At 43.4% G+C, this 57,671-nt stretch carries 46 protein-coding genes (2 of these 46 only partly in view); 34 read left to right on the top strand and 12 right to left on the bottom strand.

Translation table 11 applies throughout. The features are described from left to right. Positions 1-9, top strand: partial view of an alpha-N-arabinofuranosidase gene (locus tag NSQ91_RS07905; RefSeq protein ID WP_076104908.1) — the 3' portion only. Its footprint begins 1,488 nt before the window's first position; the window shows 9 of its 1,497 coding nt (coding positions 1,489-1,497); its start codon lies off the left edge, out of view; it ends in the stop codon at positions 7-9. Between the two features lie 12 nt (positions 10-21). Beyond that, entirely contained in the window at positions 22-303 is a 282-nt protein-coding gene (locus NSQ91_RS07910) for a DUF6171 family protein (protein WP_076100542.1), read from the top strand. Between the two features lie 49 nt (positions 304-352). Here the strand turns inward: NSQ91_RS07910 and NSQ91_RS07915 are convergent, their stop codons facing one another. From NSQ91_RS07915 to NSQ91_RS07925, 3 genes are all read right to left on the bottom strand, one after another. After that, the gene (locus NSQ91_RS07915) at positions 353-1,267 is read right to left on the bottom strand and encodes an ArsR/SmtB family transcription factor (protein WP_076100540.1); all 915 of its coding nucleotides are present in this window, start codon (positions 1,265-1,267) and stop codon (positions 353-355) included. 192 nt (positions 1,268-1,459) lie between these two features. Further along, positions 1,460-6,277: a LamG-like jellyroll fold domain-containing protein gene (locus NSQ91_RS07920; RefSeq protein WP_076303814.1), complete on the bottom strand. Its 4,818-nt coding sequence runs from the start codon at positions 6,275-6,277 to the stop codon at positions 1,460-1,462. Positions 6,278-6,758: 481 nt separating this feature from the next. Beyond that, positions 6,759-7,664, bottom strand: a complete 906-nt coding sequence (locus tag NSQ91_RS07925) for an ArsR/SmtB family transcription factor (RefSeq protein WP_076126270.1) — start codon at positions 7,662-7,664, stop codon at positions 6,759-6,761. A gap of 276 nt (positions 7,665-7,940) precedes the next feature. On the opposite strand from NSQ91_RS07925, the gene NSQ91_RS07930 reads away from it, so the two are divergent. The 4 genes from NSQ91_RS07930 (at position 7,941) to NSQ91_RS07945 (ending at position 12,157) form a co-directional block, all read left to right on the top strand. Continuing rightward, on the top strand, positions 7,941-9,185 hold the full coding sequence (locus NSQ91_RS07930; protein WP_036675642.1) for an extracellular solute-binding protein: 1,245 nt from the start codon (positions 7,941-7,943) through the stop codon (positions 9,183-9,185). A gap of 79 nt (positions 9,186-9,264) precedes the next feature. Continuing rightward, the gene (locus tag NSQ91_RS07935; RefSeq protein ID WP_076138280.1) at positions 9,265-10,143 is read left to right on the top strand and encodes a carbohydrate ABC transporter permease; all 879 of its coding nucleotides are present in this window, start codon (positions 9,265-9,267) and stop codon (positions 10,141-10,143) included. A 53-nt stretch (positions 10,144-10,196) separates the two neighbouring features. Beyond that, the gene (locus NSQ91_RS07940; protein ID WP_036675639.1) at positions 10,197-11,093 is read left to right on the top strand and encodes a carbohydrate ABC transporter permease; all 897 of its coding nucleotides are present in this window, start codon (positions 10,197-10,199) and stop codon (positions 11,091-11,093) included. Positions 11,094-11,197: 104 nt separating this feature from the next. Next, entirely contained in the window at positions 11,198-12,157 is a 960-nt protein-coding gene (locus NSQ91_RS07945) for a glycoside hydrolase family 43 protein (RefSeq protein WP_076184723.1), read from the top strand. 334 nt (positions 12,158-12,491) lie between these two features. Here NSQ91_RS07945 and NSQ91_RS07950 read toward each other — a convergent pair whose 3' ends face one another. Both NSQ91_RS07950 and NSQ91_RS07955 read right to left on the bottom strand, forming a co-directional pair. Next, positions 12,492-13,304: an ABC transporter permease subunit gene (locus NSQ91_RS07950; protein ID WP_076281115.1), complete on the bottom strand. Its 813-nt coding sequence runs from the start codon at positions 13,302-13,304 to the stop codon at positions 12,492-12,494. Further along, positions 13,304-14,188, bottom strand: coding sequence for an ABC transporter ATP-binding protein (locus NSQ91_RS07955; RefSeq protein WP_339191141.1), 885 nt, complete (start codon positions 14,186-14,188; stop codon positions 13,304-13,306). Before NSQ91_RS07955 ends, NSQ91_RS07950 begins: the two co-directional genes overlap by 1 nt. A gap of 165 nt (positions 14,189-14,353) precedes the next feature. Between NSQ91_RS07955 and NSQ91_RS07960 the strand changes: the two genes are divergently transcribed. Then, positions 14,354-14,947: a TetR/AcrR family transcriptional regulator gene (locus NSQ91_RS07960; protein WP_076126280.1), complete on the top strand. Its 594-nt coding sequence runs from the start codon at positions 14,354-14,356 to the stop codon at positions 14,945-14,947. 37 nt (positions 14,948-14,984) lie between these two features. Here the strand turns inward: NSQ91_RS07960 and NSQ91_RS07965 are convergent, their stop codons facing one another. Continuing rightward, on the bottom strand, positions 14,985-16,481 hold the full coding sequence (locus NSQ91_RS07965) for an amidase (RefSeq protein ID WP_076303816.1): 1,497 nt from the start codon (positions 16,479-16,481) through the stop codon (positions 14,985-14,987). A 148-nt stretch (positions 16,482-16,629) separates the two neighbouring features. Between NSQ91_RS07965 and NSQ91_RS07970 the strand changes: the two genes are divergently transcribed. Further along, on the top strand, positions 16,630-17,097 hold the full coding sequence (locus NSQ91_RS07970) for a MarR family winged helix-turn-helix transcriptional regulator (RefSeq protein WP_076126284.1): 468 nt from the start codon (positions 16,630-16,632) through the stop codon (positions 17,095-17,097). A 74-nt stretch (positions 17,098-17,171) separates the two neighbouring features. On the opposite strand, the gene NSQ91_RS07975 is transcribed toward NSQ91_RS07970, so the two are convergent. Next, positions 17,172-18,803 (bottom strand): MDR family MFS transporter, encoded by a 1,632-nt coding sequence (locus tag NSQ91_RS07975; RefSeq protein WP_076192880.1) that lies wholly within the window; start codon positions 18,801-18,803, stop codon positions 17,172-17,174. 217 nt (positions 18,804-19,020) lie between these two features. On the opposite strand from NSQ91_RS07975, the gene NSQ91_RS07980 reads away from it, so the two are divergent. From NSQ91_RS07980 to NSQ91_RS08000, 5 genes are all read left to right on the top strand, one after another. After that, the gene (locus NSQ91_RS07980) at positions 19,021-19,542 is read left to right on the top strand and encodes a MarR family winged helix-turn-helix transcriptional regulator (RefSeq protein WP_076134039.1); all 522 of its coding nucleotides are present in this window, start codon (positions 19,021-19,023) and stop codon (positions 19,540-19,542) included. Between the two features lie 69 nt (positions 19,543-19,611). Further along, the gene (locus tag NSQ91_RS07985; protein ID WP_305953684.1) at positions 19,612-20,358 is read left to right on the top strand and encodes a metallophosphoesterase family protein; all 747 of its coding nucleotides are present in this window, start codon (positions 19,612-19,614) and stop codon (positions 20,356-20,358) included. An 80-nt stretch (positions 20,359-20,438) separates the two neighbouring features. Then, a complete protein-coding gene (locus NSQ91_RS07990; protein ID WP_076126290.1) occupies positions 20,439-21,476 on the top strand; it encodes a helix-turn-helix domain-containing protein in 1,038 nt (345 codons plus the stop codon). A 3-nt stretch (positions 21,477-21,479) separates the two neighbouring features. After that, positions 21,480-22,742: an FAD-dependent oxidoreductase gene (locus tag NSQ91_RS07995; protein WP_076184718.1), complete on the top strand. Its 1,263-nt coding sequence runs from the start codon at positions 21,480-21,482 to the stop codon at positions 22,740-22,742. Between the two features lie 294 nt (positions 22,743-23,036). Continuing rightward, a complete protein-coding gene (locus NSQ91_RS08000; protein WP_076126294.1) occupies positions 23,037-23,954 on the top strand; it encodes a DUF5692 family protein in 918 nt (305 codons plus the stop codon). Between the two features lie 84 nt (positions 23,955-24,038). Here NSQ91_RS08000 and NSQ91_RS08005 read toward each other — a convergent pair whose 3' ends face one another. Continuing rightward, complete coding sequence (locus NSQ91_RS08005; RefSeq protein WP_076303817.1) at positions 24,039-24,899, bottom strand: CPBP family intramembrane glutamic endopeptidase; 861 nt, start codon at positions 24,897-24,899, stop codon at positions 24,039-24,041. 521 nt (positions 24,900-25,420) lie between these two features. Between NSQ91_RS08005 and alaS the strand changes: the two genes are divergently transcribed. From alaS to NSQ91_RS08070, 13 genes are all read left to right on the top strand, one after another. After that, a complete protein-coding gene (gene alaS / locus NSQ91_RS08010) occupies positions 25,421-28,054 on the top strand; it encodes an alanine--tRNA ligase (RefSeq protein ID WP_076303818.1) in 2,634 nt (877 codons plus the stop codon). 314 nt (positions 28,055-28,368) lie between these two features. Next, positions 28,369-28,644, top strand: coding sequence for an IreB family regulatory phosphoprotein (locus tag NSQ91_RS08015; protein ID WP_036675601.1), 276 nt, complete (start codon positions 28,369-28,371; stop codon positions 28,642-28,644). Beyond that, positions 28,641-29,060, top strand: coding sequence for a Holliday junction resolvase RuvX (gene ruvX / locus NSQ91_RS08020; protein WP_036675598.1), 420 nt, complete (start codon positions 28,641-28,643; stop codon positions 29,058-29,060). Before NSQ91_RS08015 ends, ruvX begins: the two co-directional genes overlap by 4 nt. Positions 29,061-29,073: 13 nt before the next feature. Next, positions 29,074-29,382, top strand: coding sequence for a DUF1292 domain-containing protein (locus NSQ91_RS08025; RefSeq protein WP_038569507.1), 309 nt, complete (start codon positions 29,074-29,076; stop codon positions 29,380-29,382). Further along, positions 29,375-29,683: a DUF1292 domain-containing protein gene (locus NSQ91_RS08030; RefSeq protein WP_076104918.1), complete on the top strand. Its 309-nt coding sequence runs from the start codon at positions 29,375-29,377 to the stop codon at positions 29,681-29,683. The genes NSQ91_RS08025 and NSQ91_RS08030 overlap by 8 nt, the downstream gene beginning before the upstream one ends. A gap of 172 nt (positions 29,684-29,855) precedes the next feature. Further along, positions 29,856-30,905, top strand: coding sequence for an endolytic transglycosylase MltG (gene mltG, locus NSQ91_RS08035; protein WP_248547697.1), 1,050 nt, complete (start codon positions 29,856-29,858; stop codon positions 30,903-30,905). A gap of 56 nt (positions 30,906-30,961) precedes the next feature. Continuing rightward, a complete protein-coding gene (locus NSQ91_RS08040; protein WP_076126299.1) occupies positions 30,962-31,894 on the top strand; it encodes a peptidase U32 family protein in 933 nt (310 codons plus the stop codon). 99 nt (positions 31,895-31,993) lie between these two features. Next, positions 31,994-33,325, top strand: a complete 1,332-nt coding sequence (locus tag NSQ91_RS08045) for a peptidase U32 family protein (RefSeq protein WP_076281108.1) — start codon at positions 31,994-31,996, stop codon at positions 33,323-33,325. A 319-nt stretch (positions 33,326-33,644) separates the two neighbouring features. Continuing rightward, positions 33,645-35,831 (top strand): methyl-accepting chemotaxis protein, encoded by a 2,187-nt coding sequence (locus NSQ91_RS08050; RefSeq protein ID WP_248547696.1) that lies wholly within the window; start codon positions 33,645-33,647, stop codon positions 35,829-35,831. Between the two features lie 169 nt (positions 35,832-36,000). Beyond that, positions 36,001-37,881 (top strand): cache domain-containing sensor histidine kinase, encoded by a 1,881-nt coding sequence (locus NSQ91_RS08055; protein ID WP_076308693.1) that lies wholly within the window; start codon positions 36,001-36,003, stop codon positions 37,879-37,881. Between the two features lie 22 nt (positions 37,882-37,903). Beyond that, complete coding sequence (locus NSQ91_RS08060) at positions 37,904-39,214, top strand: ABC transporter substrate-binding protein (protein WP_081391802.1); 1,311 nt, start codon at positions 37,904-37,906, stop codon at positions 39,212-39,214. Between the two features lie 45 nt (positions 39,215-39,259). Continuing rightward, complete coding sequence (locus NSQ91_RS08065) at positions 39,260-40,324, top strand: LacI family DNA-binding transcriptional regulator (RefSeq protein ID WP_076126305.1); 1,065 nt, start codon at positions 39,260-39,262, stop codon at positions 40,322-40,324. A 69-nt stretch (positions 40,325-40,393) separates the two neighbouring features. Next, positions 40,394-40,954, top strand: a complete 561-nt coding sequence (locus NSQ91_RS08070; protein ID WP_076303820.1) for a GNAT family N-acetyltransferase — start codon at positions 40,394-40,396, stop codon at positions 40,952-40,954. 62 nt (positions 40,955-41,016) lie between these two features. Here NSQ91_RS08070 and NSQ91_RS08075 read toward each other — a convergent pair whose 3' ends face one another. The 4 genes from NSQ91_RS08075 to NSQ91_RS08090 all read right to left on the bottom strand — a co-directional run bounded on the left by NSQ91_RS08075 (position 41,017) and on the right by NSQ91_RS08090 (position 45,771). Continuing rightward, the gene (locus tag NSQ91_RS08075) at positions 41,017-41,919 is read right to left on the bottom strand and encodes a manganese catalase family protein (protein WP_076126309.1); all 903 of its coding nucleotides are present in this window, start codon (positions 41,917-41,919) and stop codon (positions 41,017-41,019) included. Positions 41,920-42,412: 493 nt separating this feature from the next. Next, on the bottom strand, positions 42,413-43,585 hold the full coding sequence (locus NSQ91_RS08080; protein ID WP_076303821.1) for a glycoside hydrolase family 130 protein: 1,173 nt from the start codon (positions 43,583-43,585) through the stop codon (positions 42,413-42,415). Further along, the gene (locus NSQ91_RS08085; protein ID WP_076303414.1) at positions 43,585-44,799 is read right to left on the bottom strand and encodes an AGE family epimerase/isomerase; all 1,215 of its coding nucleotides are present in this window, start codon (positions 44,797-44,799) and stop codon (positions 43,585-43,587) included. The genes NSQ91_RS08080 and NSQ91_RS08085 overlap by 1 nt, the downstream gene beginning before the upstream one ends. 21 nt (positions 44,800-44,820) lie before the next feature. After that, a complete protein-coding gene (locus NSQ91_RS08090) occupies positions 44,821-45,771 on the bottom strand; it encodes a glycoside hydrolase family 113 (RefSeq protein WP_076303822.1) in 951 nt (316 codons plus the stop codon). Positions 45,772-46,067: 296 nt separating this feature from the next. Between NSQ91_RS08090 and NSQ91_RS08095 the strand changes: the two genes are divergently transcribed. The 8 genes from NSQ91_RS08095 to NSQ91_RS08130 all read left to right on the top strand — a co-directional run. Continuing rightward, positions 46,068-46,847, top strand: coding sequence for a response regulator (locus NSQ91_RS08095; RefSeq protein ID WP_076303823.1), 780 nt, complete (start codon positions 46,068-46,070; stop codon positions 46,845-46,847). A gap of 319 nt (positions 46,848-47,166) precedes the next feature. After that, complete coding sequence (locus NSQ91_RS08100; RefSeq protein ID WP_076303824.1) at positions 47,167-48,534, top strand: ABC transporter substrate-binding protein; 1,368 nt, start codon at positions 47,167-47,169, stop codon at positions 48,532-48,534. Between the two features lie 128 nt (positions 48,535-48,662). Further along, a complete protein-coding gene (locus NSQ91_RS08105; RefSeq protein ID WP_036675555.1) occupies positions 48,663-49,544 on the top strand; it encodes a carbohydrate ABC transporter permease in 882 nt (293 codons plus the stop codon). A 3-nt stretch (positions 49,545-49,547) separates the two neighbouring features. Beyond that, positions 49,548-50,381: a carbohydrate ABC transporter permease gene (locus tag NSQ91_RS08110; protein WP_076126321.1), complete on the top strand. Its 834-nt coding sequence runs from the start codon at positions 49,548-49,550 to the stop codon at positions 50,379-50,381. A gap of 76 nt (positions 50,382-50,457) precedes the next feature. Next, positions 50,458-51,489, top strand: coding sequence for a glycoside hydrolase family 130 protein (locus tag NSQ91_RS08115; RefSeq protein WP_036675546.1), 1,032 nt, complete (start codon positions 50,458-50,460; stop codon positions 51,487-51,489). Between the two features lie 1,350 nt (positions 51,490-52,839). Beyond that, positions 52,840-53,802 carry an acetylxylan esterase gene (locus NSQ91_RS08120; RefSeq protein WP_143763847.1) on the top strand — a complete coding sequence of 321 codons (963 nt, stop codon included), beginning with the start codon at positions 52,840-52,842 and terminating at the stop codon, positions 53,800-53,802. Between the two features lie 47 nt (positions 53,803-53,849). Next, positions 53,850-55,922: a methyl-accepting chemotaxis protein gene (locus NSQ91_RS08125; RefSeq protein ID WP_081387869.1), complete on the top strand. Its 2,073-nt coding sequence runs from the start codon at positions 53,850-53,852 to the stop codon at positions 55,920-55,922. A 171-nt stretch (positions 55,923-56,093) separates the two neighbouring features. Then, positions 56,094-57,671: the 5' portion of a peptidoglycan D,D-transpeptidase FtsI family protein gene (locus NSQ91_RS08130; protein ID WP_370510745.1), read on the top strand. 234 nt of this gene lie beyond the right edge of the window; 1,578 of the gene's 1,812 nt are visible here — the first part of the coding sequence; it begins with the start codon at positions 56,094-56,096; the stop codon falls past the right edge of the window.

The following is a 57,671-nucleotide window of genomic DNA, read 5'->3' on the forward strand; positions in this document are numbered from 1 at the left end:
AAGGCTTAAGGTGGTGTTACCATGTCAACAACATCAACATGCAAGGGATGCAGAGAGGATTATAAAGTTACGCCAACGCAGATTAATCGGATCTTGTCTTCTTCCATGTTTAAGCCAGAGTTTTGTGTTCCGGATGAAGTTTACGCTGAACGGGTTGCCCTTTGTGGGACTTGCCCTAAGCTGCACGAAGGGGTAACTTGCGTCGCTTGCGGCTGCATCATCCCCGTAGTAGCCAAGCTTAAGGAACGTAGTTGTCCATTGCCGGGGGGTGGCTTGTGGGGTCCCTTTATCGAAAAGAATTAAGCTAAAATAAGAGCCGCATTCGACTCTCCAATGGGAGGTGAATGCGGCTTTATTCTTGGTTATCCGTATAGAACAACTCAACGATTAGATCTTCATTATAATTTCCAAAACCTTTGCCAAAAAGAGTAATCCCGCCAATATGCTCGGCATCTTCATCTACGGAAAGCTTGAAAGACCACTGTTTGTCACGGATATTCACTTGATCAAGGGTAACTTCTGAGAGCTTCAAACCATCCATAAATGTACCTTTTGCTGTAATGCGCAGCTGCTTGAGCAAGCCGTATTGGTTCGTGAGTGCTGGCCACCAGGCCGGTGTATATTTACCACGGCTATCCCCGTAGTCACCGGGACTTGTCCAGAATCCAAGCTTCACTCCGTTCAGAGTGAATGTGATATCCGAAGGCCAATTATTATTAATGGAAGGTGCTTCGGAAGCAATTTCCATGGTTATAATCAGTTCCTCAGGATGCTGGCTGGAGAGGAGGAAATTAGGGATTTTATATTCGATAAATCCTTTGCCGAACCAAAGAATCCCCGCATTCATACGCTCAAGATCCCAGAAATAGCGGGGATCATCAAAACTGCCGATCACTTTCTCAGTAGTTGCAAGACCACAGGTTGGCTCGATCAGGAAGTCGGAGTAATGTCCAACCGGAATTTCCTTGCGATAACTTTTGCGCTCATTGATCTGTCTGCCTGGGAAGGTGATTTCTGCTCCTTCAGCAGCTAGAGTACAGATCTTTTGCAGACCACTTCGACCAGGTGCCATATGCGTCTGGATCAGTCCGGCAGCTTCCAGCTTACGCACATGCATAGTCATAATGGCGCTGCTCAAATTTACTGCTGCGGCCAATTCCTTAACATTCATAGGATTTTCGGCAAGCAAACGCAACATATGCAGGCGTACTGAGCTGGCTAAAGCTTCATAGACGGGAAGGGATTCTTCCGACAGGTCAAGTTTCATAAATGGCCTCCAATTAAAATTTATGGGCTAATCGCCGATGATTAAGAAATTTATTAATAACAATATAAAAATCGACGTTTATTTCGGATGTATAGTTAATGATTATATTAGTTAAATACTTTTTTTACAATATGGGACTTTAAAAAAAGAACGGAGCCTGTGGCTCCGCTCTCTTTTCAAATCAAATCTTGCTTAATCTACGTTCGAGCTATACTCTGCCTGTACTTCATCTGACTTGAGCGCTCTGCTGTAAATCTTCAGTTCATCAATCATACCCTTAAATGGTGCATCCCAATAGTTGACGCCTAGAGCGAAAACGCCGTTCTTGTTCTTAAAGACATTCGGGAAGCCCTCACCAGAGAACTGCTCTACTCCGTTGAGGTAAACTTTTACGGTACCATTGCTGACCGTAAACGCAACATGTGTCCATGTATTTACTGGAATCTTCATGGCAGAAATAGCATCATACCAAGCTTCTCCGGACCATAACAACGTTTTACCGCCACCGTTCTGAGGAACGAAGCTAATCCAGCTATTTTTAGTGGCAGCGCCGAAGAAAGTAGTTGTTGCATCTGTAAGTTGTTCAGGATTTAGCCACATAGATACGGTGTAGGTATTGCTGTCAATTAATCCATCAGGCAAACGGATACCGGAGGTACCGTTGAATATTGCAGCTTGACCGAGGACACCGTTACCGTATGTGATATTGCCTACTGTTGGGCTATCTACTTTTGCTCCTGTAACTTCGCCTTTTCCGTTCAATTGGAAGGAGTCATCCAGGTCGCCATCAAAAGCATAATGAGCTACTTTTCCATCAGTTACATTTACTGTGTAGCTGGCTGAAACTTCGCTTCCATCAGTCGCTGTTGCAGTAATTACAGCTTGGCCACCGACAGTTAGTGCTGTTACTATTCCGCTCGCTGCGTCAACAGCCACTACGCTGGAATCGCTAGAGCTCCAAGTTAGCGCCTTATTTCCGGCATTGGTTGGAAGCACACTTACTTGAGGGGTGAAAGTATTTCCTACAGCTACTGATTTAACAGCTTCACTGAATGAAATATTACTTACTTTAATGTTCGTATCAGGCTCACCGTTTACAAGCCAGCCCACAGCTTCCGCAGACAATGCTCTATCATACACGCGGAATTTATCAACCAAACCTTTGTATGGTGCATCCCAGTAGTTCACACCAAGAGCAAATACACCGTTTTCTGTATCAAAAATATCTGTGAATCCTTTTCCGGAGGATTTCAATATACCATTTACGTACATATTGACTGTTCCAGCATTGTAAGTGAAGGCAATATGCGTCCACTGGTTAACTGGAATTTGTAAGCCTGTATCAGCATCTAGCCAAGTATCGCTACCGAACCAGAGTCTGGTGGTTGCTCCACCGTTTCCATATGGCAGGAGACTGAACCAGTTCGTTTCGGTTTTAGCACCGAAGAATACAGGAGTAAAAGCTTTTAATTCGGATGGGTTCAGCCACATCCCTACCGAATATGCGCTACTTTGAATTAATCCGTCAGGTAGACGAACACCGGATTTACCATCAAACTTGGCTGCCTGACCGTCTTTACCAGCCTCAAAAGTGATGTCTCCATCCTCAGTGTTGTTGATCAGATTTCCGGTGACTATGCCGTCAGCTGTGCGATCCCCATTTTCTGCAAGGTCGCCATCAAAGTCAAAGGCAGCTACTAAGCCGTCTTCCAATTGCGTGCTCTTTTTTTCCATAACAACGGCGGTGAAGGTCTTAGTTACTGCGACTTCACCTAGCTTAATTGTAGCAGTCAGTTCAACTGTAACGTTTCCAAGTCCAAGTTCAGGACGAGTAACCTTACCATTGTTAGCAATTACAGCCTCATTGGAAGAGGACCATGAAATTTCTGCTCCGCGCAAGCCTTCCGTAGGAAGGGTGATGTCATCGTATATTTTCCTTGTGTCACCAATACTCAAGCCTGCAGCAATATTGTTCAAAATCTGCTCAACGCTCATCGATTCCATCTGGCTGCCCCAGATAGTGATCCCTTGATCTGACATTGCGGTGAACGTCATAACATGCTGTTGGCGTGAGGAATCCCATTGCTTCACAAATACACCTTTGTAGAGATGTTGTACGGTGCTTCCATTTTCCGTTTCGTTAATGAGCAAATGAGCGAAGTACTCATCCTTCAATTCCCAAGTTCCGGTTAACGATCCAACGATCGTTCCGTCACTTTTTAGCTCGATATCTACTGTAGGTTTGATAATGCCTGAAACATCCTTGCCGTGGTTAACGAACTGATAAGAGCCGACAACATTATCCCGTGCTACAGCCCCAATAGTTTCACCCGTGTAACGATGTACGGCAGTTACTGGCCAGCCATCTTCGTTAGTGAACATTTGATGCACACGAAGTTCATGGGTTTCACCACGGAGTGGGAAACGAGTGTGGAAGAAGTTAAATATTTTACCCGTTTCATCATCATATTGTACCGAGTTATGTCCTGAGGACACATAACCATACGTTTGGAAATTCGGGTCTGCATTTTGATTTGTAAACATGAAGTTTCCTAACAGCTTATTACCATATGGTGTGTTGTCACCATCGGTAGTTAGAACAGCATTCTGTCCTGCTGCATCCGTATAAGGGCCGTCCGGATTTGTTGAACGGAACTGCCGCATGCTGTAACCGCCTTTGGAGTCCAATCCACCGTAAGTTACATACAAGAAGTAGTAACCAGTATCCTTATCGTAAACGATATACGGACCTTCACCCGATTTGGTCATTCCGCCAGAAATATGGGTTCCGAAATAGCGGTCGATAAGACGTCCATCAGCGGTCTTTCCATCTTTGCCTGGATATTTAGGTTCTCCGGTAGCTGGATCAATCTCCAGAATGAATATACCACCTGACCATGAACCATAAGTCATCCAAAGCTTGTTGTCTTTGTCGTAGAAAATAGTTGGGTCAATTGCATTTGTATAGGTTTTGTTTTGATACAAACCACCTGCATTAAACCAATCTGGATTGACACCTTCCAGCGTTCCATTGTCGATAAGGTCCTTGATATTTGTATTGTCCCATTTCTTATTTACTTTACTGTCACTGTCATAAGCTTCATCTTTGGTGAAACCGGAATAAATTACGGTATTTCCATAAGTATAAGGCCCTTCGATATTTTGCGAAGTGGCGTAGCCAATCGCCGAACGGATATAAGTAGAAGAAGCGCTGTAATACATCATATAAGCGCCAGTTGTTCCATCAGCGTTCTTATAATCGTTATTCCAGAATACGTCCGGTGCCCAGATGGAGAATCCGCCTTTACTGTCCGAATCGTTCTCGCCAGCCCACTTAAAGGATTCTGCCAGATTCTTGGACAGATCACCAAAAATCACGTTGCCCGGTGTTGTATAACCATTAGTGAACTGTGTCCAGTTCATCAGATCATCTGATTTGGCCGCATCGATATGGGAGCCAAATACATAATAAGTTCCATTATCCACTACCACCGATGGATCATGTACCGAGACATTGGTGAGTGCTGGTGCAGTTGCTCCCGGACTAGGTGTAGCCGTCGGACTAGGTGTAGCCGTCGGACTAGGTGTAGCCGTCGGACTAGGTGTAGCCGTGGGATTTGGTGTAGCCGTCGGATCTGGTGTAGCCGTTGGGGCCGGAGTAGCTGTAACTTCCGGAGCCGAAGTAGCAACAGAACCGCCGTTAGATCCACCGGTACCAGTGGTTGCCGTAGCCGTTGGAGTTGGTGTTTCAAAATGGATTAACTGACTGTACTTGCTATCAAAGATAACCTTACCCGTGCCTTGGATGGTTAGGATATCGTTGAAACCAAGGATTAGATTCTTGATTTCTGTACCTGCTTCTACACGCAGCTTGGCTTTTTGCTTCAGTGTAACTTCAGCAATACTGCCTGCTGTCAGATGGAGTGTAGGCTCTCCCAACGCTTGAAGCTCAACGGAATCAAAGCTTCCTTTCAGCTTGAGGATGGAATCCTTAGGCAGCGTATTCTCAACAATAACCCGGCTGAAACCTGCCCCCGTTAGTGCATCTTCCTCTAGTATTGCGCCGGAATGTACACGTACGTTTGGTACAGCACTTGTGCCTCTAGTAACGACTCGCAGCTTGCCGTTATGCTTATCTACTACCATTTCAGCAGCATTGGAGTCGCTTAGTACGACACTGTTCTCACCGCCACCAGAAACGAATACTTTTCCCTTAACAGTGACATTATTCAGTGTGACATCGCCCTCAGCAATACCTTCGGTAAGGTAGAGATTCCCTGAAATTGTGGAGTTTTTCAACTCTACGCCTGGGCTGCTGATAACCATATTCCGAGTGTTAATCCCCGAATAGCTTCCGCTCTTAGGCGTGATTTCTCCGCCCAGCTTCTCAATCATGCGCAGTGCTTCCGCTCTTGTTACAGCCTGAGTTCCTTTAAAGCTGCCGTCAGTGTAACCTTGCAGATAACCTTCACCAAGTAAAGACAATACTGCTTCTTGGCTCCATTCTGGCAAATCAGCAGCATCCTTTGGTGCAGAAGTGCCAACAGATGAGTTGAGTTGGAACAGTCTGTATAACATTACTGCAGCTTCTTGCCGACTTACTTGCTGTGCGGGTCGGAAGGTGCCATCGCTGTATCCTGTTACATATCCTGCAGCGGTTGCTTTTTGGATATCGCTGTAGTAAGCACCTGTCGTGGAAACATCCGTGAAGCCTATAACGGCTTTTTCCTGCAAATTAAAGACCCGATTAACCAGAGTAACCCACTCTGCACGGTTGATTTCTTGATTTGGCTTATATATTCCGTTTCCGTAACCGAGAATCAAGCCCTTATCTACCCAGGTTTGAAAATCTTTTTGTGCCCAGTGGCCGGAATAATCGGCAGTTTGTTGCTGAGTGGATAATGCGACTGCTTTGGAATCGCTTGCAGAAGCAGCAGAAATTAATGGAGCAGGCACTAATAGAGTGAGGGCAAGCAGGGAAGCGGTTAGTTTACCAGTAGTTTTTCTCAAATGTATGTTCCTCCGATTCTAGTGATGTAGAGCTTGTACACGCGTATTTTTCCAATTCCTCCCTTCTTTACTGAAAAAAATGTAAAACGCTTACATAAATAGCTACTAAAAAAACGCTTTTCGAATATGAAAATGGTTTTAATTTATGTATTACTAAACCATAACACGGAAAACGTTTTATAATGCTCTCATTTTAAGCATGATATCAGCAAATAGTCAAATAGAAATTTAATGATTTATGAATCTTTTTATATTTTTATAAATTATAAATTCAAAATAGAGGCAAATGATTTAACTACTGGTGATTACTGCTGAAGTGGATAAGAGTGAAATACAGTGAATGGATGACTAGGCGGGATATATCAGCAAGATAAAGAGAGGGGATAGGGCATAACAGGTGGGGGGGAGCTAAAGAAGAATAGCTAATTAGTTGTTCACCCCCGCAAAAAAACCAGTTTTGCTTAGATCATAAATGAAAAATTTACAGATAGTACAACTTGAAAATGATATCTTGATCATGGTTTCCGAATTTTTTTCCGAAAATCGTTGCTCCTCCTACGTGTTTTGCATCTTCCTTCACTTCGATCCGAAAGGTCCAACGATCACAATTCGTATCTAAATCCTCAATCGAAACCTGAGACAGCGGGTCACCGTCAATATAAGTTCCATTGTGGTTTGTAATTCTAATCGTTTTTAGCAATCCGTATTGATTGATATTGTGTGGCCACCATTCCGGTGTGAATTTACCTCTAGCATCAGCGAAGTCTCCGGGGCTCGTCCAAGTCCCTAATTCCAAGCCATTCAAAGAAAAGGTGATGTCTGAAGGCCATACGTCATTAGCAAAGGGGAATTCGGAAGAAAGCTCTAAGCTAATTTCAAATTGCTGTAAGGTTTCCTCTTTTTTTAGGAAATTAGCGATATTATATTGCACATAACCTTGCGTGAACCAGAGTATCTCTGCGTCCACTCTTTTAGAATCCATGAAATATTTAGGTTCGTCTACTCTGCCGATAAACTCCTTATCCGTAGCAAGTCCGCAAGTAGGTTTCAGATCATAATCGGTATAATGACCAATCGGCACTGATGTCTCGTAGGAGGCAAAGGAGTGAAAGATTTTTTTCGGGAAGTTAATCTCAATATGATCCACCCTAAGGATTGAGATTTTTTGCATTCCTGATTTACCAGGCACCTTTTCAGTTTTTATGAGCCCTGCATCTTCTAGTTTTTTAATGTGTTTGGTAACGATAGGACTGCTTATTTTAAGTTCTTCTGCCAAATCTTTGATGTTCATCTTATTTTTGGAGAGCAACTGAATAATTTTGATGCGTACTTCACTCGCTAAAGCTTCGTAAACAACAAGAGAGGATTTGTCGATTTCCAACTGCATTTTACCCACTTCTTTCAAAGTTATTTCATATACTGTAAAGTTTATTAATCTATATATAAAGTAACATGAAAGGTAACCGAAGTAAATATAATATCGCTTTCATCTCCGAGAGATGAATCAAAAGGTTAATTAAACGAAAAAAAATTCTGTTAAGTTTATTTAAATGTTATTGACTACGCTTTCACAATGAATGTATACTAATCTCAAGTTAATCGTTTTCAAAGAAAGTGAACATGAATGGTTATCTTAACATTACAGCTGCAGGGGGAGAGAGTAATGAAAAAGAAATTTGGAGTTTTATTAGCAACGGTTCTAACATTATCGACAGTTTTGGCAGGATGCGGTGGTAAAGATGATAGTAAGACGATTACGTTCTGGACACCGCTGACCGGTGATGACGGTGCTTATATGGATCAAATTGTTAAAAACTACAATGCAACGAATCCCGAAATTAAAGTAAAACATGTTATTACGGCTGATATGTACACAAAAATTTCTACAGTTTTGGCATCTAGCAAAGGTGTTCCTGATTTAGCAATTATCCACGCTGACCGTGTTCCTGGGTTTGTTAAACAAGGTGTACTGGAATCCATGCAAGATACCGTATTGCCAGCACAACCTGAACTGAAAGCTGAAAACTACTTACCACAAGCTTGGAACACTGGTAATATCGATGGAACTCAATACACAGTTCCTCTTGATATTCATAGTAACGTAATGTATTACAATAAAGATTTGCTGAAAAAATATAACGCTGAATCCTTCTTGGATGATAACGTTGTTACTATTGATGAAATGCTTTCCTTACAAGGTAAATTGGATGAAGGCGATTACGTAGTTAATGATGCCTTGCTGGGCTGGGTTATCTTGGCTCAAATTCAAGATTTGGGCGGGGATATCCAAGTCGATGGAAAACCGGCTGTTAATACCCCTGTATTTAAACAAGCGTTTGAAAATGTTAAGAAAATCGCCGATGCTGGCCTGATGACTCCATTTGGTGAAGACGGTTACTTGATGTTCCAATCTCAAAATGTACTTTTCTCGACAGACGGAACTTGGAGTTCTACAGCACATGCTGGGGTTGAAGGCTTGAACTTTGGCGTGACCAATGTTTATTCTCCTACTCCTGATAAATTCACCAACAGATCTTCTTCTCACTTGTTCGCTATGTTGAAGAATGATAAGAGAACAGACGAAAAAGAAGTGGGTATTGCTAACTTCTTGGAATATGTTCGTACGAATTCGATGGAATGGGCAAAAGCTGGACAAAACGTAGCAAGTAACGTAGTTAACCAAAGCCCTGAGTACAAAGACTATATGCAATCCTTCTTTACATCTGATGAAAAAGAAATCGAATCCCTATACATTTACACCTATGAATACTACCCATACATTGCGGAAGCTGTAGATACTTACTGTGCGGATATCGTGCGTGGCAACGTTGATATTGATGAGACTTTGGCAACGATGCAAAAATTTGTTGAAGATAAAATTGCGGAAAGCAGCAGTGCAGCAAAATAAAGCAAAATAGAATAGATTGTACGAAGTAATGTGCCATGTTATGGTGCATTACTTTGTGCAAAAGGAGAAATGAATTCCTATGAAAAAGAAAATCAATTGGGCACCTGCTTTCTTTGTAGGTCCGCATGTCATTTTGTTTGCTGTCTTCATTTTATTGCCAACGATTTATGGGATTTATGCTTCATTTACAAAATGGAATTTAATGAGTGATCCGGTATGGGTAGGCTTTGATAACTATAAGGCTATTCTTTTTGACAACAGTTCAACCTTTCATACTCAATTTTTCAGAGGTCTAAAAAATACATTGATTTTCGTTGCTATGTCTGTTCCGTTGCTGATTATTATTCCATTAATGGTCGCGGTGGCGTTGGAACATAAAAAAGTTAAAATGAAGAGCTTAATTCAATCTATTCTTTATATTCCTGGCTTGATTTCAATTTCTGCGGCCGCACTGATTTGGCTGTTGATCTTTAATAAGCAACTTGGGATCACTGGTAATCTATTTGGATCACAAATTGCTTGGCCTGCAAATCAACCCTATGCGTGGATTATTATCATTGTAATTACTTTATGGGGTGGTATTGGGGGCAACATGATTATCTATCGTGCTTCCTTAAGTGGCGTTTCTCAAGAGTTATATGAATCGGCTGAGCTCGATGGTGCGGGTTCTATTAAAAAATTCACTAGTATTACCTTGCCATCTATTCGTTTTCCATTAATTTATACCTTTGTTATGACAACTGCGGGTGCCTTTAATGTATTCGGCCAACCGTTAATGATGACCGATGGCGGACCTCGACAAAGTACACACGTTCTAATGATGTATATTCGTCAATTAGCTTTCGGTAACGGTGAGTCCATCGCCGGGATGGCATCAGCTATGGCAGTTTTACTGGGATTAGTTATTTTGGTGATCTCAGCGCTGCAATATTTTGTAATGAACCGAAATGCTTCATAGCTTCGCAGAAACTAATTGACTAACAAGGAAATGGAAAAGGTAGGTGTACTAAAATGTCAAACCAGGCAGTAAATCCAGTTGTAAATACAACAGGCAAAATAAAAGGCTCCTCCAGTGTAAGTATTTCAAAATATATTTCCTATATATTTCTAGGTATCCTATGTGTGATTTGGATCATTCCTGTTATATTCGGGATTTCCACCTCATTTAGATCACAAACGGAAGTAGTATCCTCGGGCTTTAGACTATTTCCTAAAGAGTGGGTCTTTGAGAACTACGTTACAATCCTAAACAATACCTCTACAGCTCCAATTCTACGTTGGTTAGGTAACTCATTGTTTATTGCCACATCTCACACCATTCTGGTTGTTATTGTTATTTCGATTACAGGTTTTGGTTACACCCGTATTAAGTTTAAAGGAAGAGACACATTGTTCTTTACTTTGCTGGGGATCTCCTTCTTCCCGGGTGTTGTTAACTTGATTCCTTCTTATAAAATCATTGACTCCTTTGGTTGGGTGAATACTTCCTGGGCTATGATTATCCCTGGTCTTGCGGGTATGGGTAATATCTTCTTGGTCAGACAGTTTATGAACGGTATCCCAAAAGAATTAGATGAATCGGCTAAAGTTGATGGTGCTAGTGACTTTAGAATTTTCGCGCAAATTATATTGCCGTTAGTTAAACCAATATTGATTGTTTGCGGATTGTTCTCCTTTACTGGATCTTGGAATGACTTCCTCTGGCCGGTTATTGTGTACACAGATGTAGACAAAATGCCAATTACCGCTGGTTTGCTCTTATTGCAAGACATCTACGGAAACTATCGTATGATCGGACAATTAATGGGCTCGGCAATCATGGCGATTATTCCAACATTGCTGCTATTCGTTTTTGCACAAAAATACTTCGTTCAATCCATCAACCTGAATTCGGGTATCAAAGGTTAGATCGAATGAACTTAAACTTAAATACACCTTGACTTCTTATAAGGAAGGGTGTGTTTTGGTGACCTGCAAATATAAAAAAAGAGATAAATATAGGAGTTGTCATTGTGAGAGAATTTAATGTGAAAAATCCACTAGTTGAGCAACGAGCAGATCCTTGGATCTATAAACATACTGACGGGTACTACTATTTCATAGCTTCAGTTCCGGAGTTCGATAGAATTGAGCTTCGCCGTTCTGAATCCATTCAAGGATTAGCTGAGGCTGAAGGGAAGACCATTTGGGTTAAGCATGAAACGGGCTTGATGAGTGCTAATATCTGGGCGCCAGAGATTCATTATATTGATGGGAAATGGTACGTGTATTATGCAGCTGCACATACCTCTGATACGAAAGATGGTTTATTTGATCATCGCATGTTTGCACTAGAAAACTCATCCGCAAATCCTTTAGAGGGTGAATGGGTCGAAAAGGGTCAAATAAAAACAAAATGGGAATCTTTTGCCTTGGATGCAACAACTTTTGAGCATAAAGGAGTTAGATATTACGTTTGGGCACAAAAAGATCCTGCTATCCCTGGCAATTCAAATATTTATATTTCCGAAATGGAGAATCCTTGGACACTAAAAGGCGAGCAGGTGTGCATCACCACTCCTGAATACGATTGGGAAAAAATCGGATTTTTGGTGAATGAAGGCGCGGCAATCCTTAAGCGTAATGGACGCATTTTCATGACTTTCTCAGCTAGTGCAACAGATCACAACTATTGTATGGGATTGTTGACTGCTGATGAGAATAGTGATTTGATGGATCCAAAATCATGGGTCAAGACACCTGAACCTGTGTTTACGACTTCTGAGGAAAACGGCCAATATGGTCCGGGACATAATAGCTTCACTGTCTCTGAGGATGGCACACAGGATATCCTTGTTTTCCATGCTAGAAGCTATAAGGAAATTGTCGGTGATCCGCTTTACGATCCGAATCGTCACGCACGTGTGCAAGTAATCCAGTGGAATGAAGACGGAACGCCAAACTTTGGTGTACCTAGACCGGATACGAAATAAAAAGGGATTTGTCGCATAAAACAACAGAGCAATGATTCTCCCAGAGGTGGAGAAACACTGCTCTGTTGTTTTTTATAAGAGTCATAGTTATAACCCTCCTGAGGCTTAAGGACTCAGCTGACGCTATTTGCAAATTTTTGGACATTTGAGGAAGGTTGCGGACCCCAGTGCAGCTATTCCTTTAGAAAAGGTTCATTTTTGCTGTTCTTCAAGCCAATAACGACTTTAGGGTCCGTTAGGTACACAAATTTGTGATAAAGTTGCATTTAAGGTCAACGGTGTCCGATAGTTGCTTCGGGAACGCGTAAAAGCAAGATGATCAAATGAGGTACTCTTATAATGGAAGATCCCGTCTTCTGAACAGCTCTACTCCCAAGGAAAAGGTGAACACTCCGATCAACAGCAGCCAACTGGAGACCTGAATAATCTCCACGTTGCCCTGAACGATTTCCCCGGGTTGATAGAAGGAGAATAAGGTTAGGAAACGCAGTCCTTCCAGTTTGTCGCTTATTTTACCGAGTAGATCCAGAGTGAAAAATCCGAAGGCGATGGCGCCGGAAATTCCGAGCGCTTTTTTCTCGTCATTACATACAGAGGACACGAGAAAGGTAAGGCCGCCTACCGCAAAAAATAATAAAAACGCCACGGTATTCAGCTGAGCGAAGCGACCACTGTTAAAGTCATATTCACTGCCAAGGAACCATGCTTTACCTAATAATCCGGCGAGGGTGGTTACACCCATAATTAAGAGTAATGCTGTAGTGAGAACAAGTGCCTGCGTGGTAGCGACTTTTCTCCGTGTAGTTGGGGCTATGAGCAGATAGGCCATGGAGCCGTGATCCACGAGTCGAGCCATAAGCTGCGTTGACATTTGCACACAAACTATGGATAGAATCAGAACTAGTATAAGTCCATAATATTCTCCGGAGATAAAAGCTTCTGCACTAGTAAAACCGCTATTTAGCCCAAAGGCTTTACCCACACCCTCTGGCATCGCCTTAATAAGGTCATCAATTGCTTGTGTACTCCCCGCAATCCCAGGATAAAGCCAGATCATAAACAGAATATAGAAGGCAGAACCAAAGGCGTAATTCAATATTCCTTTCAGGTTCACTCGCATCATTTCCTTATAGAGCGGAAGATTCATTACACTACCCCCTCGCGGTCATAATAGTCCATGAAGATGTCCTCCAGATTTTGCGTGAATACGTCGATGCTGCGGATATTGTATTTTCCAGTTTCCCGGATGAATCGGTCATAATTGCCCTGCACAGCTATGCGGACCTTATTTCCCTCATGAGCTTCCACTTGTAGGCCGGAGGCGGCAAAATCCACTGCATCTTCACTATTCGCAAAAATGACCTCAAACAGCTTCCGTTGCATCGATTGCAGTTCATGAATATTTTTTACGGTGATAATCCGTCCGTCTTTGATAATTGCGGCGCGGTCACAGGTGCGTTCAATTTCTTGAAAGCTGTGTGAGGACATGAGAAAGGTGGTTCCGGCTGATTTTTCCTCCAGTACCAGATCAATAAATACCTTTTGCATGAGCGGGTCGAGACCCGAGGTAGGTTCATCCAGAATAATAACGTCAGGACTGTGCATAAAAGCAGCGACGATTCCGACCTTTTGCTTCATTCCCTTTGACATTTTTCGGATCGGAGTGGTGGCATCAAATTGCAAACGTTCAATCAGCTGCTCGCGTTTGGTAGTATTTTTGATTCCCTGCATGGCTGAGATAAATTTAAGGAAAGAAAGACCCGTCATCCCATCAAAAAAGTTGATTTCACCGGGTAAGTAGCCGATATGCTTCTGGACTGTCCCTTGTGCCTTCCATACATCAAGCCCATGGATACTCGCATGCCCTTGATCTGGTTTCATAAAACCCATGATATGCCGTATGGTCGTCGATTTACCCGCACCGTTAGGACCCAGAAATCCAAAAACCTCGCCTTTATTTACGGTAAATGTTACATCTTCGATTCCTTTGCCATTCGAAAATCGTTTAGTTAAGCCTTCTACTACCAGCATGCTGCCACCCCCGCCGCAAAATAATGAACTATTATGAATCAGATATTTCATATGTTATATTATTCCTAGTGGTTAATGAAGTCAATATAATTATGAAATAATTGAAATGGAATATTTCATTAAATTTGAATATGCATACTTAATAACGAAGTTAGGGTGGAAACTATGAATGGCTTTGAGAAGAGAGCAGCACAGATTAAACTCAAAATTATGAAAACTACCATGGAGATGCTCAAGAACTGGGAACCGAAACGTCTACGGATCGCTGATATTGCGAAAGAAGCAGGGGTCTCTCAGGTGACGATTTATAATTATTTTGGCAGTAAGGAAGCGCTGCTTAGTGAGTCTTTTAAAGACTTTGTTCAGAAGGAAATTCAGGAATTTGAAGATTACATTTATCAAGAGCATTCTCTAAAGGAGATTATTGGTTACATTCTAACCATGGAGAGGGAAACTTACAGCGGTTTATCTCCCGCAACTGTGAAGGAGCTTATGGTTGAGGATCAAGAAATGTTCCATTATATTGAGGAACGATATGCGAATGACATTTTGCCGGTGCTGGTGAAGATGGTCGAGGATGGGAAAGCGCGGGGAGAAATCTCAAATAAAGTATCCACCAAAGGGATACTTTCACTAATGGGGATGTATATGCGTAATGCAGGTGAACTTCTAGACGAAGCTAGCAAACAGGAAGATATGGATGCCTTCATCGAGGAAGCCATCCATATTTTCTTCTATGGCATTTGCGGGAAAGAGTAAGGGGAGCTTGAGCTGCGAGAGCATCACCCTTAATTGATCAGGTGAACAGCGGATTTCCAGTCATGCCGACCCAAAGAGCGGATTGTTCAAGCTGGGCAGCAAGCTGAAGCAATAAATCTTCACGGCCTTTGTTCGCCATGACTTGAACGCCTAGCGGCAGGCCATTTGCTGACTTATGGACGGGCACACTCATTGCAGGCTGGCCTGTCAGATTTGCGAGCTGGGTGAACGGTGTATAGGTTAGGCTTGGCTCAAACATCTCGTAAATTAAGCGGCTCTGTTCTTCTTTTGGCAATTCGTTTACGTGCAGCAGCTTTGCTATCTCTGCAGGTTTATGCGTTAATTCACCAATTTTGGGAGCAGAGTTTGCATTCGTAGGTGTTATATATAAGTCGTAATGATTAAACAGTTCCGCCATTTGGGCGGCTGCAACGTCCCATTCATCCAGACTATGTACGAATTCGGCCGCTGAAACATTTTTTCCGGTCTCACCAAGGACCCACGTAATGATATCGACATCGTAAGCAGTTATGGAACGTCCCATATTTCTCTCCAGGGAGACGAACATCGCTGCTACCTCTCCGGCATTCATCGTATAGTAGTTCTCCATCAGTCTTGTGCCATTCACAGGACTTTCTGTTTCTTCAACCGCATGTCCTTCAGCTTCGAGCCATTTCACGGATTTGAGAACAGCATTTACGGCCTCTTCAGAGACAGGCGTACCTACTGGGGAAGCAGTCGTAAATCCAATTCGTAGTTTACGTTGCGTAGGCTTAAACAGATCATCCAGATATACGCCCGGGTATAACGGAGTCTGGAAGGCGGCTTCCGGCTGCACAACCTGCAGCAGATCTAACATAGCAGCGCTATCGCGAACGGACCGGGTTAAGGCAAAATCAATAGAAGCCCCTTGCCATTGACGGCCGACTCCGGGTCCTACTGGTGTGCGCCCGCGCGTGGGTTTAAGTCCGAATAGGCCTGTGAATGAGGCGGGAATACGGATGGAGCCACCACCATCACTGGCTCCCGCTACTGGAACGATACCAGAAGCTACAGCCGCCGCGGCTCCGCCACTTGAACCTCCAGTAGAATATTCGAGATTCCAAGGATTACGAGCAGGGCCGTGGAGGACATTCTCTGTAATGTTTTTTAAGCCGAACTCGGGTGTATTCGTATGGCCAAGTGGAATAAAGCCGGCTTTCCTAATTCGTGCAACATAATTTGAATCCCACCGTGCGACATTGTTCTTCATCAGCATAGCCCCACAAGTGATGGGCTCGCCAGCGATAGATTGGGAAATATCTTTTAATAGAAACGGAACGCCAGCAAACGGCCGAGTGTTATCCTGAACAGGCATCTCGTCGGCTTCTCTAAGAGCAGCTTCACGACGGGTGCGCACCACCGCATTTATGACCGGATTGACCTCATCTAACCGAGCAAAGGCGGCTTCGACCAGCTCACGAGGTGAAATTTCACGTGCTTTGACAAGTGAAGCAAGTCCTAGAGCGTCATAGGTAGAGTAAGAAAAGGACAAATTAGATACCCACTTTCAATTTAGGATGATTATTATATTATACATCCCATTAGTTATTTTTTGAAAATGGGTAATCTGACATCTATCAATTCTTTTTTACGTCATATTAGGCTATACTTAGTGTTAAATGATTTTATGGGGTGTACTGATGAACGAAGAGAAATATCAGAATGTGGATGGATTAATGGAGGCTTTCCAACAATTCGCTAGAATGAATTGGCGTAAAACCACGATTTGGGGCTTGAAGCCAAGTGAGGTCCGGATGTTGGTTTCTTTAAAGCTTGGTAAAGAACGGGAAGGGAAGAAGGGACAGACGGTTTCGGAAATTAGCAAGTTTCTGAAAGTCACCTCTCCTACGGTTACCCAAATGCTCAATAGTCTGATTGCACAAGGATATGTGGTGCGTACTTCTGATGCACAGGATCGCCGAGTTAGCGAGATCACGCTTACGGAAAAAGGGGAGCATCTGGCTGAGATGGCTGTAACGAAATCCCGGAATACCTTTAAAGGTATGATTGATTACATGGGCAAAGAACAGACGGATACGTTAATGGAGCTGTTAAACGGAGTCTATGTTTACTTCGAAGAATTGAACGATCAACCAAACGAATCCTAGCCCTTCTTATAAAAAAAGAGATGCCGCACAGCCTAAGCTGTTTACGGACATCTCTAATGTAAGGTTATTTGTGATTAATGTGCAGCAGGCACAGATTTTTCGAGTTTTTTACTCCCGTTTTTATCCTCTGCGTGTGTCTCCATTTTTTTCTCTCCACTACGTAATGGAATCTCTTTAAGGAACAGAACGAGCAGTGCTGCGATAACTAACAGCGCCGTACCACTTAAGAACACAACTGTCAGGGAATCGCTTAGTGCGTTCCGCAGCATCTCAATCAATTGATTGAAGAGCGGCTGGATTTGCTCTGGCAGTGTTGCATGCAATTCTTTAAGCTTAGGCTGATCTAGCAGCATTTGAGGATTCATAAAGGCAGAAAGCTGTTTAGCGGATTCAGGATCAAGTTTGGATAAATCCGGACCTTTGCCAGAAGACACCGCTGCCTCTAATTTTTTCGTTAATGAGGAGTTCATAATGGTACCCATGATGGCAATACCTATGGTTCCACCTAAATTACGGAATAAAGTATTTGTAGCAGTAGCAACACCTAGCATTGAAGGCGCTACAGCATTTTGTACGGTTAGAGTAAATACAGGCATTGATAGTCCTAACCCAACCCCGAAGATAATCATGCTGACTACAGCCGTAGCAATGTTACTCATAAAGGCCATTAATATCATGGCTACAACCATGAATGGCATTCCCATTAGAGCATAACGTTTATATTTTCCTGTTTTGGAGATCCATCTTCCCACTAAAGTACTTAGTACAATCATAGTAAGTGACATTGGCATATTGATGAAACCAGATTTAGTTGGGGAGACGCCCTCTACCCCTTGCACGAAGAAAGGCAGGTAGATCATTGCGCCCATCATACCGGCATTCATCAGGAAGCCGACAATCATTGAGATGGATACGATGGAATTTTTAAATAAGGATAATGGCAATACTGGGCTTTTAGCTTTACGTTCAATCAGAATCAGGATAATCAGACCCAGAATGGAAGCCCCAAACAAGCCGAGAATCTCCGGAGAACCCCAGTCATATTTTGTTCCTGCCCATGAAAAGCCGAGCAAGAGCGCAACAATGGTCAGGGAAAGGAAAATGGAGCCTAAGTAGTCGATGGACTCAGATGTAGAACGCGTGGTTTTAGGGAACATTTTCAAAATCATAAAGAAGGCCACGATCCCGAAAGGTAAGAAGATCCAGAAGATCCATTTCCAAGCCATGTGATCTACCATGAATCCACCAAGGGTAGGACCAATTACACTGGAGAAACCAAATATCGCCATCATAATTCCAGTCCACTTGGCTCTCTCTCTTGGAGCGAACAAATCACCTACAGCGGTTACGGTAGCCGACATTAGAATCCCGCCGCCTAGACCTTGAATCCCGCGATAAGTGATCATTTGAAAAATGTTGGTCGACAATCCGGATAGGAAAGCACCTATAATAAAAATGACAATCCCTGATAACAGGAAGGGCTTTCTTCCGTAAATATCGGATAACTTACCGACAAGTACGGTAGCAATGGTTGAGGTGAGCATATAGATGGTAATTACCCAGGTATAATGTTCAATACCTCCAAGCATCGCAATAATTCGGGGCATTGCTGTGCCCACAATCGTCTGGTTGATTGCTGCGAAAAACATAGCCGCCATTAAAGCAATCATAATTGTAACTTTCTTTTTCTGAGTGAGATGCTCCAGAGCAGTTCCTCTCCTTTAACTTCTATATATTGTAGTTTGGGAATTCATGTCGTAATAATTAGGTAGCCAAACTATCATTTATGTATAATACACAAATTCATCAATTAGCACAACAGGTTAATTATTAAATTTTAATTTAAAGAGAATTTGAATTTGACTTGATTTTTTGGGAATAGGTAAGTAATCTAATTAGATTGAGGTATATTGGAGGTGCCCTATGGATACCCATGACAATCAAGAGCAGAAGCTGATCATAGCCCTTGAAAATATAAAGCGTCTGACTGCTCGCCCCTACTCGATTGATGTAGTATCGTATAGAGAGTTTGTTATGATGTACGTCATTCACACTGTTATGAAGCAAAAGAAAGCGGCTGAAGGTGACAAACAGCACCGGGGAGTTATGATTTCTAAATTAAGTGACCTGCTCCAGATAAGTAGACCTACTGCCACGCAAATGGCAAATACGTTGGAGGAAAAAGGTTACGTAGTGCGTACAACATCCGATACAGATCGGCGGGTCGTATATATCTGTCTGAGTGAGCTTGGAGAGCAGATTTATAGCAGGCAGATGGCATCCTATTCCGGCATTTTGAGTGAAATCACACAAAAGGTCGGTAAGGAAGAGATCGACCAGCTGATCTTTTTGTGCGATCGTTTTCAAGAAGCGGTGCATGAGGTCAGAAGCCGTCATTTTTTTCCACAGTCGGATGAGGAGCCATTAGTTATAGATTCAGTATAGAAAGACCAACATCAAAAGATATTCCTGCAGACCTGCGGGAACATCTTTTTTTGCATCTTAGAGCAAGGAGTGATTATCATCAGAATATTAGCAATTAGTGACATTCACGGAAGTTATGTAGAATTCAATGCCCTATTATCAAAAGTGAATTATCGCCCGGCGGAGGATAAGCTTATTTTAATGGGAGATTATGTGGATAGAGGTCTGGACAGTAAAGGAATTGTGGAGCAAGTGATGACTCTGCAGCAAGAATGTGGAGCGATAGTTCTCAAAGGAAATCACGATAAAATGGCTTGCGATGCGCTCACCAGCGATGATGATAAATTGGATACCCATTGGCTAACTAACGGCGGATTTCATACACTGATGAGTTATTGCGAGGCGGGCTACGAAGGATTGCAGAAGGATTTTGGCTGGAAGGATTATATGCAGCTAAAAGAAAAAATTAGGCGGGACTATAGACATCATATAGACTTTCTGAGCACATTGCCGCTTTATCATGAGACGGAAGAACATATTTTTGTTCATGCAGGCATTAATCCATTAATAGAGGATTGGAAGCAGCAAGACCCTTATGATTTTATCTGGATTAGAGAACCCTTTTATAAGAATCCGGTAGTTAGCACTAACAAAACGGTTGTTTTCGGTCATACTTCGACGATGGATCTGCATGATTCAGAAGAAATCTGGTTTAGTCCACTGGGAGATAAAATTGGCATAGATGGCGGCTGTGCATATGGCCAACGACTAAATTGCTTGGAGATTTCCGCAGGGAAATACATAACGCATTTTGTTCGGAATGGTGAGACGCTTTGAGCGTTCTCCCATTTTTTTTAGAATAGTAATGAATTAAACGTTAACTATGTATAAAATAAAGATAGGAGGGGTGCAAATAGGTGAATGCGAACAACAAATATCATATCCTCATGCAAGGGGCCATCAGCAAGAATGTGAGCGAAACCTGTAAGGAGTTTGGCATTTCCCGGACGATCTATTATAAGTGGTCTAAAGCTTATCAACAACATGGAATGGATGGACTTGGGGAGAAGAAAAGAAAGCCGGTAATGCCTAATAAAGTAGATAAGAGAACGGAAAGATTGATCTTGGAGTACGTCGCCAGATTTCCTGAGGATGGGCCTAAACGCATCTTTTATGAACTGCAAGATGAAGGTATGCAAATAGGGGAATCCGGTATTTATAATGTACTACGTCGAAACGGACTAAATAAACGAATAGAACGTGAAGCTTACGCCAATCAAATCAAAGCAAAGAAGAGGAATGGCGCACAATCCACTCACACTAAAGGATTTAAAGAGAAACGGAAAATACTAGATTATAAGATGAAGAATCCGATAAATGCTCATCCCGGGTATATGTGTCAGCAGAGTATTAGCTATTTGGGAGTTTTCCCGAGGGTCGGAAAGGTATATCAATATGTAATTTATGATGCCTACTCCAGACTAGGTCTAGTTAAGCTATACAATCGGAAATCTACCATTCATTTTATAGATTTTATGCATCTGAAAGTTCTCCCATTGATGAAGACATTAGATTTTCATATCGATAATCTGGTTACGAACAAAAGCCGTGAATTCATTACGAACTGGGACAGAGGAAAACATAAATATAGTGAATTTTTACATAAGAACAATATTAATCAAGTCGCTATAACGGTAGACCAAACAGAGATATTTCAGCCCTTGCAGCAATTTGCGGCGGTGTTGACCAAAGAATTCTACCAGCAGGCTTGGGTAGATGATACGATAGATTCTTTTGAAATTTTAGAAAAGCGCTTACATGAATACTTGAGAACCTACAACTTCAACAGGCAAATTACAGACGGACCTAATCAAGGTAAAATACCATCGGATGTCGCACTTGCCTATACGGGACAACGAGAAACTTTGCCATTATGGTTATTTACAAGGAGATAACGGATGATGACAAACACGAAGAATAAAGACCGAATTGGAATCATCGGTGCAGGGATTTCTGGGGTTACGGCTGCTTATGAATTAGCGAAAAAAGGATATACCAACATTACCCTCATGGAGAAGTCGGATAGAGTAGGAGGAAAGTGTCATTCTATTGAGTACAAAGGAAAAAGTTATGAAATGGGGACGCTAATCGGCCTGCCTACCTATAAACATACGATGGATTTTATGAGAGATTTTGATCTTATGGATAGGGGACCATTGTTAGAACGTGGATTTTTTGATAATAATGGGAGAAAAACTTCACAAATTCCCATGGAGCAGATAGAGGCGTTTACACAAGAATTCAAACGATTGCCGGATATTCTAAAACGCTATGAGTCTCTCCAAGAACCGGGTTTTCTCCACTTACCGCCAGATTTATGTCAGCCATTTTCGCAGTGGTGTGTAGAGAATAAGCTGTCTGTCCTTGAGCAGGTCTACATGCATTATTTTAATACTTTTGGATTCGGTGGTATCCATAATGTGCCCGCTGCATATGTGCTGAAATTTCTAAGCTATGATAATCTGTTGTCGTTTATTGAAATTACTCATATGATAACCTGGCCTAAGGGTGTTACTGAGCTGATTAGACGAATGGCCGACCAAGTAAACGATCTACGCCTGACTTGTGAAGTGCTTTTTATGGAGCAAGAACAAGATGGGCAGGTTCGAGTAGAGACGAGTCAGGACATCTTTTATTTTGACAAGGTCATTTATACAGCAGCTTTAGAGCAAATGGGCGATACAGTTAGCCTGTCAAGTGAGGACAAAACTTTATTAGCGAATATAACCTATGAATGGTTTAGGGTATATGCGTATAGAGTGAAGGGGTTGCCGGAGCTTTCTGGCTATATCCCCCGGAATATGTACCCTGAACGTAAAGGGCATATGATGGCATGGTACTATCGGTGGGCAGATATGGGAACTACGGATCTAGTTACGGTTTATGTAGCAGAGAATGAAGCTATGACTGATCTGGAAATGCGAGAGACGGTAGAAAATAAACTTCGCGAGCTGGGCGGAGAGAGCATTCGACTATATATGATGAAGCGTTGGAGGCATTTCCCACATGTGGATTCTAATGCGCTACATGAGGGATTTTATGAACGGGTTGATCAGATGCAGGGGAAAAACAATATCTATTTAGCTGGAGAAATCATGAACTTCCCTACACTTGAGAATTGTATTATATACGCGAAACACTTGGTTGAACGATTCTTTTGAATAACATTAAAGAGGAACCTTGTCCACAAAGAAATTTGTCGACAAGGTTTTTTTACATTCAAGTTAGGTTTGCAGTATATAGTTCTATAGACATGTATTCTAATAGATTTCTCAGAAGAAAGGTAGAAAGTTTGGCGAATTCTAGTGCTAGGGTTGTGTAAACTCAACTTGAAATGAAACTAAAAAAACACTGATAAATCAACGTTTTAAGCGATTTGATCGTTTAAAGAGGGATGGGCTATATTGGACCTGAGACACAGATTACATACACCAACCTACAAGGAGGAGTAAAACATGTTTTTATTCGAATCGATTCCCTGGTACTCTGCGCTAATGTGGTTAGTAGTACTAGCAGGATTAATGTTTGTAAATGAAATCGCACGGAAGAGCAAGTGGTTCTCAATCATTCTTTTTATAGTTGTCCCTATTGTTCTTACCATAGCGGTTTGGCCAAATACGGCAGGAGAAGGTTCCAGTACTGGAACATGGTTTCACTGGGTAAAAGTATATTCTGCTTTGGCAGGATGTATAGGGTTTATGGCTATCCGTTATGTTAAAGGATGGGACAAAAATAAATATATATTAATGTTCCCGGCTATTATCCTTGCAGTTAACATTCTTGAAGCAGTTATTCGTGATTTCCAAGTGTACAGCTTGCAAGGTATGGTGGATGGCGTAATGATGGTAGGTGGTCCTTGGAACATTATGAACGGGATCGCAGGTATTCTGAACATTATTACGATTTCTGGTTGGATGGGTATTGTGATCAGTAAAGATAAGAGTAAAGATATGTTGTGGCCTGACCAGCTTTGGTTCTGGATCATTGCTTATGACATTTGGAACTTTGCCTATGTATATAATGCAGTTTCTGACCATTCCTTCTATGCAGGTGCAGCATTGTTGATCTCTTGTACCATCCCGGCGTTCTTCTTTAAAAAAGGGGCATGGCTGCAGCATCGTGCACAGACTTTGGCGATTTGGATGATGTTTACGATGTCGTTCCCGGCGTTTGTTGGCGAGTCAAAGTTCTCTGTACAATCCTCTCATAGTGAAACCGCTCTGTGGATAGTAAGTGCATTATCTTTAGCTGCTAATATTGCAGTGTTTGGTTATCATTTCTATAAAATCATCAAGCATAAACGCAATCCGCTTAAAGATGAAGTTTATACGGATTTAGCTGCTTATAAAGCTATTGCAGAGGGTGCGAATTAATAGAGACATTATAGTAATAGTGATAGAAGTTCCTCCTGCTTAAAGGGGGGAACTTCTTTTTGTGAATAATTAAAGTTCTAATTATCAGAGCCCCATATCCGCCCGTTGCTGCGCACGAAATGTTTTCCTTTTTATACAAAGCAAAAGACAAGTCAGTAATAAGACACATAATAAAGTTGCCGTATATGTGAAATTGCTGTTCCAAAACGCTATCTGAATATTCATTAATGAGTGAACGCCGATCACGAAAAATAAATTTCGGGTTAAGATATAGAGTAGAGCGAATATAATTCCTAGAATTAGAAGCATGATAAAATCATAAACAAACTCCATTCCAACTAATCCTGAGTAAATCCGGTTTAGGATATGTATGGCGGCAAAGATCGATTGTGAAATCAGCATTGCAGAGATCATCCGTGTAGTTTTGTTGTTGATTTTTTTTAAGTATAGATAGATATGAACGAGCAGGAAGCCGCGAAATAAGATTTCTTCCAATAAAGCATTTCCCAAGACTTGACCTAGAATTTCACCGAAAACTAAATTTGAATGGCTGAAGATAGCATTGTTAAGTGTTAGCTCTGAGTGATTCAGGTGTACCATACACAAATCTACTATATTTATAGCGAGCCAAAACAGAAAGGTACCCAGCAGTCCGGCTCGTAATTTTTCTATTTTTAACCCAAAATCCCGGGGCGAAACTTTAGCTATCAGAATCAAAAAAATAATTACTTCTAAGAGAAGCCCAACTAGATTGGCGGCTAACGTTTCATTGATCCAGTGGTTTGTGTTTTTGGCAATAAAACTTAAATATCCATGCTCAAAAAGGATGAGATTAACCGCAAGAGTAAAGATAATATGAATAAAAATGAGGCTCGCTATAAAAAGGTAGTGTGTAGGCTTTGCTTCAAAAATCGATGATGGATTGAACTCCTTGGCGTGAAGCATCAATGGCAGCCCTCCTGAATACAAAATATTCCAAATTAACCTTAGATTTCACTATATCCTTTTTGAGTCCAAGGTTACTGTTACAAAAATCATGTGTTATTCTTCACATTCGCCCATCCCCAGATTGACAGAAGCAAGGGCACTGGCTATACTTGAAATGTTAAAATGCAAATCGGACAAATCGTTGATGAAAATGAAGTACACCGGAGGATGGCTTGATCAGAGAAAAGGTTCCTTTACGAAACGTTTCGTAATGGCTGTGAGAACCTTGAAGACAGGCCGGTGGAAAGCTAATTTCGGAGTGTGAGATCAATGCTCACCGGGGGCGCCCGTTATCAGCCGCGACAAGGCGATCGTCTGCAATTGTCCCATTAGTGGGGTCAAGGCGATAACCAGGGTGGTACCGCGATATTAATCGTCCCTGAATTATTCAGGGGCGTTTTTTTGTTTTTATTTTTTAGGTATTTTGTAATTTCCGGTGTAAATGCCGAAGTAAAAAGATGAGACGGGAGCTGTAAATGATGAAAGCAAGTGAAATTCGTTCCAAATGGCTTAAATTTTTTGAAAGTAAAGGTCACAAGATTGAACCAAGTGCGTCCCTCGTTCCTCACAACGATCCTTCGCTTCTGTGGATCAATGCGGGTATGGCACCTTTGAAAGTGTACTTCGATGGCCGGGAGGTTCCAGAAAATCCGCGCCTGACTAACTCACAAAAATGTATTCGTACCAATGATATCGAGAATGTGGGTAAGACACGCCGTCACCATACATTTTTCGAGATGCTGGGTAACTTCTCCATCGGCGATTATTTCAAAGAAGAAGCTATCACATGGGCTTGGGAGTTCCTAACCGGCAAAGAGTGGATCGGCTTTGACCCGGAACGTATTTCCGTAACGGTGTACGCAGAGGATGAAGAGGCATTTAAGCTGTGGAATGAAAAGGTTGGCCTGCCTGCTGAACGCATCATTAAGCTGGGCGACGATAATTTCTGGGATATTGGCGAAGGCCCATGCGGTCCTTGCTCGGAAATCTTTTATGACCGTGGTGAAGCTTACGGCAGTGATATGAGCGATCCGGAAATGTATCCAGGTGGAGAAAATGAACGCTGGTTAGAAGTATGGAACCTGGTGTTCTCACAATTCAACCATAACAAGGATGGCAGCTATACGCCGCTTCCGAATAAAAACATTGATACAGGGGCTGGCTTGGAGCGTTTTGCATCCATTCTACAGGATGTAGATTCCAACTTCGACACTGATTTGTTCCAACCTATTATTCAAAAGACAGCACAGCTCGCGGGTGTAACTTATAAAGATAACGTTGAGCAGGATATCGCGCTTAAAGTAATCGCTGACCATGTGCGTACCGTTACTTTTGCGGTCGGGGATGGAGTACTTCCTTCTAATGAAGGACGCGGTTATATTATCCGCCGTTTGCTTCGCCGTGCTGTTCGGTACGGAAAGACCTTGGGTCTGGATCGTCCATTCCTGTATGAGCTGACTGAAACCGTTGGCGAAATTATGGGTGTCTACTATCCATCCGTTGTGGACAACCGCGAATATATCGCAAAGATTATTCGTACTGAAGAAGAACGTTTCCACGAAACATTGTCTGACGGATTGGCTATTTTGGGTGAGATCAGTGCTAAAGCAAAAGCAGAGGGTCTCAGCAATATTGCTGGAGCCGATGCATTTAAGTTATATGATACTTATGGGTTCCCATTTGACCTGACCGAAGATTTCGCAGCGGAGCAAGGTTTAACTGTAGACCGAGAAGGTTTTGATGCGGCTATGCAGGAGCAACGTAACCGTGCGAGAGCTGCACGTCATGATGGCGGCAGCATGAAGATCCAGGGAGGCGCACTAGCAGACCTGACGGTTAAAAGTGAATTTGTTGGATATAATGACTCGGTAACAGAGTCGAAAATCCTGGCTATTGTTGTGGGTGATGAATTGGTAGATGTCGCCGGTGAAGGCGCAGAATGCCAAGTTATTCTTGATACAACACCGTTCTATGCTGAGAGCGGCGGACAAGTAAGTGACACGGGTGTGCTTACTGGGGGTTCAGTTACAGCTAAGGTAAAAGGACTCTTTAAAGCTCCACACGGCCAACACGTACATTTGGTAACTGTGGAAGCGGGAGAATTGAAAGTGGGCGAATCCGTTCGCGCGGAAGTGGATCGTGCGGAGCGTGAAGATATCGTGAAGAACCACACAGCTACCCATTTATTGCACAAAGCGCTTAAAGAAGTTCTTGGCGGGCATGTTAATCAAGCGGGATCTTTAGTGGAAGGTGCTCGTTTGCGGTTTGACTTCTCCCATTTTGGAGCGATTACTCCAGAAGAATTGAGCGATATCGAACATCGCGTAAATGCACAAATCTGGCGCGGTCTAGATGTAGTGATTGAGAACAAGCCGATTGATGAAGCTAAAGCAATGGGAGCAATGGCACTCTTTGGTGAAAAATACGGTAATATCGTCCGTGTCGTTCAAGTGGGTGATTACAGCCTTGAGCTTTGCGGTGGTTGTCATGTATCCAACACGTCGCAAATCGGAATTTTCAAGCTGCTTAGCGAAAGTGGCATTGGTTCCGGAGTGCGCCGCATCGAGGCGGTTACCGGACGTTACGCTTACCAGTTCACTGAAAGTCAGCTAGATTTGCTCAAACAATCAGCAGGCCTTCTTAAGTCTTCTCTGAATGACGTTCCGAAACGGATCGAAGCGCTGCATAACCAGGTGCGTGAGCTTTCGCGTGAGAATGAGTCCTTGCAATCCAAGCTGAGTGCTACTTTTGCTGCTGAACTTACAAGCAGTGTGAAGACAGTTGGCGCAGGTACGCAGCTCCTGGCTGTTGCTGTTCAAGCAGGCAATATGGATGCTTTGCGTTCCACAGCGGATGAATTGAAATCCAAGCTTCCGGATGCAGTGCTTGTACTAGGTGCGGCGATGGATGATAAGGTGAACTTTGTAGTATCTGTACCGCAAGACCTGGTGAAGAAAGGTTTCCACGCTGGTAAACTCGTTAAAGAAATTGCAGCGGTTTGCGGCGGTGGTGGCGGTGGGCGTCCAGATATGGCGCAAGCCGGCGGTAAAGATGCTTCTAAGCTAAACGAAGCATTGGCAAAGGCTGAAGAATTGGTAGCTTCCTTAGCCTAAGTTAAAATTACGAAACCATTTCTCTAACTAAACGTATTACGAGAAAACATAGCGGTACTGAGAGTTTGATATCAGTACCGCTACTCTTTATTAGCAGGATGTTAGATATTCATGAATAATTGTGCTTGACAATAGCTTAAAAGCCAAAAATATCATAATTTTTGTAGAGAAAATGCCAAAAAAAGCGTTAATAACGGGCAGGATTTCCTCGTTGGGGCATGAATATGTTATGATAAAGGAAGCAAGCGAGCTGCACAGTAGCAACTTTGCGAAGCCGTCCCAAAAGGCGATTTTGCAGAAGGAAGGTGTCACAAATGGACTCCATGGACAAAACGGTCAAATTCAATGTGAAGGGCGACGAAAAGGAAGCTTCTCCCCAGGAAATATTGCTAGCAGTATACGATGCACTGGTGGAGAAAGAGTATCATCCGATCAATCAGATCGTAGGGTATCTTCTTTCCGGAGATCCGGCTTACATTCCGCGCCATAACAATGCGAGAAGTTTGGTCCGGAGAAAAGAACGTGATGAGCTGATTGAAGAGCTGGTTAGATTCTATCTCGTCAATCACAGGGTGGACAATCCGAAATGAAGAAGAAGTTAGGTTTAGATTACGGCGACCGTAGAATCGGTGTAGCCACAAGTGATGTTTTTGGCTGGACGGCACAAGCTCTTGAAACGATTGAGCGCCGAGGTACGGGTAATGAGTTCGAACGCATTCGTGAACTTGTTGCAGAGCACGAAATTGGAGAGATTGTAGTTGGTCTACCGAAGAATATGAACGGCTCAGTAGGACCCCGGGGCGAAATCTGTATAGAGTTCGCTGATAAGCTACGGGAAGAGTTAGAAATGCCCGTACACCTTTGGGATGAGCGTCTGACGACGGTATCCGCAGAGCGGGTGCTGATTGAAGGGGACGTCAGCCGGAAGAAACGCAAGGGGATTGTGGATAAAATGGCTGCAGCCCTGATTTTGCAAAATTTTTTGGATGCTAACAGTAAAAGGTGAGGGGTGCGAGGATATGACAAACGAACAGATTGGCCAAGAGGAAGAACCGGAAATTATCTATATTCCCGATGAGGAAGGTAATGAAGAGGAATTCGAGGTCATTATGAAGTTTGAGGTTGATGGCTCGGACGCTAAGTATATGATGGTGGTTCCGCTAGACTCCGAGGACGAGGAAACCGATGAGGTATACGCGTTCCGTTATGTGGAAGAAGGCGACGATCTTCAATTGTTCATGATCGATAATGACGAGGAGTGGGCGATTGTCGAAGAGACTTTCAACACACTGGTCGACGAGTTGGACGGAGGATCGGAGAATGACTGAGATATCCGCTGATCAAGCGGTATGGACTTCACGGCTTAAAGAAGCCTACGGAGAAACTGTAGAACTGGAAGATGAGCAAGGCAAATCTTCCATTTACGATATTATCGCCGAATTTGAAGTCGGTGATCGCGGATATGCAGTGCTGAAAGGCTCTGGCAAAGACGTGGAGTATGAAATCCTGCGTATCGTTGTCTCTTCTGACGGACTTCCGGAATTAGAGAGCATTATGGACGATGAAGAGTGGGAAGACATCTCTGAGCTATACGATGAGATGACTTTTCCAGCAGATGGCGCTGAATAAAACTTAAACATGTACGTTACATTTATGATGGGCACGGAAGAGGGCGGAGAATTCCGCGCTCTTTTTGCTTGAAATGCGAGCAATATCCTATATACATCAATCTAAGGAAATATATATTGAATTTTAGGCAATACACTTTTATACTTTATAGTCGGAAAGTGAGGAACCAGACTTGAAATCCGCAATCCGTACTGTGTTAATCATTATTCTTTTGCTGGTAGCAGCAGGAGGTGGGGGCGCATGGTACATTTGGAACGGGATGCAGCCGGTAGAGCCTGCAGGTCCTGCTGTAACATTTACGATAGAGAAGGGCATGGGAAGTGCGGAGATTGCTGATCTGCTTGAGCAAAATGGCATTATCCGTAAGAGTCTTTTTTTTAAGGGATATTTGAAATGGACTAAAGAAGGCTCTAGCTTCAAAGCAGGTACTTATATCGCTAAGCCCGGTGACAGCTATGATGAACTCATTGCAAGATTAAATGCAGGTGATGTAGTTAAGGAAGAAACTGTGGTCTTTACTATCCCCGAAGGATATACTGCTGAGCAGATCGCTAAGAAGCTCGCTGAAGCCTGGAATCAGGATGCGGCTACTTTTCTTGAAATTATGGATACTGGTGCAGGTTTGAAGGGGATTGATATTCTGGGTATCCCGCAGGATAAGAATCTACGCCACCGTCTTGAAGGATATTTATTCCCCGAAACCTATGAACTGGCCAAAGATAGCACGCCCCAGGAAGTTGTAGAAGCGCTTTTGGATCAGTTCCAGAAGAAGCTAGATACGATTCCTAACTGGCAGCAAAAGCTAGAAACGCGTGGATTGTCTCTGCATGAACTGTTGACCGTAGCTTCGCTGGTTGAGCGGGAAGTTGTGGTGGATAGTGAACGTCCGCTTGTGGCTGGTGTTATTTATAACCGCCTAAAGAAAGAGCAGAAGCTGGAGATCGACGCTACCGTTCAATATTTACTCAATAAGCAGAAGGAAAGACTTTTGTATAAAGATTTGGAAGTTGATAGTCCATATAATACGTATAAGAATATTGGACTTCCTCCGGGACCTATTAGTAATCCGGGGCTGGAGTCCATTCAAGCGGCACTCGAACCAGAAGCTTCTGAATATTACTTCTATGTGACCAAAAAAGATGGTACACAGGGCCATTTATTTGCTAAGACCTACAAGGAACATTTAGCCAATATCGAAAAAAGTAAGCAAGAATCGAAATAAACTATTAAAATGAAGAGTGGTGCGGTTGAAATAACCGTACAAGTAGGAGGTACAACATGACTAACAAACCGGAATTGCTGGTAACGGCAGCATCCTTGGAGGAAGCTGCTGCTCTGCTGGATGCCGGAGCAGATGCGTTGCTCATTGGGGATGACCGTTTTGGGATGCGGCTTGCTGGACATTTCTCTCTGGAGGATACAGCGACTGTCGTAGAAATGGCACATTCGCGAGGCTGCAAAGTGTATGCAAGCTTGGGTGGGCTGATGTCCAACCGTCTGCTGGATGAGCTTCCTGCCTATGTGAAGGCTTTAGGTGAGCTTGGCATTGATGGTGTTGAATTCGGGGATCCAGCAGTGTTAACCACTGTGAAGAAAGAAGCGCCAGCAATGAAGCTGCACTGGAATGCGGAAATGACTTCCACCAACTATGCGACCGCGAATTATTGGGGACGCAAGGGGGCTTCTCGCGTTGTGCTGGCCCGTGAGCTGAATATGGATGAAATGACGGAAATGGTTCCGCTTTTGGAGATTGAGGCACAGGTGCAGGTTCATGGAATGACCAATATATACCATTCCAAGCGGAAGCTTGTTGAAAGCTATATGTCACATCAAGGCCGTCCTAGTGATGGAGGAAGTCTCGGGAAGGAACGCGGACTATTTCTGATTGAAGAAGAACGAGATGACCAGAAATTCCCGATTTATGAAGACGAGAACGGCACTCATATTATGAGCTCGGATGATATTTGTATTTTGGAGGATCTGCATATTCTGATGGCTGCAGGTATACACAGCCTTAAGATTGAGGGACTCTTGAAATCGATAGCGTATAACGTAACGGTTGTGAAGACTTATCGTAAAGCTATAGATCTTTATGCGGCTGATCCGGAAGGTTATGCCTTCAATGAGGAATGGATGGATGTAATCAGAACGGTGCAGGACCCTGAACGGGAGTTAAGCTTCGGATTTTTCTATAAAGAGCAAGTATATTAAGTTTGACAAAAATAAAGAGGTTATAGGTCCCCACGAAGATTAGGTACAGCATTTATAGCATGTGACTTAGCTTTGTGGGCGATGGAGGGGAGAACAGGAATGGGAACCATGACAAAGCCGCAATATAAGGGCAAACGTTACCGTCTGGACAAACCGGAGCTCCTCGCTCCGGCTGGTAATTTGGAAAAATTGAAGTTCGCAGTACACTATGGTGCGGATGCTGTTTATATCGGAGGACAACAATACGGCTTGCGTTCCGGCGCAGATAATTTCAGCTTCGAGGAAATGCGCGAAGGTGTTGAATTCGCCAAGAAATATGGCGCTAAGGTATTTGTTGCAACAAACATTTATGCTCACAATGAAGATGTCGCGGGAATTGAAGAATACCTGCGTAACTTATATGAAGCTGGCATTGCTGCTATTATCGTAGCTGATCCAATCATTGTAGATACAGCACGCCGGTTAGTGCCTGGTCTTGAAGTGCATTTGAGTACACAGCAGTCTACGTTGAACTGGCAAGCGGTGTCCTTCTGGAAGGAAGAGGGGCTTCCGCGTGTTGTTTTGGGCCGTGAGACAAGCCTGGAAGAGATCGCTGAGATTAAAAAACATGTCGACATTGAAATCGAAAGCTTCATCCATGGTGCTATGTGTTCCTCGTATTCGGGTCGTTGTGTATTGTCCAACCATTTCACCGACCGTGATTCCAATCGCGGGGGCTGTTGCCAGTCTTGCCGCTGGAAATATGATTTGTTTGAGGATGCACGTCCGGAAGGGACTTGGGTGTCTGAGGAAGAGCAGGCTGAAGTGAAATCTCCAGCTCCTTTGCTTCCAGGGGTAACTCAGATTCCACTGCATCAGCAAGGAGATAATCCCTTCTCCATGGGCTCTAAGGATTTGTGTATGCTGGAAAGTATACCTGAACTGATTGAAGTGGGCATCGACAGCTTCAAGATCGAAGGGCGAATGAAGTCAATCCACTATGTGGCTACTGTCGTTAATGCATATCGTAAAGCCATTGATGCTTATATGGCAGATCCGGAAGGGTATGAATTGAAGCAGGAATGGCTGGATGAGCTTAATAAAGCCGCTAACCGTCCGCTAAACACAGGATTCTTCTATGATACTCCGGATCATGAAGATCATATCTATGAGCCTGAAGAAAAAGCAGCTCCGTATGATTTTGCCGGACTTGTAATTGAGTACGATGCTGAAAGTGGTACGGCACTAGTTCAACAGCGCAATCACTTTAAGCCAGGTCAGGAAGTAGAATTCTTTGGACCTAACGATACGTTCTTCAAGCAAACGGTTGGCGAAATATGGGATGAGAAAGGCAATTCGCTTGATGCTGCCCGTCATCCACTGCAACCTATTCGTATGAAGGTAGATCAACCGGTTGCATACTTTGATATGATGCGTAAGAAGAAGTTTTAATAAAAAACAGGGAAGCCTTTGGTCATCCAAGAGCCTCCCTGTTTTTCTTTTTGACAAAGCAAACAATAAGTTATATATATTAGGGATTAACAAATATCTCCAAGAGAGGAGGTGCAGCAAGCTATTTATTATGTTTAAACATACATAGGTTAAAAGTTGTAAAAAAAGTCTCGTAAAGCTAAGGAAAAAGACCTAATACGCCGATATATATATTGGTTAACGCTTTCATGCGTATTCTAATATTAGCGGGTAGGTGATCAAGATGGGGGATCCTGATCAAGATAGTATTAGTGAAAAGCATAATGAGAGAAGGTTTAGCATGAATAAAAAGAATAAGAAATCGGCGATCACAGGAAACAAGGAAACAAGCAAGATTGAAGGGGCAGTTAAGACACCTAAGTTTAATTTGAAGAATGGGATAGATTTGCGGGGACAGATCAAAAGAGTTAATCCTATGGAATCTGTTGGCGTGAAGATATTCCTGATATTTTTGTGTGCAATTGTAATTGTGGTAATGGCACTTGGACTGCTATCTTATTCAAAAGCCAAGAAGACAATTAAGAACAACGTATCGGAAGCCTACCGTCAGACTATTATTCAGACCTCAGAGAAGTTAGATATTACTTTGAAGCAGTACGAGAACTTGGCTTTACAGCTTTATTTTGATGCGCAGATGCAAGAAGATTTGAAGTCTTTAGTGACTGCACAATCTTCCTATGAGAAATTTGAAGCTACAAGCGCAGTAAGTAAAAAGTTGTCCAGTCAGATTACAACGGATTCTAATATTCTTAGTGTTTCTTTGATCCCGGAGTCGCCTGATCAAGACATTGTTACAAGTGGCAGTGGCGGCATTAAGTTAGATAACATAAGAGAACAAGAATGGTATAAGAAGATTGTCGACAACACTGCATCTTATGAATCCTACTATTCTAAAGGTGATGGTGATGCAGCCAAGAACATATGGTTCTCGACAGCTGTTCAAGGTGATGGAGACAAAAATATTGCTATGGCAAGATCTCTCAAAACCCTGGGCTCAGGTACAGGATACATAGTCATCCTTGTGTTGAAGAATACATTGCTGGAGGAATCATTCGCAAGTGTACAGCTGGGAGATGGCTCTCGAATTCAACTTGTCACTCCTGATGGAACCGTAGTAGCTTCTTCGGATTCAAAAGACGATGGTAAACCTTCAGAGTTCGCTTTTATTCAGGCAAGTAAAAAGGATAACAAAAGCTTGGATGAGAAGGATACAAACGGGAAAGAAATCCTTGCTGTCTTTAATCCAATGATCCGGGCGGATTGGAAGTTGGCAGGGGTAGTCCCAACAGATGAGCTAGTAAAAGAAGCACGTCCGATTCTGTTGACTACTTTTATTGCGGCTGCTGGTGCGGCTCTGCTAGCCATAGTAATCGGGATCTGGATGGTGCGTATGATTGCTCGCCCTCTAGCACGCTTGAAGGATCTTATGGTACAAGGTGCAGGTGGTGATCTAAGTGTACGTACAGAATATGTTTCTAAAGATGAAATTGGCCAGCTATCAGCTTCCTTTAACGTGATGATGGAGCGTATTACTGAGCTTGTATCGCAAACGACAGAAACCGCTCGGGATGTGCTGGAGACCGCTGGTGAGCTTGGTGAAGCCTCACGGAAGACAGCTATTTCTGCGAAGGAAATCGCAGCCGCTACGGAAGAAATTGCCGGTGGGGCAGGCAGTCTGGCGCTTGAAGCTGAACGAGGTAATGAGCTAACAGATGTGATTGCTACGCAAATGCAGACTGTAATATATGCCAACACTGAGATGGATGAAGCAGCACGTGGGGTTGGTGAAGCTAGTGCTCAAGGCGCTAAGCAATTAACTGACCTGCTGGATCAGACTAGCCGCACTGGAGAAAAAACAAGTGCACTTGTCGAACGTGTCAACCACCTGAAGGAGACAGTATTCTCCGTAATTAAGGTGTTGGATGTGATGAAGAGTATCACGCAACAGACGAATATCTTATCGTTAAATGCAACAATAGAAGCCGCTCGTGCAGGAGAAGCTGGTAAGGGCTTCATGGTAGTTGCGGGTGAAGTGCGGCAGCTTGCTGACCAATCGAAACAATCTATTGCCCTTGTTGCTGGAATTACGGATAAGATCATGGCGGAAATGAACGAAACGGAAGCTGTATTATCCGAAGTAGCACCACTGTTTAAAGAACAAGTAAGCTCCGTGAAGAGTACAAGTGATATCTTCCTGTCCGTAAAAGGACAGATGGATGAATTCATAACAAGCCTGGAATCGGTGACGACAGCGATCAGCAGTCTGAATCATTCGCAAGGTGTGTTGTCAGAGGCTATGGGGAACGTTAGCGCTGTAGCTGAGCAATCTTCAGCAACTTCCCAAGAAGTAGCTTCACTCAGTAATGAACAGCAAAATGTAAGTGATCAACTCGTTTCATTATCTGGCAAGCTGGAAAGTGCTTCAGGTCAATTGAAGGACAAGCTGTCATTATTCACTATAAAATGAGTGGATTCATCACTAATTTCTAAATTGTTTACCTAACAAAACCGCTTCTTCAACATGAAGAGGCGGTTTGTTGTTGTGTAATGAAGAACTACACCGTATAATAACTTTGTTAGGTATTTGTTATAATTTAATAACAAGTTAGGTAAAAAGTATTAAGGAGAAGGACCAAATGAAAGGTAGACGCATCTCTGGCTGGTGGTCCGTTATCGGGGACATGAGCATGGAACGCAAGCTGCTCCTCGTCTTTTTAATTATCATTACCCTCCCGCTATCCTTCATCAGTGTATTTACCTTCAAGAGCTACTCAGAATCTATTCAGGGGAACACCATTGCTTATTCTGAGAAATTAATCGATCAAATGATGGATGGAGTAGACGATTATATCGAAGATATGAAGCGTATTTCATCTATGCCCGCCTATGTGAATGATATCAAACAGAATTTAATACGTTCGAACAACTACCATGAGCAGAAAAAGATTATGGGAGGCGCAACTGGGAGTGCTGCTTTGTCGCCCGGTGATTTTGATCTTCTGTTGTCCATTCAACGGGGGATAGAGGGCAACATTTCGTTTATTAACAATATTAAGCGAGGTGCGAACTCGGTTTATATTTTTGACGCTTACGGAAATGGTTATTATTCTGCGAAGGATGGTGGCGTACGACTCGATCTCGAGCAAAGCTATAAATACTGGAGCCAGCAGACTAAGGATTCCAGCGGAGAAGCATTATTGTTCGGTACTCAAGCGTATACAAGTAATCTGCAGAGCACCCGATATGCTTTTACCGTTGTTCGCAAAATCGTGGATGGCTTGTTAAATCCAATCGGGCTGATTGCGGTTGAAGCGAATATTAGCAATTTGGAGAATCAAGTTAAGGAACTGGATAAAGTCACCCATGGGAAGTCGTTGATTGTGGATGAGAAGGGAATGGTCATCTACGACAGCGACAAGAAGCTGCTGGCCACAGATATTTCTGATTCAGACTTGTTCAAAAGAGTTGGAGGCATTTCTGGAAGCTTTTATGATACAGTCAACGGAAAAGAGCGGTTGAATATTTACTCTGGCTCTACCAAAACCAATTGGAAGGTAATTATCTCTATTCCTGTTGATGTACTGATGCGTGATGTGAAGCTGACCCGTAATACAACACTTGCTGCTACATTAAGTATCATAGTACTGGCGTTAATTATTTCGATTATTCTTTCCGTTGCCCTTACTAAATCGCTGACTCAAATGATTCAATTGATGAAAAAAGTTCAGGGCGGCGATCTGGATGTGATGTTCAGAGTTAAACGGCGTGACGAAATTGGTCTGCTGGGGCATCAATTTAATCGTATGTTAGCCCGAATCAGGCAGCTAATTCAGGATATTTACCGCATAGAAGAACAGAAAAAGGAAGCAGAGCTTCATGCGCTGCAGAGTCAAATCAATCCTCATTTTATCTATAACACACTGGAGTCCATCCGAATGACCGCCGAGCTGAATGATGATGTCGAAGCTGCGGATATGATCTCTATTCTGGGCAAACTGCTACGGTACAGTACAAGTGATCTGAGTGGCAATACGACATTGAAGCAAGAGCTTGGGTATGTGCGTAATTACGTCGAGCTGCTGAACTATCGTTATCCTAACCGTTTTTTACTGGATATCGATGTGCCGAAGTCGTTAGATAATTACTCTATTATCAAGCTGGTCTTCCAGCCTATCATTGAGAATGCAGCTTACCATGGCTTAGATGATAATAAGCCGCAAATGCATTTAAGCATCCGCTGCGAGATTACAGAGCAAATGCTGTTGTTTCATATTAAAGACGACGGGATCGGAATGGATGAGAAGACTTTGGAGAAATTGAATGATGGGCTGCAGAACGAAAGCCCTCCTAAGAAAAGCATTAACGGGGGGATAGGCATGAAAAATGTACAGCAGCGAGTGCGTCTTCATTATGGAGCGGCATTTGGGATCCAGGTATATAGTGAGCTTGGACGAGGGACCGATGTTATTTTGTCGCTGCCATTACTGGAGCAGGAATTAATTAGCTTACCTGAGTAACGAAATAAGAGGGGGCTGTCCGTTGAAGGGGTTGAAATTAGAATGGACTATGCGGACCATACTGTTACTTCTCTTAGTGTTATTGAGTAGTAGCTGTGCCAATAACAATAAGCAGACGGAATCCACTCCGCCTCCAGTTGGAGACGAGGTGAAGTCTGACTTGTCCAGCACCATAGTCATGATGACCAATCGAATAGATCTGATAGAGAACGGAACTTTTCAAGGATACGCGGACCAATTTAAACAGAGATACCCCGAAGCCAATGTGGAATTTGAAGGCTTGTCCAATTATGCAACGGATATTCTGGTACGGCTATCCACGAAAGATGCTGGTGATGTACTGTTGCTTCCGGTGAATCTTCCGTCAAAGGAGCTGGATTATTTTTTCGAGCCGCTGGATGAAGAAACCGCCGCTAGTGAGAGGTTCACCTCTTTTGCTACGTATAACGGGAAACGATATGGGCTGTCTACGGGGACTACTACGGTTGGGATTGTCTATAATAAAAAGGCATTCGAAAAAGCAGGAATAGCTACTGTTCCTAAGACGCTGGATGAATTCTACGAAGCTTGTGCGAAATTAAAACAAGCGGGTATTATCCCCCTATATATGAATTATGGAGCCGTTTGGCCTTTACGTGAATGGGGAAACAGTTTGGTTAACTATATGACAGGTAATCCAGAGTATCTAAATAATATGGTAAATGAGGATAACCCGTGGCAGCTTGATAATGAGTGGGGGAAATCAATTTCCATTGCTCGAACCTTAATTGGTAAAGGCTATGTTGAAGATGAACTATTCTCGAACAATTGGGAGATATCGAAGACTAAGCTAGCTAAAGGTCAAGCAGGGATGTATTTACTGGGAAATTGGACGATTGGACAAGTCCTTGATGTGGGGGCTGCCCCGGATGATATTGGATTCTTCCCGTTTCCGTATGATAATAGCAGTGCTCATTATGCGCCGATCAATCCAGATTGGTTCATGGGGGTTAGTAAATATACCAAGAACAAAGAGCTTGCTATGGCGTGGTTGAATTTTTTTGTGAAGGAGACTTCCTATCGAGATGATTGGGGATTCCTTCCGGCAGATGGAAGCTTGAATCCCTCTATGTCGCAGTACCGTGAGTTTTTATCTTATAAGCCTAAGCTACTCGATGCTACTGTACAAAGTGATGCGTTCATCGAGCTGGCGAATAGAGCCAAGCTATCCTTTTGGTCCGGGGATTATATTCAGGAGTTACTGGCTGCGCCTGATTTACAAAAGGCTTTTGACGAATTAAATGCAAAATGGAAGGAAGCGCGGGCAGGAGCGCCACAAACTTCTCAGCCTTAAAGTTAGTACTACATAAATTTGATGACATTCTCTGGAGGGTTATATATGGCTAAAAAGGTCACCATGCAAAAAATCGCTGATCATCTCGGCGTATCCAAATTCGTTGTCTCCAAGTCACTTTCGGGTAAGGGCGGCGTTAATGAGACGACAAGAGAGCGAGTGATTCAAGCGGCATCGCAGCTGGGTTATTTTACGCAGAAAAATGCTTTTGTCCAAGGCATAAAACGCACCCCCCCGGTAGGTGGCGGGGATCGGAATAAGCAATCCGTGCTGGTGTTAATGCCGAATATTCGTTCTCAGACGCAGGATTCCTTGTATTGGGGAAAAATTGTGGATGGTATTGCGATTGCGCTGGATCAGGAAGGGCTTGGGATGGTCATTATCTCCGAGAACCGTGCGGATAATTTCGTTAATATTTTGAATCCCAATGGAATCCTTGGTTTGATAGGTGTGGGCCAAATCTCTACTTCCTTGCTGCTTGAGGTACACCGTATTGGTTTGCCGATGGTGTTGATTGACCATGAAGATCCGCTAATTCCAAGTGATACCGTGTTTGCGAATAATGTGGATTCTATGGCTCGACTTACGAATCATTTGATGGGCACAGGCCATACCCAAATGCATTTTATCGGCAATATTGGATTCTCACGCAGTTTCCGCGACCGGTGGATTGGCTTCCGGAGTGCGCTGGAGGAGAGCGGAATAAGACTGCCTTTGGAAGATGATGCGAATCTTTTTCTGGAAGGGGTGGAGGAAGACTTATTTCAGGAGGATTTTAAAAACTGGGTGAATAAGCGTAAAAAAGCCAAAACACTCCCGACAGCCTTGGTTTGCGCTAACGACTCCACAGCCCTTTCGGTCAGTGACATCCTCAAGGAAGAAGGGTTTAATATTCCGGAGGATATCTCGGTTACTGGCTTTGATAATATTGAGGATGCCTTAAGAGGCGTTCCACCGCTTACAACTGTTCATGTTCCTAAAGAAGCGATGGGCCGAGCCGCAGTGGAGAAACTTCTGAGCCGTATTCATAATCCTTCTGCACCGCTTGAGAAAATTCTTATTGCAGCGGATATTGTACATCGTGATTCCGTGGATAAGCCGCGAGACTAGAACTATGTTGATCTAAAAAGTATATAAGCCATGGAATCTAGTTTTGCTTGAGTAAGGGGGAGTTTAGTTATGACAGAATCAGTTGCCATGCCAAAGATTGAAGGCGAACAGATTCAACTACGCGGTGTGCAAGCATCCGATCTGGAGGCTTATTATAATTTTTTGCTTGATGTTGAGATGGGGCAATTAACAGGATCGCAAGGAGATTTCTCCCGTGAGCAGACGGCAGCTTGGATTCGTAAGATTAGTGTTCCAGCCGAGGATCGTGTGGATCTTATGATTATAGTAAAGGACACGGGTGAACTCATTGGAGAAGTGGTACTAAATGAAATAGATCCGGACAATCGTAGTGCAAATATCCGGATCGGCATTTGTGGGCATGAACATCGGGGTAAGGGTTACGGGACTGAAGCTATGACTCAAATGCTACGATATGGCTTTGAAACTATGAAGCTGCATCGCATCCATCTCGGTGTATATACTTTTAACCCCAGAGCCGTTCATGTCTATGAGAAGCTTGGTTTTCAACGCGACGGTGTGGAGCGGGATGCTCTTTATGTAGACGGAGAGTTTCATAACATGATTCTGATGTCCATGCTTGAGGATGAGTTCCGCAGTTTGTACAATTAAAAAAAGTGAATCTAGGGTAAGGAAGATTGTAAGTAACTTCCTCACCAGATTCACTATGAATATTAGTCTGTAATGTTTCCAGCCATTTTGAGACGTTTGGCAATTTCTTTAAAGTCTTCGGGGGAGATTCCGGGAGCGAATTCCTCTTCGACTGCCGGAGCAACGGGGATCGGAAAGCCTTTAGGGGATCCTTGAATAACTTCAAGCGGAAGATTATCCTCTGGGTGGGTTCCCTTCCAAATCTGATCGATGGCGCCGAAGTCACTTTCACTCCAGGTGTATAGCTTGGTATGCACGCCTTTTTCTTCATATTTTTTTGCTTCGCTGAATGATTTATTATTTAACGAAGGAATCGGCACGAGCTTAGTTACATTAACACCTGTTGCCACTTCGATGGCTTTGGCATAAGCGACCACGTGGACACCACCACGGACTAAAAGGAATCCGACTACAGCGCGTGCAGCTGGATGGTCTGTCATTTCGTAGACCTTCATTTTATGTGTTCTGGCTCCGCATTCGAGGAAGAAGTTATGTAGCAGATCTTCCACTAGGTTGCCGCTATTAAAGACGTTTGCTCCGGTCCACGGGTTCCCCGTTGAATCAAAAGGCATAGCCCCTTGTGCACCAGCCAGAAAGTGATAGGATAGACGCGCATCTTTTGCGGACCCTAGAGGGGTGGAATCGGGCTCTTTATAACTTGTTGACCCTCGAAGACATTTGTTGATGGCATGCGAAACCAGCTCGACATGGCCAAGCTCTTCCGCTGTTATGCTCATCACCAAATCATAAAAAGGCTTCAGTTTGTCTTTTGAACGGAAATTAAAGGATTGAAAGAGGTAATTGTTAAGGGTCGACATTTCTCCGAACTTTCCGCCAAGTAATTCCTGAACAGCGGCAGCAGCATTGGGATCGGGCTTCTCAACTTCAGGAATCTCAATCATGATTTCATCCATACGTTTGAACATTAATATCTCAGCCTCCTTGGAGTTAGGGGTTACTGACCTATTTTGAGCTTAATCTATAGGAATTACTCATGAATGGGCTGAAAAGTATGGATGTGCGTCATGTAAAAGGCTTTTTGTGTCGAAAAGGCAAACGGCAAATACTATCAAATACGCAATTAAAACCACAATCAAATACGCATAGTAACCTGCTAACGGACACAGCAGACCCTATATGCAGTATTATCCGATATTTACAATGCTAACGGACTCCAGCGCAGCTATCGGCCTAGAAAACGCCCCAAATGGGACTCTTTTCAGGGAATAGCGCCCCTGGAGTCCGAAAACTTACTTTGAAGGCTAAATACATGTGAATAGCGTCATCTGAGTCCTTAAGTTACTCTGGATGATTGATATTCGCTTGAAGCAAACAGTGAATGATCAAAACGCAGAGCAGCGATCCTCCTAATATAGGAGAATCGCTGCTCTGTTGATTTTTAGGGTTTATGAACTTTTTTTACAATGCTAAATTACGATCAATAAGAGCAATACGTTGCTGTACACAAGCATAAGAACGAAGGGGATCCTCTGGAGTGTTCAGCACATAATCTAACATTTGGTCAACGGTAGTTGTAGCCACATGGATACGAGTGTCGGAGGAGGCGTAGTAAATATAGATTTCACCGTTATCACGTGCAATCACGCCATTACAGAACACGACATTGGAGACATCGCCGACACGTTCTTCACCGTCTGGCGCGATGAAATGACCGCCAGGTGAATGAGTAACTTTGTTTGGCTCATCCAGGTCAGATAAGAAAGCATATAGCACGTATCGGAGTCCAGCAGCTGTGTTGCGTACACCATGAGCAATATGCAGCCAGCCTTTTGCAGTTTTGATTGGAGCTGGACCTTGGCCATTTTTAACTTCCTTGATGGTATGGTAGTAGCGTTCGTCCATGATAGTCTCGCTGGTAATTACGGCATCTTCAATTGTATCCGAGAGTCCCCAGCCAATACCGCCACCGGAACCTGCATCGATAAAGCCATCTTGTGGGCGAGTGTAGAAAGCGTATTTTCCATCTACAAATTCAGGGTGTAGCACGACATTACGCTGCTGAGCAGAGCCTGTTTTGAGATCCGCCAGACGTTCCCAGGTCTTCAGATCTTTGGTGCGAACAATACCACACTGTGCTACTGCGCTAGAAAGGTCACCATGTGGAGCATCTGGATCTTTGCGTTCTGTACAGAAGAGGCCGTAGATCCAGCCATCTTCATGGCTAACGAGGCGCATGTCGTAGACGTTGATATCAGGAACTTCTGTCTCCGGCAGCACAACTGGATGATCCCAGAAGCGGAAACCGTCCACGCCATTGTCGCTTTCTGCTACAGCGAAAAAAGATTTGCGGTCATTGCCTTCCACGCGAGCAACAAGATAGAATTTGCCATTCAGTGCAATAGCACCCGGGTTGAAGACGCCGTTGACGCCAATTCTTTCGGCAAAATAAGGGTTGGTATCTGGGTTAAAATCATAACGCCAGATTAAGGGCGCATGCTCAGCAGTTAGCAGTGGATGAGCATATCGGTCATAAATGCCGTTTCCATAAGGAAGCTTTTCGTTCTTGCGAGCGATCAGGGCTTCATAACGTTCTGTTAATTGTTGTTTGCGTTCTTGGAATAATGATGACATTAGACAGTCTCCTTTATAGTTGATTTCAGTCGTGCGATCATTTCGAAGCAGGCTCTGCTGTTATGATAAGGACATTTCCAGGCGCTAACCTTTGATCCGTGAGGCAGGGGCTGAAGGTTCTCGTCCACGCCCCAGTACCATTCACCCAGCTTGTGATCCACCATGTATTTATCGATAAAAGTCCAGGAGGCTTGGGCAGCCTCATTAAATTTGCTGTCACCAGTCAGCTGATAAGCATTATAGAATCCAACAACCGCCTCAGCTTGCGGCCACCAATCTTTATCTTTGCTCAGCAGCCCGCTTGGGTCAGCTTCATTCCATATCCCTCCATCGCTATCAATACCTTCCGCAAGAACGGCTTCTGCCATGGAGACAGCGACTGTTCGCACACGCTGCAGCAGCTGCTCTTCTCCAAGGGTTTCAGCAGCTTCCACCAGCAGCCAGCTTCCTTCGATGTCATGTCCGTAGGAGATAATATCTGATTTCACATTCCATGCTTCATCTAAGAAAAGATGAAAATGCTGGCCTTCCTGATCAATGATATGATCCAGCATCGTTTCGATTAGCTCAGTTAGCGTGCTCTTTAGTTCCTCCGACTTCCATACTCGATAGAGACCGGTATACGCTTCCAGAACATGCAGATGGGTATTCATAGATTTTTTTTCATTCATATCTTTGCTGCTGAGACTGAGGTTATCAGTGATTTGCCATTCCCGTGATAAAGCTTCGACATAACCTTTATAAATAGAATCATAGCCGTATTTTTCAACTAGCTGGAATAATTGAATCGCATCCTCTAAGACTTCTGGACGTCCGGTCGCATGGTAGAATTCAGCCAGTGCGTAGATAGCAAAGGATTGGCCATAGATCTGCTTTTTCTCTTGAGAAGGTCTGCCCTCAGCATCCACCATCCAGTATAATCCGCCATACTCTTTATCAATGAAGTGTTCCATCAGGTAGGTATAAGCACGTTCTGCCATCGCCAGATATTCCGGTTTACCGTAGATCCGGTAAGCGCTCGCAAAGGACCAAAGGATCCGGGCATTAAGCACAAGGCTTTTCTCTGCGTTAGGAGTAATGTTCAGCTGATTGTCGATTTCACCTATAAAACCGCCGTTCACTTCGTCCTTCGTCTGTTTCATCCAAAAACTAAGAATATTATCCTGCAGCTCATCCTCAAGTTGGGTCAACCATAATTCTGGTGAATTAATCATTGTAATCAGTCACTCCTCACATTATTTGGTGATTTTTGAGGTGAAATATTCGTTGATGATCCCAGCGGCTTGCTTACCGTACATACAGTAATCATCATTCTGTACTGCTTCTTCAATTGGATAAAGATGAGTAGGCCAATCCCAGAGCATAAAGCCCTGAACCCAATCTCTGTGCTCACAGCCTTGAAACATTGCCTGATAGAATTTACTTTGTTCTTCTTGACTTGGTTCGCCCTTTAAGGTCCAATCATTGGGAATCGCGGCGCTTCCGCTCCGGCTTGGGCAACCCGCTTCCATGAAAAAGAACGGCTTATTCTGTGAGTGCACCACTTGCTCAATCCGGTCGAGCTGAGCCTCCCAATCACTAGCTGGATAATACCCACTTGAAGAAATCACATCGAGCGCATCCCACCAGGTTACGTTATCCTCCTGATACTTATCGCAATTATAAGTAAGAATACCTGAGTAGACCTTCCGCACCTCAGCAATAAGCGAACGCCATTCGGCTTCGCGTCTATCCGTCTGTACAAGCTCACAGCCAATACAGAACATTTCACAGCCTGTTTCCTCAGCGATAGCGGCATAGTGCAGAATAAATTTAGTATAAGAGCTGAACCACTCAGACCATTTAGGCTCGCAAGGGACATCCTTATCAAAAAAGTTAATATGGGCACGCCAAGTTCCGTCAGCACAATTAACAATCGGCTTCAGGCATACTTTTAGCTGCAGTGACTTCGCTTTGCTGATAGTCCATTTCACTTCTTCGTCGCTAACGGTTGGAGCCTCCCAGTAGGGAATTTCCGTAGAATGAGCGGTAGCTTGAAGCGCGCTGAGCGCAATGGCCGTCCAGTTCGCTCCGGTGACAGAGGACATTAATTCCAGCGAACACTCAGCTTCTTCTGTTGTCCATGAACCACGTCTACCCGAGAAACCCCAGGTTACGCCTGCAATGTATTCGTTGTTTAACATCATCGAGAATCCTCACTTTACACACAAAAATAGAAAAATTAGCAATCTTCATTTTGTTAGATAGTTATTATTGTTTTGTTAGTTTATAATAACAACTTAATTTAGTTATATACTTTTTTGCAGATGATTTCAAGGACAATTTGTAGTTGAAGCTGGGAAATTTGAATAACTTTAGTTATAGTAAATATAAGACTATAAAAGGGCGCAATCGTACATTGACGTAATACATGGGGAGATACTATTCGTGATGATAGCGCAATCATAATAACTGGCGGATACAACTGGAGGGAATTACTCAAATGATAAATGTTATGATTGCGGACGACGAGGAAGTCATTCGCAGGGGGCTCGAAAAAATCACATCCAGAATGGAAATAGACGTACATGTAATTGGATCTTACGGCAACGGGTTGGAAGCCTGGGAACATTTAGAAAAGTTATCCCGGGAGGATATAGATCTGCTTATTACAGATATCAAAATGCCTAGAATGGATGGTTTTAAGCTGATTGAACAGGCTAGAGACCATATGGAGGATATCCCTATTGCTGTCCTTAGCGGTTTTAGTGAATTTGAATATGCCCGTCGAGCGATCCGTCATGGGGTGATGGATTATTTGCTTAAACCGATTGATAAGACTCAGCTATATGAACTGCTTAAGAGAGTAGAGGATGTAAAGAAAAAGACCGTGACGGATCATGAGGAGATTTTCTCACAAGCTGCGGATGGTGGAGAACATTATGTAGTTGAGCAGACAAAAAGTATTCTGGAGAGAGAGTATGATCAGAACTTCGAGCTTGAACGCCTAGCGGAGATGGTGGGCATGAATGCGAGTTATCTCAGCCGTTTGTTCAAATTAAAGACGGGGCAGACGATCACAGACTATCTGATTCGGATTAGAATTTCTAAAGCAAAGGAACTGTTAATGGAGCATCCTGACCTGAAAAATTATGAAATTGCCGAGAAGGTGGGTTATAGCGATCCGGTATATTTTAATAAATTGTTCAAGAAAATGTGTGGTATGACACCTAAGGATTATAAAAGCGGCTGTAAATTCCCGAAAATTGAACGTGAGTTTTAGGCATATATAGGAAGTTATTTATTAGGAGGGCGAAAAGCTCTCTTTTTTTGTGGATATTTTTATAAATTAGATAACAAAATTGTTATAAGTAAAACAAAAATAACAAATACAAGACCAGAAAAAGCAATTGAAACCATCGTTTTGCGTCGAAAATAGATTTATAATGGGTTTGTAAGCGATATCATCACTTGTTTTCAAGAGTAATTCAGATAATCCGGTATTAATGGCTACTCTTTCAAGTTATGAGTGATGATAAAAGTTATTATTTTTGTTATTTACCTAAAACTAGAGTTGAATTGAAGAGAGGGGTCGTAACAGCATGAAAAAAGGCAAAACAATGATGGGCTTGATGGCACTAACACTTGTGGCGGGATTGTTTAGCGGTTGTTCCTCAACCAACAACACTAACAATGAAGCTGCTAAAAACACAGGAAACAATGGTTCTTCAGCAGAGGCAACTGCTCCAGCTGATGGTACAGCAGCTAAGGATATCAAAGGGGATATCACAGTCATAACGCAAAGAACAGATATTGTTGATACCGTATTCAAAGAGTATGCGGCTAAATTTAATGAGAAATATCCTGATGTAAAGGTGAACTTTGAAGCGCTCGCTACTTACGAAGATCAAATTAAAATTCGTATGAGCACTAGTGATTATGGCGACGTTCTTTTGTTACCTACTAGCATAGCTGTAAAAGATATTCCTGATTTCTTCGAACCCCTTGGCAAGCTTGAAGAAATGAGCAAACAATACACAGGGTTGGAAGAACGTGCAGTAGACGGAGTTGCCTATGGTATTCCGATGACCATCAACTTTAACGGGATTATCTATAACAAACAAGTCTTCAAAGATGCCGGAATTACAGACGTTCCCAAAACCCCTGAACAATTCTTGACTGCCCTGCAGACTATTAAAGACAAAACACAAGCTGTTCCTCTTTACACAAATTACGCAGCAGGCTGGACATTGACACAATGGGAAGCGGATCTGGCTACAGTAGCTGGTGACCGTGATTATGTGAACATTGCTCAAGTGGCTAGCGACGACAACTATGTAGCGGGTCAACCACACTATGAATTGTACAAAATTCTGTACGATGCAGCACAAAAAGGTTTGATTGAAGAAGATCCAACTACAACAGACTGGGAATCTTCCAAAGCTGATCTGGCCAACGGAAAAATTGGGACTATGGTGCTTGGATCTTGGGCAATTGGGCAAATCAAAGGCCTGGCTACAAATCCAGACGATGTTGGATTCATGCCTTTCCCAACCAATGCGGATAAAATCCTTGTGCCGCTTGCTGGTGACTACAATCTGGGTGTCAGCGTGCACAGTAAAAACAAAGAAGCTGCTAGAGCTTGGGTGGATTGGTTCATCAACGAATCTAACTATCCTACAACTGAAGGCGGCGGTATGAGCCCGGCTATCGGTGCAGAGCTTCCAGAAATCCTGAAACAATATGAAGGTACAGATGTAACCTTTGATACTCTTGCTCCTGCTAAAGCTGGCGAAGAAGGCTGGTCTGATGAAATCGACAAACAAGCTGAGATCGGTGCTTGGCAGCCAGACTTCAAGAAACGGATTATTGAAGCAGCGATTGGCAACAGAAAAGAATCCTATGATGACATCATGAAGGACCTGAACGACAAGTGGAAAGCCGCTCGCGCTAAAGTCACAGCACAGTAACAACTATAAGCTTCTTAGATGCTATAGGCGGTAGTGAATGTGGGAGGGGATATGCTAACAAGCATTTCCCCCTTCACATTTAAACGAGTCTTAAATAAATGAGGATGCTTTTTCTGGAGGTGTATCGGGTGTTTAAGTTTTCAAATTTGAGCTATAAAAATCAAAGAATCGCTATCATCATCTTATTCTCATTAGTGCCGATATTGTTGCTGCTCACATTCGCTTATTATCCAGTCATCAGTATGTTTCGGTACAGCTTCACCAGTTGGAATGGATTGAGCAAAAATATGGAATATGTCGGTTTAGAAAACTACAAGACCATTTTTACGAAACCTGAGTATTTTTCTGTGTTTAAGGTCAGCTTGTATTATTTCTTTACCACCTTTATTCAGATGGCACTTGCCTTGTATTTTGCAACCATCTTGAGCTTTAGTGTTCGCATGAAAAACTTGTTTAAAGGGATTTTGTTCTTCCCAACCTTGCTAAACGGTGTAGCAATCGGTTTTATCTTCCTGTTCTTTTTCAAACCAGATGGAACGTTAGATACGATTCTTAATCTGATTGGGCTTGGCAGTCTGCAGCAGAAATGGCTTCTGAATCCTAACTTGATCAACTTCTCGCTCGCAGGTGCGTCACTGTGGAGATACATGGGAATGAACTTCCTGATTTTCCTAGGAGCTATTTCTTCTATTGGTAAGGATATCTATGAGGCCGCTGAAATTGACGGTGCAAACAGATGGCATCAGTTTATGCATATTATTTTGCCAAGCATTAAACGTATTCTGCAATTGAACTTGATTCTTGCGGTTAGTGGCGCCATTGGGGTATTCGAAATTCCGTACGTCATGACAGGCGGATCTAACGGAAGTAGTACATTCGTAATTCAGACAGTCGATGTAGCTTTCAAATACAGCAAGGTTGGTTTGGCATCGGCGATGGCCGTGGTATTGCTGGGTATTGTTATCATAGTTACTATTTTGCAGCGCGTTCTGATCAAGGAGGAGAAATAAACTATGCATTCTGTAAAATATACCACTGCTAGTATATTCAAATATCTCACCTTGATTTTGGGAGCACTTGTAGCTTTGATACCTATCGTGGTCGTGTTTTTCGCTTCATTAAAAACCGGAGCCGAATATGCTTCTACCGGACCGTTAACGCTGCCAGAGAATTGGTTGAATTTCTCCAACTACACTAAGGCTTTTGTAGACGGAAAAATGCTGCTCGGTTTTAAAAATACTGTCATTATCGTTGTGATTTCTATTGCGGGTGCTACGTTGACGGGTTCGATGATGGCTTATATTTTATCGCGCTTCAAATTTAAAGGCAGTAAGATCCTAATTAGTATGTTCCTGATTGCTACCCTGATTCCAGGCGTAACTACACAAGTGGCTACTTTCCAAATCATCAATCACTTGGGATTATTTAATACCAGATGGGCACCAATCGTTATGTACTTGGGCACGGATATTATCGCTGTTTATATCTTCATGCAGTTTTTGGATTCGATCTCCGAGTCACTGGATGAATCCGCGATGCTGGACGGAGCTTCGTATTGGACGATTTATTGGAGAATTATTTTGCCACTGTTGAAGCCGGCGATTGTAACTGTAGTGATCGTGAAGGGTGTTAATATTTATAACGATTTTTACACCCCTTTCCTTTATATGCCGAAAACAGATCTGCAAACGATCTCCACAGCACTCTTTAAGTTTAAAGGTCCATATGGATCGCAGTGGGAAGTAATATGTGCGGCGATTATGATCGCAATTATACCTACATTGGTTGTGTTTACCGCCTTGCAAAAATATATCTATAATGGTTTTTCACAAGGTTCTGTAAAGTGAGCTCAACAGTAAATTTAATAACAGTACTAGATAAAATAGCATACTGAAAAGTTGCATACATTTGGAGGGAAAACTAATGAGTGAAGTAAAATTGGTTGGAGCAAGTGCAATTAACATCCCGAACATGCCTTGGCAAGAAAAGCCTGCTGGCTACGAGAATCCGATTTGGAGACATAATGATAATCCGGTTATCAAAAGAAATCCTGCAAAAGGTGTAGCCCGTATTTTCAATAGTGCGGTTGCTGCGTATGAAGGCAGTTTTATTGGTGTATTTCGTGTAGAAGATAACACTACTCGTCCGCATCTGCGTATGGGACATAGTGTGGATGGTTTGGATTGGAAAATCGATGATGAGCCGATCCGATTTATAGATGAAGAAGGTAATCCTTATCAGCCGCGTTATGCTTACGATCCGCGTCTGGTGAAGGTTGAAGATACATTTTATATTATCTGGTGTACAGATTTCTACGGAGCAGCTATTGGAGTAGCAAAAACACAAGATTTCAAAACATTTATCAGCTTGGAAAACCCATTCCTGCCATTCAACCGGAACGGTGTACTGTTCCCTAGAAAAATCAACAACAACTTCGTGATGTTGTCCCGTCCAAGTGACAGTGGCCATACGCCATTTGGTGATGTATTCCTTAGTGAGAGCCCTGACTTCGTATATTGGGGAAAACACCGCCATGTAATGACCAAGGGTGGTCAAGGCTGGTGGCAAAGTGTCAAAATTGGTGGCGGACCAGCGCCGATTGAAACTACTGAAGGCTGGTTGATGTTCTACCATGGCGTAACTGGAACGTGCAATGGTCTTGTGTATAGTATGGGAGCGGTTATTTTGGACATCAATGAGCCCTCGAAAGTAAAATATCGCTCGAAGAACTTTGTATTAACGCCAGAAGAATGGTACGAGGAAAGAGGTTTTGTGAATAACGTCCTATTCCCATGTGCTACTCTGCATGATGCAGAAACCGGCCGTATCGCCATCTATTATGGCGCGGCTGATACTTATGTAGGCGTTGCTTATACAACGGTTAATGAAATCGTCAACTATGTCATCGAAACCCATGAAGAGGTTGGCGATGATGCAGGTTTAGGCAAAATCTAATTGGACTTAATGACCTATATTTTCAGTGAGCTTGCTAGAGTTCCGGAGAATTGCGTAGCGTAGAGTTTGCAAGAAGTGTTTTGGGTTTGGTGTGTTGAATGTTGTTGGGTGTGCTCAGTGCGGAGGTTGCCTTGTGCGACCTCCGTGTTCTGTTGCAGAATGTACAACAGAACGACACATTATCGCCTGTAATAGATAAGTAGCAGGCTAGGAGGAAATTCAACTCTGTTGGCGATTCTGATCACTCTGTTGTTTAGTTACTCTGTGGCTTAGATACTCCATGGCTCTGACGTAAATAGTTGCACTTTGTGCATTTAAACTAACATTTCTTTGGTCACTAGGCGATATAGTTGCACTTCGTGCAACTATATCAGCGAAGTAACCACCAAAAGCTCCTTTTACCGTTTTTTAGTTGTACAAAGTGCAACTAAAAGGGAAAAAACACATATTCAGCTATAATAGCTGCACAAAGTACAACTCTATGGCTCTGACGTAAATAGTTGCATTATGTGCACTTAAACTAACTATACCTAAGGTGCTAAGCGATATAATTGCACTTCGTGCAACTATATTAGCGAAGTAACCACCAAAAGCTCCTTTTGCCGTTTTTTAGTTGTACAAAGTGCAACTAAGATTAGAAACAAATATATTTCAGCTGTAATAGCTGCACAAAGTGCAACTATCCAGTCGCAAACTGTTACTGTGCCGATATAAAGAAGTTAATAGGCAAACTGGAAATGTGGGTGTTGTGAAGGCAATAAGAAGATAGCGGATAAGTGGAATGTGAGTGGTTGTAGAGGTAATAAGAAGGTAGTAGGTACGTGGAATATGATTAGTTGTGGAGGTAATAGGCAAGCAGCGAGTGAGTGGTGAATGTGGCTCAGTTGGCGACCTCAGTCAGTTTGTTGCTAAGTTACTCTATGGCTCTGACGTAAATAGTTGCACTCTGTGCACTTAAACTAACATTTCTTTGTTTACTAGGCGATATAATTGCACTTCGTGCAACTATATAAGCCAAGTAACCTCCAAAAGCTCCTTTTACTGTTTTTTAGTTGTACAAAGTGCAACTAAGAGGAAAACACACATATTCAGCTGAAATATAGCTGCACAAAGTGCAACTATCCAGCCTTGGAGCTGCGACTAAACTATCCAGTCGCAGAAAACGCAACTATTGCATCCCACTCCATCGCAACTTTTCCATCCCACTATCCCATCGCAACTATCCATACATCAACGGAAAACCCATATTGGGTTTTCCGTTTCTATCTAGCATAGTAACTCTAACGTTGCTTCGCGGTTACGAACAGCAAGCGAACAATTTCGTTACATAACTTAAGGAGGAACAATATTTTGGGAAGCGACATGAATTTGTCACAGTTAAAGGAATATAACGGAAGTAGTCCAAAACCGGATGATTTCGAGCAATTTTGGGAGCGGGCATTGCGTGATCTGGATGCACAGCCGCTGGATTATGAACTGGAACCAGCGGAGTTTGTCAGTGAACTTGCGGAATGTTTTCATTTGTATTTTACCGGAGTTGGCGGTGCAAGAATCCATTGCAAATATGTAAGACCGAAGAACAGCGTACATAAAAAAGGTCCCGGTGTAGTGATGTTCCATGGATACTCCTGTGACAGCGGGGATTGGATGGAGAAGGTGGCTTATGCTGCTCACGGGATTAGCGTCCTGGCGATGGATTGTCGCGGCCAGGGTGGCCTCTCCGAAGATAACCTTACCGTAAAAGGGACTACGATACGCGGACATATCATTCGAGGGATGGATGATCCTAATCCTGATAACCTTTATTATCGCAATGTGTTTTTGGATACGGCACAGACTGCCCGAGTTCTGATGTCTATGGATGAAGTTGATCCTGAACGTGTAGGTGCCTTTGGACTATCTCAAGGTGGAGCGCTGACTGTGGCTTGTGCAGCATTAGAGCCTCGCATAAAAATAGCCCTGCCTGTATATCCCTTCCTTTCAGATTATAAACGTGCTTGGGAGCTGGATATTACCACCTCAGCTTATGAGGAGATCAACTATTATTTCCGTTTTTTTGATCCCCATCATTTGCGTGAGGATGAGATTTTTAATAGGCTCGGTTATATCGATATTCAGAATCTTGCCGAAAGAATACAAGCTAAAGTACTGTGGGTTACCGGGTTATCCGATACGATTTGTCCACCTTCAACTCAATTTGCCGCATACAATAAAATACTAGCGTCCAAAGAGCTTATGGTTTATTATGAGTACGGTCATGAGTATTTACCATATCTTGCCGATCGGGCGTTGGGATTGTTCATGACCTTGTAAGAGATAAGCCAGCAGGCATAACTGAAGACAACGGTGGTGAACAATTGATGAAGTCGCAAGTAAAAAAAGAAAAGGCGCATTTCCAGCTGCACCCTGCCAAATCGATTGGGGTGCGGCTTTTTCTCATCTTCTTCATCTCAACAATGGTACTCGTTCTCTCACTTGGCTACATTTCCTATTCCGTAGCTGAGCAAACGATCGAGAATAACGCGCTGTCAGCCAATCAACAGACAGTCGTCCAAGCTGCAGAGAAGTTTGATGTTGAATTATTGCGTTATGAGGATGGCCTAGGAAGAATTCTTTACAACAATGAGATTCAGGATGCACTCAAACAAGGGAATAATCCCACTACAAGTAATGAGGATCGTAATTTGCAGTCCAACCAGATTAGCGCCGAGCTAAATGCCTGGCTGACCGCATCAAAGGGGGTAGAAGCTGTATACCTCATCCCGATGAATCAGGAAGTCCCTACTTCGTCAGCGGGATCAAAAGACAGCGCTTTTATCAAAGAATTCAGAGAGTCCTCATGGTTCAAGCAGCTTGAGGAGCAACCACAAACATTGTGGATTCCCCGAACAGAACAGGGGCAAGCCGGAAATACTTCGGGTATGTTTCATTTGGCACAATCGATAGCTGGGGATACACAAAGCCCGGGATACATAATTATCTGTGACATTAGAATTAGTGAATTAGAAAATCAGCTTCGTAAAGTTGATCTCGGACCCAGCTCTTACATGCAATTGCTGACGGATAAGGATGAATTGATCGCATCGTCCCAGCAAGTGGGAACAGATACTTATCTCAGTCTGGGAGGGACTCTTCTTCATGGTTTGGAGCATGAGGCTGGGTCATTGCCAACGAAGGATGAGAAAGGAAAATCCATTCTGGCTGTGTACGGGACGATGGAAAGCTCCAGCTGGAGATTGCTTGGTGTTGTTCCGGCTGAGAATCTTACGAAAGACGCACTTCGTATTCTAAAAACTACATATATTATTGTTGCGGTGGCTGCTATTGTCGCCATTCTAATTGGTTACTGGATGTACAGAATGGTATCTAAGCCCTTGACCCGACTTAAGGATCTAATGTCTCAAGGGGCAGATGGAAATCTTGGAGTACGTACGGATATTACCTCACGAGATGAAATTGGTCAGTTATCGGGTTCCTTTAATAGGATGATGGAACGGATCACAGAACTGGTAATCCATACTAATGAAACCGCGAGGAAGGTAATGGAAACTGCCGATGAACTTAGTAGAGTATCGCGTAAGACAGCGATGGCAGCCAAAGAGATTGCCGCAGCAACAGAAGAAATTGCCGGAGGTTCAGGCAGCCTAGCTTTGGAGGCGGACCAGGGTAACGAGCTTACGGGGCAAATTTCGGTGCAAATGAACAAAGTGAACTCAGCTACGCATGAGATGGATCATACCGCACATAGTATCGGCGTGCTTAGTGAAGAAGGTTTTAATGAGTTAAAAGAGCTGCTTGGCAAGACCAATAAGACGGGCGATATGACGAATAAGCTCGTGTTGAAAGTGAATGAGCTGCAAGACACCACATCATCAGTGATGAAGGTGCTTGATGTTATGCAGAATATTACACAGCAGACGAATATTTTGTCTCTAAATGCAACGATAGAAGCGGCAAGGGCAGGGGAGTCCGGCCGGGGATTTATGGTAGTGGCCGATGAAATACGCCAGCTTGCAGATCAGTCCAAAGAATCCATTGCTGTGGTGGCTAATATAACTGACACCATTATGAAGGATATGAACGAGACCGTAGGTGTTCTCTCGGAAGTAGCCCCTCTTTTTAATCAGCAGGTGACTTCAGTGGAGAGCACTAGCGATATCTTCGTATCTGTACAGGATCAGATGCGTCATTTTATTACACGCTTGGAATCTGTTGCTTTATCGATGGATAGCTTGAGCCAATCCCAGAAGGTGCTGTCAAATTCGATGGGCAATATCAGCTCCATTGCAGAAGAATCATCAGCAGCTTCTCAAGAAGTGGCTTCGCTTAGTGGGGAGCAACAAAGTGTGAGTGATCATTTAGTGGAGCTGTCTGAGCAGCTTGAGCATGCGTCCCGGCAGTTGCAAGAAAAACTGTCCAAGTTTAATTTGTAACTTTGCATAACCTAAGTAAATATTTTTAACTACAAAGACCAGTCTCCAATTATTTGGGACTGGTCTTTGTGCTATTCAAAAGGCTATAAATTAGCTAACTAAGCATGAGTGTAAATAATCCAGCGGGTGGGACATAATAAAGGCTATGAACGTCAGTCAGGAGGAATGGGATTGCACAATAATGTCCACAGACGTATACTCGGCGGACTGATTATTTTATGTTCAGTTGTAGCCGTGTTGGTCCTTAGGCTGGCGTGGATTCAACTGTTTATGAAGGAACAGACGGTCCCTGGAACGAAATATACACTTGCAAAGATGGCAGAAATTCAAAGCGAACGGGAGACGGTATTGGACACTGGGCGGGGGCGTCTGTATGACCGAAAGAGTGAACCCCTTGCCGGGGAAACCATTTGGACGGCTGCGTTTTTTCCTCAAGAGGCGAAGACTAGGAATACCGTGACGCAGGTCGTATACGAAGAAGCTGAGTCCATGCACCGGTTGGCAGCTATCCTTGGAGTGAGTTATGAGCAATTGCTAAACAAGCGCTCTTCTCTTAAAGAACCATTGCTTTGGCCATCCTCAGTGGGAAAAGGACCGCTCGCACTTACATCCGCACAAGCGGAAGAAGTGAGTGCATTGGGGATCGACGGCGTAGGCGTGCTTCCTTTTGCTCGCAGATATGATGGGAACGCAACTGGACGGCAGTGGCTTGGATATTTATCGGAAGCGGCCCCAAACCCTGGTGGGAAGGCTTCCCCATCGGGGCTGAGAATTCCGATGACAGGAACGGACGGATTAGAAAAGACCCTGGAGCCGTTGCTTCGAGGTGTAGGGCATACTGAGGCATACGCTCAGGTTGATGCGCGCGGGCAACGTGTCCCGGGCAGTCCCATTCAAGTACGAGCCCCGGGCAATCCGTATTATCCGCTGTCTTTATATACAACGATTGATAAAAAGCTTCAGGAACAAATAGAGGAGTTAGCTGTCAAAGCTGGAATGAAGGAAGGAGCCGTGGTGGTGTTAGACACCGGAACGGGAGATATTGAAGCCATGGTATCTTTACCTTTTTACGACCCAGAGAAGATATCCCCTGAAGGGGGAGAGTGGAATAACCGGGCGTTGCAGGCTGCCGTACCTGGATCAATTTTCAAAATCGTCACAGCAGCAGCAGCACTAGAAGCCGGGGTCACCTCAGCGGATGAGCTCTTCTATTGTTCAGGGCAATATGAGAAATATGGATTGTCTTGTCTAAAAGGAAAAGGACACGGTCCCCTCACGCTGGCGCAAGGGTTCGCTGTGTCCTGTAATACTGTATTTGCTGCGCTGGCAGAACGTTTGAGTGGGGCGCAGCTTCAAGCGACAGCACTCGCGCTGGGGCTCGGAAGAGATATTAGCTGGCAAGCGGAGAATACGCTTGGTTTTCCAGTTCTTAAGCCACTGTCCGGTGAGCAGAAGGGGACGATCTTTACTTCTTTGCTGCCGGATGATCCAGGCGCCAGAGTGCAGACGGCCATTGGGCAGCGAGATGTGCAAGTGACCCCACTTCAGGCAGCGAACCTGGTGGTGACGTTACTGCATGGCGGGGAAGTGAGAGCGCCAAGAATTCTCCAGCGTGTAACCTTTGCAAATGGGCAAAAGCTAGAGGATCTGCCGGGTCATCTTTCCCCTTCAACTGCCGGGAGGATCTCAGAATCTACAGCCCGCCAGCTGCTGTCCTGGATGCGTAAAGTAGTTACGGATGGAACCGGC

It is taken from the genome of Paenibacillus sp. FSL R7-0048, from assembly GCF_038004505.1.
GTDB lineage: Bacteria > Bacillota > Bacilli > Paenibacillales > Paenibacillaceae > Paenibacillus_AQ > Paenibacillus_AQ odorifer.

Coding starts and splice junctions, on each gene's coding strand:
- NSQ91_RS07910 (WP_076100542.1), top strand. CDS start 22: ATGTCAACAACATCAACATGCAAGGGATGCAGAGAGGATTATAAAGTT.
- NSQ91_RS07915 (WP_076100540.1), bottom strand. CDS start 1,267: ATGAAACTTGACCTGTCGGAAGAATCCCTTCCCGTCTATGAAGCTTTA.
- NSQ91_RS07925 (WP_076126270.1), bottom strand. CDS start 7,664: ATGCAGTTGGAAATCGACAAATCCTCTCTTGTTGTTTACGAAGCTTTA.
- NSQ91_RS07930 (WP_036675642.1), top strand. CDS start 7,941: ATGAAAAAGAAATTTGGAGTTTTATTAGCAACGGTTCTAACATTATCG.
- NSQ91_RS07935 (WP_076138280.1), top strand. CDS start 9,265: ATGAAAAAGAAAATCAATTGGGCACCTGCTTTCTTTGTAGGTCCGCAT.
- NSQ91_RS07940 (WP_036675639.1), top strand. CDS start 10,197: ATGTCAAACCAGGCAGTAAATCCAGTTGTAAATACAACAGGCAAAATA.
- NSQ91_RS07950 (WP_076281115.1), bottom strand. CDS start 13,304: ATGAATCTTCCGCTCTATAAGGAAATGATGCGAGTGAACCTGAAAGGA.
- NSQ91_RS07955 (WP_339191141.1), bottom strand. CDS start 14,188: ATGCTGGTAGTAGAAGGCTTAACTAAACGATTTTCGAATGGCAAAGGA.
- NSQ91_RS07960 (WP_076126280.1), top strand. CDS start 14,354: ATGAATGGCTTTGAGAAGAGAGCAGCACAGATTAAACTCAAAATTATG.
- NSQ91_RS07970 (WP_076126284.1), top strand. CDS start 16,630: ATGAACGAAGAGAAATATCAGAATGTGGATGGATTAATGGAGGCTTTC.
- NSQ91_RS07980 (WP_076134039.1), top strand. CDS start 19,021: ATGGATACCCATGACAATCAAGAGCAGAAGCTGATCATAGCCCTTGAA.
- NSQ91_RS07995 (WP_076184718.1), top strand. CDS start 21,480: ATGATGACAAACACGAAGAATAAAGACCGAATTGGAATCATCGGTGCA.
- NSQ91_RS08000 (WP_076126294.1), top strand. CDS start 23,037: ATGTTTTTATTCGAATCGATTCCCTGGTACTCTGCGCTAATGTGGTTA.
- NSQ91_RS08005 (WP_076303817.1), bottom strand. CDS start 24,899: ATGCTTCACGCCAAGGAGTTCAATCCATCATCGATTTTTGAAGCAAAG.
- alaS (WP_076303818.1), top strand. CDS start 25,421: ATGAAAGCAAGTGAAATTCGTTCCAAATGGCTTAAATTTTTTGAAAGT.
- NSQ91_RS08015 (WP_036675601.1), top strand. CDS start 28,369: ATGGACTCCATGGACAAAACGGTCAAATTCAATGTGAAGGGCGACGAA.
- ruvX (WP_036675598.1), top strand. CDS start 28,641: ATGAAGAAGAAGTTAGGTTTAGATTACGGCGACCGTAGAATCGGTGTA.
- NSQ91_RS08025 (WP_038569507.1), top strand. CDS start 29,074: ATGACAAACGAACAGATTGGCCAAGAGGAAGAACCGGAAATTATCTAT.
- NSQ91_RS08030 (WP_076104918.1), top strand. CDS start 29,375: ATGACTGAGATATCCGCTGATCAAGCGGTATGGACTTCACGGCTTAAA.
- NSQ91_RS08040 (WP_076126299.1), top strand. CDS start 30,962: ATGACTAACAAACCGGAATTGCTGGTAACGGCAGCATCCTTGGAGGAA.
- NSQ91_RS08045 (WP_076281108.1), top strand. CDS start 31,994: ATGGGAACCATGACAAAGCCGCAATATAAGGGCAAACGTTACCGTCTG.
- NSQ91_RS08050 (WP_248547696.1), top strand. CDS start 33,645: ATGAATAAAAAGAATAAGAAATCGGCGATCACAGGAAACAAGGAAACA.
- NSQ91_RS08055 (WP_076308693.1), top strand. CDS start 36,001: ATGAAAGGTAGACGCATCTCTGGCTGGTGGTCCGTTATCGGGGACATG.
- NSQ91_RS08065 (WP_076126305.1), top strand. CDS start 39,260: ATGGCTAAAAAGGTCACCATGCAAAAAATCGCTGATCATCTCGGCGTA.
- NSQ91_RS08070 (WP_076303820.1), top strand. CDS start 40,394: ATGACAGAATCAGTTGCCATGCCAAAGATTGAAGGCGAACAGATTCAA.
- NSQ91_RS08075 (WP_076126309.1), bottom strand. CDS start 41,919: ATGTTCAAACGTATGGATGAAATCATGATTGAGATTCCTGAAGTTGAG.
- NSQ91_RS08080 (WP_076303821.1), bottom strand. CDS start 43,585: ATGTCATCATTATTCCAAGAACGCAAACAACAATTAACAGAACGTTAT.
- NSQ91_RS08085 (WP_076303414.1), bottom strand. CDS start 44,799: ATGATTAATTCACCAGAATTATGGTTGACCCAACTTGAGGATGAGCTG.
- NSQ91_RS08090 (WP_076303822.1), bottom strand. CDS start 45,771: ATGATGTTAAACAACGAATACATTGCAGGCGTAACCTGGGGTTTCTCG.
- NSQ91_RS08095 (WP_076303823.1), top strand. CDS start 46,068: ATGATAAATGTTATGATTGCGGACGACGAGGAAGTCATTCGCAGGGGG.
- NSQ91_RS08100 (WP_076303824.1), top strand. CDS start 47,167: ATGAAAAAAGGCAAAACAATGATGGGCTTGATGGCACTAACACTTGTG.
- NSQ91_RS08110 (WP_076126321.1), top strand. CDS start 49,548: ATGCATTCTGTAAAATATACCACTGCTAGTATATTCAAATATCTCACC.
- NSQ91_RS08115 (WP_036675546.1), top strand. CDS start 50,458: ATGAGTGAAGTAAAATTGGTTGGAGCAAGTGCAATTAACATCCCGAAC.
- NSQ91_RS08125 (WP_081387869.1), top strand. CDS start 53,850: ATGAAGTCGCAAGTAAAAAAAGAAAAGGCGCATTTCCAGCTGCACCCT.